The 57,671-nt window shown below is 54.4% G+C and carries 48 protein-coding genes and 1 other annotated feature (2 of these 49 running past the window's edge); of the genes, 27 read left to right on the top strand and 21 right to left on the bottom strand.

The window, feature by feature from the left end:
• The 3 genes in view from ABRZ26_RS02985 to ABRZ26_RS02995 are tightly spaced (at most 21 nt apart) and all read right to left on the bottom strand, a layout consistent with a single transcriptional unit that may run on beyond the window.
• Nucleotides 1-475, bottom strand: partial view of an iron chelate uptake ABC transporter family permease subunit gene (locus ABRZ26_RS02985; RefSeq protein WP_319602749.1) — the 5' portion only. The gene continues 530 nt to the left of window position 1, outside the view; 475 of the gene's 1,005 nt are visible here — the first part of the coding sequence; its start codon is at nt 473-475; its stop codon lies beyond the left edge, outside the window.
• Nucleotides 465-1,424 (bottom strand): ABC transporter permease, encoded by a 960-nt coding sequence (locus ABRZ26_RS02990; protein WP_319602750.1) that lies wholly within the window; start codon nt 1,422-1,424, stop codon nt 465-467. Before ABRZ26_RS02990 ends, ABRZ26_RS02985 begins: the two co-directional genes overlap by 11 nt.
• Nucleotides 1,425-1,445: 21 nt before the next feature.
• Nucleotides 1,446-2,399: a siderophore ABC transporter substrate-binding protein gene (locus ABRZ26_RS02995; protein ID WP_319602936.1), complete on the bottom strand. Its 954-nt coding sequence runs from the start codon at nt 2,397-2,399 to the stop codon at nt 1,446-1,448.
• Nucleotides 2,400-2,652: 253 nt separating this feature from the next.
• On the opposite strand from ABRZ26_RS02995, the gene sbcB reads away from it, so the two are divergent.
• On the top strand, nt 2,653-4,080 hold the full coding sequence (sbcB, locus tag ABRZ26_RS03000; RefSeq protein WP_319602937.1) for an exodeoxyribonuclease I: 1,428 nt from the start codon (nt 2,653-2,655) through the stop codon (nt 4,078-4,080).
• A gap of 58 nt (nt 4,081-4,138) precedes the next feature.
• On the opposite strand, the gene ABRZ26_RS03005 is transcribed toward sbcB, so the two are convergent.
• The 3 genes from ABRZ26_RS03005 to ABRZ26_RS03015 form a co-directional block, all read right to left on the bottom strand.
• Nucleotides 4,139-5,503, bottom strand: coding sequence for an APC family permease (locus ABRZ26_RS03005; protein WP_319602751.1), 1,365 nt, complete (start codon nt 5,501-5,503; stop codon nt 4,139-4,141).
• 524 nt (nt 5,504-6,027) lie between these two features.
• Nucleotides 6,028-6,783 carry a flagellar brake protein gene (locus ABRZ26_RS03010; protein ID WP_319602938.1) on the bottom strand — a complete coding sequence of 252 codons (756 nt, stop codon included), beginning with the start codon at nt 6,781-6,783 and terminating at the stop codon, nt 6,028-6,030.
• 277 nt (nt 6,784-7,060) lie between these two features.
• Entirely contained in the window at nt 7,061-7,888 is an 828-nt protein-coding gene (locus tag ABRZ26_RS03015) for an SDR family oxidoreductase (protein WP_319602939.1), read from the bottom strand.
• 191 nt (nt 7,889-8,079) lie between these two features.
• Nucleotides 8,080-8,201: a sequence feature (His leader region), on the top strand.
• A gap of 123 nt (nt 8,202-8,324) precedes the next feature.
• On the opposite strand from ABRZ26_RS03015, the gene hisG reads away from it, so the two are divergent.
• The 14 genes from hisG to ABRZ26_RS03085 all read left to right on the top strand — a co-directional run bounded on the left by hisG (nt 8,325) and on the right by ABRZ26_RS03085 (nt 21,200).
• Nucleotides 8,325-9,224 carry an ATP phosphoribosyltransferase gene (gene hisG / locus ABRZ26_RS03020; protein ID WP_319602752.1) on the top strand — a complete coding sequence of 300 codons (900 nt, stop codon included), beginning with the start codon at nt 8,325-8,327 and terminating at the stop codon, nt 9,222-9,224.
• Between the two features lie 5 nt (nt 9,225-9,229).
• Complete coding sequence (gene hisD / locus ABRZ26_RS03025) at nt 9,230-10,555, top strand: histidinol dehydrogenase (RefSeq protein ID WP_319602753.1); 1,326 nt, start codon at nt 9,230-9,232, stop codon at nt 10,553-10,555.
• On the top strand, nt 10,552-11,622 hold the full coding sequence (gene hisC, locus ABRZ26_RS03030) for a histidinol-phosphate transaminase (protein ID WP_319602754.1): 1,071 nt from the start codon (nt 10,552-10,554) through the stop codon (nt 11,620-11,622). Before hisD ends, hisC begins: the two co-directional genes overlap by 4 nt.
• Before the next feature lie 15 nt (nt 11,623-11,637).
• Nucleotides 11,638-12,705, top strand: coding sequence for a bifunctional histidinol-phosphatase/imidazoleglycerol-phosphate dehydratase HisB (gene hisB, locus ABRZ26_RS03035; RefSeq protein ID WP_319602755.1), 1,068 nt, complete (start codon nt 11,638-11,640; stop codon nt 12,703-12,705).
• On the top strand, nt 12,705-13,295 hold the full coding sequence (gene hisH, locus ABRZ26_RS03040; protein ID WP_319602756.1) for an imidazole glycerol phosphate synthase subunit HisH: 591 nt from the start codon (nt 12,705-12,707) through the stop codon (nt 13,293-13,295). Before hisB ends, hisH begins: the two co-directional genes overlap by 1 nt.
• A gap of 6 nt (nt 13,296-13,301) precedes the next feature.
• Entirely contained in the window at nt 13,302-14,039 is a 738-nt protein-coding gene (gene hisA, locus ABRZ26_RS03045; protein WP_319602757.1) for a 1-(5-phosphoribosyl)-5-[(5-phosphoribosylamino)methylideneamino]imidazole-4-carboxamide isomerase, read from the top strand.
• Nucleotides 14,021-14,797, top strand: a complete 777-nt coding sequence (hisF, locus tag ABRZ26_RS03050; RefSeq protein WP_319602758.1) for an imidazole glycerol phosphate synthase subunit HisF — start codon at nt 14,021-14,023, stop codon at nt 14,795-14,797. The genes hisA and hisF overlap by 19 nt, the downstream gene beginning before the upstream one ends.
• An 11-nt stretch (nt 14,798-14,808) precedes the next feature.
• Nucleotides 14,809-15,420, top strand: a complete 612-nt coding sequence (hisIE, locus tag ABRZ26_RS03055) for a bifunctional phosphoribosyl-AMP cyclohydrolase/phosphoribosyl-ATP diphosphatase HisIE (protein ID WP_319602940.1) — start codon at nt 14,809-14,811, stop codon at nt 15,418-15,420.
• Nucleotides 15,421-15,714: 294 nt separating this feature from the next.
• Entirely contained in the window at nt 15,715-16,467 is a 753-nt protein-coding gene (locus tag ABRZ26_RS03060; protein ID WP_319602759.1) for an IclR family transcriptional regulator, read from the top strand.
• A gap of 45 nt (nt 16,468-16,512) precedes the next feature.
• Nucleotides 16,513-18,141 (top strand): OPT/YSL family transporter, encoded by a 1,629-nt coding sequence (locus ABRZ26_RS03065; protein WP_319602760.1) that lies wholly within the window; start codon nt 16,513-16,515, stop codon nt 18,139-18,141.
• A gap of 46 nt (nt 18,142-18,187) precedes the next feature.
• Nucleotides 18,188-19,117, top strand: a complete 930-nt coding sequence (locus ABRZ26_RS03070) for a DUF1177 domain-containing protein (protein WP_319602761.1) — start codon at nt 18,188-18,190, stop codon at nt 19,115-19,117.
• Nucleotides 19,118-19,128: 11 nt separating this feature from the next.
• On the top strand, nt 19,129-19,803 hold the full coding sequence (locus ABRZ26_RS03075; protein ID WP_319602762.1) for an AroM family protein: 675 nt from the start codon (nt 19,129-19,131) through the stop codon (nt 19,801-19,803).
• 19 nt (nt 19,804-19,822) lie between these two features.
• On the top strand, nt 19,823-20,518 hold the full coding sequence (pepE, locus tag ABRZ26_RS03080) for a dipeptidase PepE (RefSeq protein WP_319602763.1): 696 nt from the start codon (nt 19,823-19,825) through the stop codon (nt 20,516-20,518).
• Nucleotides 20,519-20,552: 34 nt separating this feature from the next.
• Complete coding sequence (locus tag ABRZ26_RS03085) at nt 20,553-21,200, top strand: aspartate/glutamate racemase family protein (RefSeq protein ID WP_319602764.1); 648 nt, start codon at nt 20,553-20,555, stop codon at nt 21,198-21,200.
• Between the two features lie 116 nt (nt 21,201-21,316).
• On the opposite strand, the gene ihfB is transcribed toward ABRZ26_RS03085, so the two are convergent.
• The 5 genes from ihfB to serC all read right to left on the bottom strand — a co-directional run bounded on the left by ihfB (nt 21,317) and on the right by serC (nt 27,007).
• Complete coding sequence (ihfB, locus tag ABRZ26_RS03090) at nt 21,317-21,601, bottom strand: integration host factor subunit beta (RefSeq protein ID WP_009113215.1); 285 nt, start codon at nt 21,599-21,601, stop codon at nt 21,317-21,319.
• An 85-nt stretch (nt 21,602-21,686) separates the two neighbouring features.
• Nucleotides 21,687-23,360 carry a 30S ribosomal protein S1 gene (rpsA, locus tag ABRZ26_RS03095; protein WP_319602941.1) on the bottom strand — a complete coding sequence of 558 codons (1,674 nt, stop codon included), beginning with the start codon at nt 23,358-23,360 and terminating at the stop codon, nt 21,687-21,689.
• A 120-nt stretch (nt 23,361-23,480) separates the two neighbouring features.
• Nucleotides 23,481-24,158: a (d)CMP kinase gene (cmk, locus tag ABRZ26_RS03100; protein WP_319602765.1), complete on the bottom strand. Its 678-nt coding sequence runs from the start codon at nt 24,156-24,158 to the stop codon at nt 23,481-23,483.
• Between the two features lie 191 nt (nt 24,159-24,349).
• A complete protein-coding gene (gene aroA, locus ABRZ26_RS03105) occupies nt 24,350-25,639 on the bottom strand; it encodes a 3-phosphoshikimate 1-carboxyvinyltransferase (protein ID WP_319602766.1) in 1,290 nt (429 codons plus the stop codon).
• 282 nt (nt 25,640-25,921) lie between these two features.
• Nucleotides 25,922-27,007 (bottom strand): 3-phosphoserine/phosphohydroxythreonine transaminase, encoded by a 1,086-nt coding sequence (serC, locus tag ABRZ26_RS03110; protein WP_319602767.1) that lies wholly within the window; start codon nt 27,005-27,007, stop codon nt 25,922-25,924.
• Nucleotides 27,008-27,257: 250 nt separating this feature from the next.
• Between serC and ycaO the strand changes: the two genes are divergently transcribed.
• The 4 genes from ycaO to pflA all read left to right on the top strand — a co-directional run bounded on the left by ycaO (nt 27,258) and on the right by pflA (nt 33,671).
• Nucleotides 27,258-29,021: a 30S ribosomal protein S12 methylthiotransferase accessory factor YcaO gene (gene ycaO / locus ABRZ26_RS03115; protein ID WP_319602768.1), complete on the top strand. Its 1,764-nt coding sequence runs from the start codon at nt 27,258-27,260 to the stop codon at nt 29,019-29,021.
• Between the two features lie 448 nt (nt 29,022-29,469).
• Entirely contained in the window at nt 29,470-30,327 is an 858-nt protein-coding gene (focA, locus tag ABRZ26_RS03120; protein ID WP_319602769.1) for a formate transporter FocA, read from the top strand.
• A gap of 56 nt (nt 30,328-30,383) precedes the next feature.
• Nucleotides 30,384-32,669 (top strand): formate C-acetyltransferase, encoded by a 2,286-nt coding sequence (pflB, locus tag ABRZ26_RS03125; RefSeq protein ID WP_319602770.1) that lies wholly within the window; start codon nt 30,384-30,386, stop codon nt 32,667-32,669.
• Nucleotides 32,670-32,930: 261 nt separating this feature from the next.
• Entirely contained in the window at nt 32,931-33,671 is a 741-nt protein-coding gene (gene pflA / locus ABRZ26_RS03130) for a pyruvate formate lyase 1-activating protein (protein ID WP_319602771.1), read from the top strand.
• Between the two features lie 72 nt (nt 33,672-33,743).
• Here the strand turns inward: pflA and ABRZ26_RS03135 are convergent, their stop codons facing one another.
• From ABRZ26_RS03135 to lrp, 6 genes are all read right to left on the bottom strand, one after another.
• Nucleotides 33,744-34,895, bottom strand: a complete 1,152-nt coding sequence (locus ABRZ26_RS03135; RefSeq protein ID WP_319602772.1) for an MFS transporter — start codon at nt 34,893-34,895, stop codon at nt 33,744-33,746.
• Nucleotides 34,896-35,219: 324 nt separating this feature from the next.
• Nucleotides 35,220-36,515: a serine--tRNA ligase gene (gene serS, locus ABRZ26_RS03140; protein ID WP_319602773.1), complete on the bottom strand. Its 1,296-nt coding sequence runs from the start codon at nt 36,513-36,515 to the stop codon at nt 35,220-35,222.
• Between the two features lie 105 nt (nt 36,516-36,620).
• A complete protein-coding gene (locus ABRZ26_RS03145) occupies nt 36,621-37,964 on the bottom strand; it encodes a replication-associated recombination protein A (RefSeq protein WP_319602774.1) in 1,344 nt (447 codons plus the stop codon).
• A 7-nt stretch (nt 37,965-37,971) separates the two neighbouring features.
• Complete coding sequence (gene lolA / locus ABRZ26_RS03150) at nt 37,972-38,583, bottom strand: outer membrane lipoprotein periplasmic chaperone LolA (RefSeq protein WP_319602942.1); 612 nt, start codon at nt 38,581-38,583, stop codon at nt 37,972-37,974.
• 174 nt (nt 38,584-38,757) lie between these two features.
• Nucleotides 38,758-42,066 (bottom strand): DNA translocase FtsK 4TM domain-containing protein, encoded by a 3,309-nt coding sequence (locus tag ABRZ26_RS03155; protein WP_319602775.1) that lies wholly within the window; start codon nt 42,064-42,066, stop codon nt 38,758-38,760.
• A 116-nt stretch (nt 42,067-42,182) separates the two neighbouring features.
• Nucleotides 42,183-42,677, bottom strand: a complete 495-nt coding sequence (lrp, locus tag ABRZ26_RS03160) for a leucine-responsive transcriptional regulator Lrp (RefSeq protein WP_172288140.1) — start codon at nt 42,675-42,677, stop codon at nt 42,183-42,185.
• Nucleotides 42,678-43,206: 529 nt separating this feature from the next.
• Between lrp and trxB the strand changes: the two genes are divergently transcribed.
• From trxB to infA, 5 genes are all read left to right on the top strand, one after another.
• On the top strand, nt 43,207-44,169 hold the full coding sequence (gene trxB / locus ABRZ26_RS03165; protein WP_319602776.1) for a thioredoxin-disulfide reductase: 963 nt from the start codon (nt 43,207-43,209) through the stop codon (nt 44,167-44,169).
• Nucleotides 44,170-44,385: 216 nt separating this feature from the next.
• A complete protein-coding gene (gene cydD / locus ABRZ26_RS03170) occupies nt 44,386-46,152 on the top strand; it encodes a heme ABC transporter permease/ATP-binding protein CydD (protein ID WP_319602777.1) in 1,767 nt (588 codons plus the stop codon).
• Nucleotides 46,153-46,174: 22 nt separating this feature from the next.
• A complete protein-coding gene (gene cydC, locus ABRZ26_RS03175; RefSeq protein ID WP_319602943.1) occupies nt 46,175-47,896 on the top strand; it encodes a heme ABC transporter ATP-binding protein/permease CydC in 1,722 nt (573 codons plus the stop codon).
• Between the two features lie 50 nt (nt 47,897-47,946).
• Nucleotides 47,947-48,648, top strand: coding sequence for a leucyl/phenylalanyl-tRNA--protein transferase (gene aat / locus ABRZ26_RS03180; RefSeq protein ID WP_319602944.1), 702 nt, complete (start codon nt 47,947-47,949; stop codon nt 48,646-48,648).
• Nucleotides 48,649-48,767: 119 nt separating this feature from the next.
• Nucleotides 48,768-48,986: a translation initiation factor IF-1 gene (gene infA / locus ABRZ26_RS03185; protein WP_002211347.1), complete on the top strand. Its 219-nt coding sequence runs from the start codon at nt 48,768-48,770 to the stop codon at nt 48,984-48,986.
• A gap of 260 nt (nt 48,987-49,246) precedes the next feature.
• Here the strand turns inward: infA and clpA are convergent, their stop codons facing one another.
• Nucleotides 49,247-51,523 (bottom strand): ATP-dependent Clp protease ATP-binding subunit ClpA, encoded by a 2,277-nt coding sequence (clpA, locus tag ABRZ26_RS03190; RefSeq protein ID WP_319602778.1) that lies wholly within the window; start codon nt 51,521-51,523, stop codon nt 49,247-49,249.
• A gap of 29 nt (nt 51,524-51,552) precedes the next feature.
• Nucleotides 51,553-51,873: an ATP-dependent Clp protease adapter ClpS gene (clpS, locus tag ABRZ26_RS03195; RefSeq protein ID WP_319602779.1), complete on the bottom strand. Its 321-nt coding sequence runs from the start codon at nt 51,871-51,873 to the stop codon at nt 51,553-51,555.
• A gap of 344 nt (nt 51,874-52,217) precedes the next feature.
• On the opposite strand from clpS, the gene cspD reads away from it, so the two are divergent.
• Nucleotides 52,218-52,442: a cold shock-like protein CspD gene (gene cspD / locus ABRZ26_RS03200; protein WP_319602780.1), complete on the top strand. Its 225-nt coding sequence runs from the start codon at nt 52,218-52,220 to the stop codon at nt 52,440-52,442.
• A 196-nt stretch (nt 52,443-52,638) separates the two neighbouring features.
• On the opposite strand, the gene ABRZ26_RS03205 is transcribed toward cspD, so the two are convergent.
• The gene (locus ABRZ26_RS03205; protein ID WP_319602781.1) at nt 52,639-54,303 is read right to left on the bottom strand and encodes an ATP-dependent endonuclease; all 1,665 of its coding nucleotides are present in this window, start codon (nt 54,301-54,303) and stop codon (nt 52,639-52,641) included.
• A gap of 173 nt (nt 54,304-54,476) precedes the next feature.
• On the opposite strand from ABRZ26_RS03205, the gene ABRZ26_RS03210 reads away from it, so the two are divergent.
• A complete protein-coding gene (locus tag ABRZ26_RS03210; RefSeq protein ID WP_319602945.1) occupies nt 54,477-55,376 on the top strand; it encodes a LysO family transporter in 900 nt (299 codons plus the stop codon).
• A 175-nt stretch (nt 55,377-55,551) separates the two neighbouring features.
• Nucleotides 55,552-57,204, top strand: coding sequence for a hydroxylamine reductase (hcp, locus tag ABRZ26_RS03215; RefSeq protein ID WP_319602946.1), 1,653 nt, complete (start codon nt 55,552-55,554; stop codon nt 57,202-57,204).
• Nucleotides 57,205-57,287: 83 nt separating this feature from the next.
• On the opposite strand, the gene ABRZ26_RS03220 is transcribed toward hcp, so the two are convergent.
• A protein-coding gene (locus tag ABRZ26_RS03220; protein ID WP_319602782.1) for an N-acetylmuramoyl-L-alanine amidase crosses the window boundary here: on the bottom strand, nt 57,288-57,671 show its final stretch. The gene runs 456 nt beyond the window's last position; only the last 384 of its 840 coding nucleotides appear in the window; its start codon lies beyond the right edge, outside the window; its stop codon occupies nt 57,288-57,290.

The following is a 57,671-nucleotide window of genomic DNA, read 5'->3' on the forward strand; positions in this document are numbered from 1 at the left end:
CGCAGATAATGCCCACCAACAGCACCAGATGCAGATTGTTGCGGTTACCGGTGAATAACCAGCGATATAGCACCGCGGAAAACAACACCATAAGCAGCGTTTCCAGGAAAAACTTCCCCTGAACGCCCAGATCGGGTACGCCCTGTGAGCCGAAAACGAAAATCATGGCGGTTTGAATCAAAATAAATAGCGCTTCGAATCCCATAATCGAAGGCGTCAGGATGCGGTTATTGGTGACCGTCTGAAACAACACGGTCGATACGCTGGCGGCAAATGCCACCAATAGCATGGTGGCCAGCACCCATCCTCGATGCGTCAGGATGTAGCGCAGATTGCTGCCGAGGTTGATGGTCATAAAGATCGCCATCGCGCCCAGCGCCAACAGGCAAAGCAGCAATAAACGCGCGCGGGAGGAGAGTCCAGGTCGCGTGGCGGTCGTGATCGGCGCGGCCGAATTCGCTTTGTTAACTGACATGGCGTTTTTTACTTAACAGCAGGAGAAGAAAAACAACAGCCCCGATAACACCCAGAATGACGCTGGCCGGTATCTCAAAAGGATACCGAATCACCCGGCCGATGATGTCGCACAGCAGGACCAAGCCTCCACCCAGCAGGCAAACCCACGGAATGGTTTTACGCACGTTATCACCCAATAACATGCTGATAAGATTAGGAACAATAAGACCGAGAAAAGGCAGCGCCCCGACCACAACGACCACCACGCCGCTGATGACCGCGACGATCGACAGCCCCATCAGCATAACTTGCCGATAGTTAAGCCCGACGTTGACCGAGAATTCCCGTCCCATTCCCGCCACGGTAAAGCGGTCGGCGATCCAGCAGGCGGCCAGCGTCAGGCAACCGACCAGCCATAGCAGTTCATAACGCCCCTGCAAGATGCCGGAAAAATCCCCGGACTCCCAACTGCCAAGCGCCTGCAACAGATCGTAATACATGGCGCCGAAGGTGGTGATCGCGCTGATAACCGCGCCCAGCATGATGCCCACCAGCGGCACGACCAGCGCGGATTTCAGCACAATGCGTCTCAGCAGCAGCATGAACAATAGCGTACCGGCCAGCGCAAACAGACTGGCGACCACCATTTTGACAAACACCGGGGCTGACGGCGCCAGCACCATCACGACCAACAGCCCCAATCCCGCCGACTGGGTCGTACCGGCCAGCGACGGCTCAACAAAACGGTTTTGGGTCAGCAGTTGCATGATCAAACCGGCCACGCTCATGGCGCTTCCCGCCAACAGCAAGGCCAGCGTTCGGGGTACGCGGCTGATAAAGAAAATATCGCGCATGGCCTGATCGGTCCAGACCGCCTGTAGGCTTACGCGGCCGGCGCCCAGAAAGAGGCTGGCGACGATCATCGCCGCCAGCAGTATGATGCCAAGCGAAAAATAGAGAGATTTCATTATTCCTGCCACAATCCGCCGCTATTTTTTATCCAATGCGTTATTCACATCCGCAATCAGATTTTTATAACTTTGCAGCCCGGCTGAAATATAAATCGAGGTGGAATCCAGATAGACAATATGGTTTTGTTGCCAGGCGTTGGTTTTATGAATCAGCGGATTATCCAGCACCTGCCGTGCCGACTCGCCGTCGGCGCCCGCCCGCCCGATGGCGTTATCGCGATCCAGCACAAACAGCCACTCGGGGTTCACGCTGAGTAAAAATTCCGAGGTCACGACATTCCCATGTCGCCCGACGCCCGCGTCAGGAAACTCTGCGGCGGGTTTAAATCCCAGTTCGTCAAAGATAAAGCCAAAGCGGGAACCCGGACCGTAGGCCGACATTTTTCCGCCAGAGACCATCAGCACCAGCGCAGGCCCGGCATTGGCGGCTTTTTCCCGGGTCTGGGCGATCTGCTGTTTAAACGCCGCCAACTGCGTCTTTGCCTCTTCCTCTTTACCGAAGATCGATCCCAGTTGCTCCACCCGCTGGCTAAAACTGGTCATAAACTGTTTTGCATCAACGTTCAGCGAGATGGTGGGCGCAATGCCGCTCAACTTGTCGTAAGCGTCGGTAGCGCGCCCGCCGGCGATGATCAGATCGGGCTTGGCGCTACTCAGCGCTTCATAATCAGGTTCAAACAGGGTGCCGGCATTGAGATATTCGCTGCCCCGGTATTTAGCCAGATATTCAGGGAGGTGCGAGCTGGTCTGCGGCACGCCGGCGACATCGATTTTCAGGGCATCCATCGTATCCAAAATGGCCGGGTCGAGAACAATGACTTTTTGCGGATGCAGCGGCACCTGAGTGGTTCCCTGCGCATGCTCAATACTTATCGTTTTCGCGCTTTCCGTTGATGAAACCGACTGATCGCAACCAGACAGCGCAAATATTGACGCCAAAAATGTCGTTCTCACCGCAAAAGCCACGTTCATCTGCATTATTTTTTCTCCCAGTGGTTATCATCCAGAATAAAACGCCAGACAATAAACAACTTAATTATCATTCGCATTCAAAGGAAATAATTGTAACCGAGGATAATGCGCCTGCCTAGCAATTACGCTGGTAAGGAATTTGACCTGCGTCAGGAAAGCGCCACAGAAAACGGATTCAATGATATCCTTGACGTTTACCAACTGGTTGCTGCCGAACCCGGCGCGCAGAACAAACATGCAGCTCAATGTCACTATGGCCGATAAAACACAACCCACGTTTTTTATTCATGATTATGAAACTTTCGGTAAACATCCGGCCCGCGACCGGCCCGCGCAGTTTGCCGGGGTACGAACCGATATGGACTTCAATATCATCGGCGAACCGCTGGTCGTCTATTGCAAACCCACGGATGATTATCTGCCGGAACCGGAAGCGGTCATGATAACAGGGATCACGCCGCAGGCCGCCCTGGCCAAAGGCGTGAATGAAGCTGAATTCGCCCGCCGGATTCATGCGGCGTTCAGCGAGCCCGGCACCTGTATCATGGGCTACAACAATATCCGCTTCGATGATGAAGTCAGTCGTAATATTTTTTATCGTAATTTCTACGATCCCTATGCCTATAGCTGGCAGCATGGCAATTCGCGCTGGGATTTGCTGGATGCGCTGCGCGCCTGTTATGCGCTGCGGCCCGAGGGGATCGAATGGCCGGAAAATGATGAGGGGCTACCCAGTTTCCGTCTTGAGCATTTGACCAAGGCCAACGGCATCGCTCATGAACATGCGCATGACGCCATGTCTGATGTTTACGCCACCATCGCCATGGCGAAATTGCTGAAACAAGCGCAACCCAAACTTTTCGATTATTTGTTCCAGTTGCGCAATAAAAATAAAGTCAGCGCCCTGATCGATATTCCGCAAATGAAACCCCTGATGCACGTTTCCGGCATGTTCGGCGCGGCCAGAGGCAACACCAGTTGGGTGGCGCCGCTGGCATGGCATCCGGATAATCGCAACGCCGTTATCATGTGTGATCTGGCCGGCGACATGACTCCCCTGCTGGAACTGGATGCCGACGCATTGCGCGAACGTCTGTATACCCGCCGGGATCGACTGACGGAAAATCAAAGCGCCGTTCCCATCAAGCTGGTGCATATCAATAAGTGTCCGGTGCTTGCGCCCGCCAGCACGCTGCGGCCCGAAGACGCGCTGCGGCTGGGTATCGATCGTCAGCATTGTCTGGATAATCTGACGCTGCTGCGTCAAAACAGTCAGATCAGAGAAAAAGTCGTGGCGCTGTTTGCCGACGCGCCGGCTTTTGCCGCTCCCGACGATGTCGATTTGCGGATCTATGACGGTTTTTTCGGCGACGCCGACCGTATGGCGATGAAAATCATTCAGGAAACCACGCCGCAGAACCTGCCGGCATTGGATCTGAAGTTCGTGGACGACCGGCTGGAGCCGTTGCTGTTCCGCTATCGCGCCCGCAATTATCCCAACACGCTGGACGACGGCGAACAGCAGCGCTGGTTACAACATCGGCGGGAAGTTTTTACCGGCGAACGTTTACAGGATTACTTCGCAGAGCTGGATGCGCTATATCAGCGCTATGACGGCGATAAGCAAAAGACCGATCTGCTTAAAGCGCTTTTTGCCTATGCGCAAGAACTGGCGAATTGATCTTTCGTCAAAAAGCGGAGAATAATGTCTCCGCTTTCCAACTAGCCTACTGCGATGTTTAGACCGGATCTTCGCTACACTGCGGCACCGGCTGGCGGAAACTGCGCGTCACGAACGCCAGATAAAGCAAGCCAATCGCAGCCCAAATCAGGCCAAGCGTCATTGAGCTTTTTTCCAGATTGACCCACAGCGCGCCGACGGTCAGCGCCCCCAGCACCGGTAAGATAAGGTAGCTGAACGTCTCTTTCAGCGTCCGGTTGCGGCGTTCACGAATATAAAACTGCGATATTACCGACAGATTCACAAAGGTAAACGCCACCAGCGCGCCAAAATTAATCAGCGCGGTTGCCGTGTCCAGTTCGAAAGACACGGCGGACAGCGCGATCGCGCCGACCAGCAATACATTCAGCGACGGCGTATGCCATTTCGGATGGATGTAGCCAAAGAAACGCTCGGGGAAAACCCCGTCGCGCCCCATAACGTACATCAGACGCGACACCCCGGCATGCGCCGCCATACCTGACGCCAGAACCGTCACGCAGGAGAATACCAAAATGATTGACTGGAAAAACTTGCCGGCGACGTACAGCATAATTTCCGGCTGCGAGGCTTCCGGCTCTTTAAACCGGGAGATATCCGGGAAATAAAGCTGTAAGAAGTAGGAGACGACGATAAAAATCACGCCGCCGATTAACGCCGTGAGAAAAATCGCTTTCGGAATGACGCGACCCGCATCTTTCGTCTCCTCTGACAGCGAGCTGATGCCGTCAAACCCCAGAAAAGAGAAACAGAGTATTGTGGCCCCGGTTATCATCGGCACGACGTGCGCATTGTCAGACCAGAAAGGTTTGACGCTCACCAGCGTCCCGCTCCCCTCGCCCTGAGAAACCCCGTGGATCACCAGTCCCAGAAACACCGCCATAATCGCCACCTGAACAACCACGATGATTGAATTCAGGTTGGCGACAACCTTGATGCCGCGCAGATTAAACAGCGTCATCAGCCCAACCAGCGCCGCGACGAAAATCCAGGACGGTACGCCGGGGAAAATCGCGGCGAGATAAATTTTCGCCAGCAGGATGTTTATCATCGGCATAAACAGATAATCCAGCAACGACGACCAGCCCACCATAAAACCAATATGGGGACTGATGGCTTTTTGGGCATAGGTATACGCCGAACCGGCGGACGGGAAACGACGAACCAATTTACCGTAGCTCAATGCGGTAAACAAAATACCGGCTAACGCAAAGGCATAGGCGGTGGCGACATGTCCGTCGGTCAACCCTGAAACGATGCCGAAGGTGTCAAAAATCGTCATCGGTTGCAAATAAGCCAGCCCCATCATGACCACCGGCCATAACGTGAGGTTTTTACTTAATTGAGCGCGAGCCGAGGATGAAACGCGAGTATCAAGCGACATGGCTTACCTCCCCTTTACCCATGACCGATGCGCGAGCCGTCATACATACGGCGCGACATTGTCTGGACGGGGAAGAGATAAACCTCGAATAACTGGAACAGGCTACGCCTGGATAACGATGAGATGAGATTGCTGAAACCATGCCAGACAGACATGACGACCGGTGAATAGCGCCATAATCAATGCTTTTGCCGCACAAGCCGGCGGGCACCGGCACGAAATTTACTGATTGCCCCATTTTTACTTTCCTCACCGTGGCTCACTGGCACACACAAGCAGAATTATCTATCCGGATCGTTATCCGGCCTCTTCGTTGTAGACATAAATGCAAAAAAATAACCGACGCGATTAGGCGTCGGTTATTTTGCAAGGCGCGTATTCTGCACCAGTCCCCCCCGTCTGACAAGATTTGGCGAGGCCTGATGCCGATTTTATTGTCTATCGCATTATTATCGCCGGTTTTATGCCCGCTCGGTCTCGCTCGCGCAGCCGGTTATGCTATCGGCACGACAACGGGAAAATAATCACAGATCCTGAAATTTTTTCTTCTTCTCAATCTGTAATCTTTCAAGCTCGAAAATAACCTGTTGCAAATCACGCTCCTGGGCGGCGGACAGCGACGGAAATTGGAAACTCAAGCGCTGAGTGATCTTCACGTCGCCTTTATTATCAAGGTCTTTAATCGTCGACTGACCGACAAACTGCAAATCCAGGCGGAAATTGCCATAATCATTAAGATCCATCTCCACATCCCGGATGAGGTCTCCCGCGGTTAACAGGCCATTGACGTCCCGATCGGTACACAGGCTTAACCCGCCCAGCGAGAGATCCTTAATCGTGAATTGAAACTCGCTGTCGTCCGGAAGCTCGCCCCGGCACAACAGCGGCGGCCAAAACGGCGTGTTGATGCGGAAATAGCTTCTGCGTTGAATAAGATAAAGCTGTGCGGGAATATAAGCGCTGAAAGCCGGTAGTCCCTGGAAATCAATGGTTTTAATAATCTCTGCTTTAAACTCGACCCTTGCCCCGGCCGGTTCGGCGATAAACGCCAGCATTCCCGCTTCCGATGCCCGACTGCTTTCCTGCTCGATGCCGCCGAGATCAAAAATAAAAACATCGTTGTCGGGTAATACGTCAAGAATTTTACTGATGAACTGTCCACGGGAATGATGGACCATGACGGTTGTGTCATTTTTCTTTAATTCACGTAGCGTGGCACAAATAGCCAGTTTATTACGCTTTACAAACTGCTCTTTCAAATTTTCATCCACAACTGTTATCTCCACCATGCAGCCAATGATTTATTCCGGCCATCTTGCAAATCATCGGCGTCCCTAAATGACTGGCTTTGCCCAATAGGACGCGCAGCAAACCGTTCCGCTATTGGATTTATCTCCCTGCGGCAGCGAAATCAAATAATACAGGTCCTCCAGACGGTATCGGCAGCGCCGCATCCAATTTTAGGCTAACTGCGCAGAAAAAATATTTTAACGAGACGATACAGAGATAAGGCCATACGACGAAGGTCGGATAATCAGGGCCGCGCGCCGCCGGAGGTCACTCCAGCGGCATGGTCATCGGGTCCGGATACTGATATTCAAAACCGAGTTCGCGACAGATGCGTTGCCCATCGACCAAACGTCCTGCCGATTCATCGTGTTCCGCGGCAAACTGCGGCGGCGTTAAATTCAATTTACGCGCCTGACTGGAATAATAATCCTGTTTGGCGGGATGTTCCGGCGCGCACAAATTATACAGGTGTCCGCCGCCCGGCAGTTTTAACAATAACTGGATTGCCGACAGCACATCTTCCTGATGAACCAGATTGACGCCAAGTCCGCCTCCGCTCAGCCCGGTTTTCCCCGCCAGAAAGCGGCCCGGATGGCGATCGATGCCCACAAGTCCCGCCAGCCGCAGGATGTCCACCGAGGTATCGGGTAAATGCTGTAGCCACTGTTCAATCGACATTAAGACCTTGCCGGCGACCGATACGGGTTGCAGCGGCGAATTTTCCCGCACCGTGCCGGTGGTCTCGCCATATACGGATGTCGAGCTGGTGAAGATAATTCTCGGCACATGAAAAACCCGCGCCGAATTCACCAGCGCCTGTATCGCCAGAACGTAATTATCGCCCCCTTGCGCCGTGCGGCTGGCGGGCAACGTGATCACCAACGCATCAACCTGCAATAAGGCGTTTAACGCCTCCGCGTCACATTCCAGTTCCGGCGTCAGTCGGAGCGGATAGCATTCAATCCCGCTCAGACGAGCCGCCTCAACGCCGTCGATCGTCGTTTTACTGCCCACGACCCGATAGCCGTGTCCGTTCAGCGCCAATGCCAGCGGCATCCCCAACCAACCCAGACCGATAATCGCTACTTTTTTCATCATTAGCTCTCCCACATCCGCCGCATAATACATTTTACACCCACAGTCTGCGGCGCTCCACCCGCCCCATCGAGCGATGATATGTAAAAAAGAGTTGCGCTGATACCCGCACATGGTTTAGGTTATTCGCCAGACAGTGAATATATTGATGCAGCCAAGAGATATTTTATGACCAACGTTCTGTTTAACCACCATCATCACCATCACCCTGACTAGTCTTTCAGGCGATTGGTGCTGGAAGACGTTTTAATCTTCCAGTGGCGCAGAACGCAAAGAGAGCCCTCGGAAGATTGACTTCCGAGGGTTTTTTTATGGCGTGCGTTCCCGGCGCGCCACCCTGCGGGCCGTTACCATGCAACGTTAAAAAACGTTCCCGACGTTTTTTTATGGCCCTACTTTTAAGTAGCTTTTAATTTGACAGGTTAATGAGGTTTCCATGCTGGACAAAACACGTTTACGGATAGCAATGCAGAAGTCAGGTCGTCTGAGCGATGATTCACGAGAACTGCTGGCGCGCTGTGGTATTAAAATCAACTTACATCAACAGCGTCTCATCGCATTCGCCGAAAACATGCCTATCGATATTCTGCGCGTTCGTGATGATGATATTCCGGGGCTGGTAATGGACGGCGTGGTTGATTTGGGGATCATCGGCGAAAACGTACTGGAGGAAGAACTGCTCAACCGCCGGGCGCAAGGCGAAGATCCGCGCTACTTTACGCTGCGTCGTCTGGACTTCGGCGGCTGTCGTTTATCCATGGCGGTGCCGCTGGACGAAGCATATAGCGGACCGGAATGCCTGAAAGACAAACGAATCGCCACCTCCTACCCGCATCTGCTTAAACAATACCTCGACAAAAAAGATATCAACTTCAAATCCTGCCTGCTGAATGGTTCCGTCGAAGTCGCGCCGCGCGCCGGTCTGGCCGATGCGATTTGCGATCTGGTTTCCACCGGGGCGACGCTGGAAGCGAACGGCCTGCGCGAAGTTGAGGTCATCTACCGTTCCAAAGCCTGTCTGATCCAGCGCGACGGTGAAATGCCGGCGGAAAAACAGCAGCTAATCGATAAATTACTGACCCGTATGCAGGGCGTGATTCAGGCTCGCGAATCCAAATACATTATGCTGCACGCGCCTAGCGAACGTCTGGATGAAGTGGTTGCCCTGCTGCCGGGCGCGGAACGCCCCACCATCCTGCCGTTGGCCGGTGACCAGAGCCGCGTCGCCATGCACATGGTCAGCAGCGAAACCCTGTTCTGGGAAACCATGGAAAAACTGAAATCGCTCGGCGCCAGCTCTATTCTGGTATTGCCGATTGAAAAAATGATGGAGTGATAGCAATGGCAGACAGCAACACGCTAAACAGCTTTAATACCATTATCGACTGGCAGACTTGCTCCGCGCAGGAACAGCGCCGGTTACTGACTCGCCCGGCAATTTCGGCATCGGATCGCATCACCCGGATCGTCGAAGATATCCTGGCCGGCGTAAAAAGCCGAGGCGATAGCGCCCTGCGTGAATACAGCGCTCAGTTTGATAAAGTGCAGGTTGATAAGATTCGCGTCAGCCCGGAAGAAATCGCCGCCGCGTCCGAACGTCTGGACGACGAGGTAAAACAGGCGATGGCGACGGCGGTGCGTAATATTGAAACGTTTCACAATGCGCAGCGGCTGCCGACGGTCGATGTGGAAACACAGCCGGGCGTGCGCTGCCAGCAGTTGACCCGGCCGATCGCCACCGTCGGATTATATATCCCCGGCGGATCCGCCCCGCTGCCTTCAACGGTATTAATGCTGGGTACGCCGGCGCGTATCGCCGGCTGCAAACGTGTTGTACTGTGTTCGCCTCCCCCCATCGCCGATGAAATTCTCTATGCGGCGCAGCTGTGCGGCATTCAGGAAGTGTTCCAGTTGGGCGGCGCCCAGGCGATCGCCGCGCTGGCCTTCGGCAGCGAAAGCGTACCCAAGGTCGATAAAATTTTCGGCCCCGGCAATGCCTACGTCACCGAAGCCAAACGTCAGGTCAGTCAGGATCTGGCCGGCGCGGCGATTGATATGCCCGCCGGCCCGTCAGAAGTGCTGGTGATCGCCGACAGCGGCGCCACCCCGGCATTCGTTGCCGCCGATCTGCTTTCCCAGGCGGAACACGGCCCCGACTCGCAGGTTATTTTGCTGACGCCGGATGCGACGCTGGCCAAAGCCGTCGCCGACGCGGTAGAACAACAGCTTCAACTGCTTTCCCGCGCCGATATCGCCCGTCAGGCGCTGTCCGGCAGCCGGGTGATTGTGGCGCGCGATCTGGCGCAATGTATTGAAATCAGTAACCGCTACGGGCCGGAACACCTGATTATTCAGACTCGCGACGCGGAAAAATGGGTCGATCAGATTACCAGCGCCGGTTCCGTCTTTCTCGGCGACTGGTCGCCGGAATCCGCCGGCGATTACGCTTCCGGCACCAACCACGTTCTGCCGACTTACGGTTACACGGCGACATACTCCAGTCTGGGGCTGGCCGATTTCCAGAAGCGCATGACGGTGCAACAGTTGACGCCGCAAGGGTTGCTGCAACTGGCGCCCACCATCGAAACGCTGGCGCAGGCCGAGCAACTCACCGCCCACAAAAATGCGGTCACCCTGCGTGTCGCCGCATTGAAGGAGCAAGCATGAGCATTGAAAAGCTGGCTCGCGCCAACGTACGCGCGCTGACGCCCTATCAGTCGGCCCGCCGTCTGGGCGGCAGCGGCGATGTGTGGTTAAACGCCAATGAATATCCACAGGCGCCTGAGTATCAACTGACGCTTTCCACCTTGAACCGTTACCCGGAATGTCAACCGCGGCTGGTGATTGACCGCTATGCCGACTATGCCGGGCTGCCGCGGGAACAGGTTCTGGTCAGTCGCGGCGCGGACGAAGGTATTGAGTTGCTGATCCGCGCGTTTTGCGAGCCGGGCAAAGACGCCATTCTGTTCTGCCCGCCGACCTACGGCATGTACGCGGTCAGCGCCGAAACCTTCGGCGTGGAGCGGCGTACGGCGCAGAGTACCGAAGACTGGCAGTTGGACATGGCGTCCATCGAACAACAGTTGGACGGCGTGAAGCTGGTGTATGTTTGCAGCCCGAACAACCCAACCGGCAATCTGGTGAAACAGGAAGACCTGCGTCGCCTGCTGGATTTGACGCAGGGCAAGGCGCTGGTCGTCGTCGACGAGGCCTATATCGAGTTCAGCCCGCAATCTTCCACCATCGGCTGGCTGTCGGACTATCCTCATCTGGTCATTCTGCGCACCTTGTCAAAAGCCTTTGCGCTGGCCGGCCTGCGCTGCGGCTTTACGCTGGCGAATGCGGATGTCATCGCATTGCTGCTGAAGGTGATTGCGCCCTATCCGCTCTCTTTGCCGGTCGCCGATATCGCCGGTCAGGCGCTGAGCGCCCAGGGCATCGCCAAAATGCGCCGCAACGTGGCCGAGGTGCTGGAAAACCGCAGTTGGCTGGCCGAACGGTTAGCGCCGTTGGCGTGCGTGGAAACCGTGTTTCCCAGCGAAAGCAACTATCTGCTGGTGCGTTTTACGCCATCCAGTCAGGCGTTCAAGACGCTGTGGGATCAAGGCATCATTCTGCGCGATCAAAGCAAACAGCCCGGACTGGCCGATTGCTTACGCATCACCATCGGCACCCGTTATGAATGCGAACGCGTCATCGCCGCCTTGCAGTCATTGCCCGGTACCACCGCTTAATCCCAAGGAGCCAATGTGAGCCAGAAATACCTCTTTATCGACCGTGACGGAACATTGATTGCCGAGCCGCCTGAAGATTTTCAGGTTGATCGCCTGGATAAGCTGGCGTTTGAACCGGAGGTCATTCCGTCCCTGCTGGCGTTGCAAAAAGCGGGGTTCCGACTGGTGATGATCACCAATCAGGATGGACTCGGCACGGCCAGTTTCCCACAGGAAACCTTCGATCCGCCGCATAATCTGATGATGCAGATTTTCACTTCGCAAGGCGTTCGCTTTGAAAAAGTGCTGATCTGTCCGCACTTCCCGACCGACGACTGCGAATGCCGTAAACCGAAAACGGCGCTGGTTACGGAATATCTGCAAGCCGGCATTATCGATGCTGAAAACAGCTATGTGATCGGCGATCGGGAAACGGATCTGCAACTGGCCCAAAACATGGGCATTACCGGGTTGCGCTATCAGCGTGAAGGTTTGAACTGGAATACCATCACCAGCCAGTTGACGAAACGCAACCGCCACGCCCATGTCAGCCGCATCACGCGTGAAACCGCCATTGATGTCGACGTCTGGCTGGATCAGGAAGGCGGCAGCAAAATCAATACCGGCGTCGGCTTTTTCGATCACATGCTGGACCAAATCGCCACCCACGGCGGGTTTCGCATGAACATTGAAGTCAAAGGCGACCTGTATATCGACGATCACCATACGGTGGAAGATACCGCGCTGGCGCTGGGAGAAGCGCTAAGCAAAGCGTTGGGCGATAAACGCGGCATCGGTCGTTTCGGCTTCGTGCTGCCGATGGATGAGTGTCTGGCGCGCTGCGCGCTGGATATCTCCGGTCGGCCGCATCTGGAATATAAGGCTGAGTTCAACTATCAACGCGTGGGCGATCTGAGCACCGAAATGGTTGAACACTTCTTCCGCTCGCTCTCCTATGCCATGGCTTGTACCCTGCACCTGAAAACCAAAGGCCGTAACGACCACCATCGCGTCGAGAGTCTGTTTAAAGTCTTTGGCCGGGCGCTGCGGCAGGCGATCAAAGTTGAGGGCGATACGCTGCCGAGTTCAAAAGGAGTACTGTGATGAAGGTTGTCATTCTGGATACCGGCTGCGCCAACCTCTCCTCCGTCAACTATGCCGTCCAGCGTTTAGGCTATCAGCCGATCGTCAGCCGGGAGGCCGACGTCGTACTGCACGCCGATAAGCTGTTTTTACCCGGCGTCGGCACGGCGCAGGCGGCGATGGATCAGTTGGCCGAACGCGACCTGATCGATTTGATTAAAGCCTGCACCCAACCGGTGCTGGGCATCTGCCTCGGCATGCAACTGCTGGGAACGTCCAGTGACGAAAACGGCGGCGTCCCGACGTTGGGGATTGTCGATACCCCGGTCAAACTAATGAAAGAGCAGGGTTTGCCGCTGCCGCATATGGGCTGGAATCAGGTGCTGCCGCAAGCCGGACACCGCCTGTTTCGCGACATTGAAGACGACGCTTACTTCTATTTCGTCCATAGCTACGCCATGCCGGTCTGTCCGAACACGATTGCGCAGGCAAACTATGGCGAAGCGTTCACCGCCGCCGTGGAAAAAGACAATTTCTTCGGCGTGCAGTTTCACCCCGAACGTTCTGGCGCGGCCGGCGCGCAGTTGCTGAAAAACTTTCTGGAGATGTAAATCGTCATGATTATTCCCGCATTGGATCTGATTGACGGACAGGTTGTCCGTTTGCATCAGGGCGATTATGGACAACAGCGCCAGTACGGCAGCGATCCCCTGCCCCGGTTGCAGGATTACCAGCAGCAGGGCGCTCAGGTATTGCATTTGGTTGATCTGACCGGCGCGAAAGATCCCGCCGCGCGTCAGATTCCGCTGCTGAAAACGCTGCTGTCCGGCGTAAGCCGGCCGGTTCAGGTCGGCGGCGGCATCCGCACCGAGCAAGATGTGGAGGCGCTGCTGGACGCCGGCGCAACGCGCGTGGTCATTGGCTCCACGGCCGTCAAACAGCCGGAACGGGTACAACAATGGTTTACCCGCTATGGCGCCGACGCGCTGGTGTTGGCGCTGGACGTGCGCATCGATGCCGACGGCGTCAAACAGGTCGCCATCAGCGGCTGGCAGGAAAACTCGGAGGCCACGCTGGAACAGACCGTCGAGCAATACCTGCCGTTTGGTCTGAAGCACGTGCTGTGTACCGATATCTCGCGGGACGGCACGTTAAGCGGCTCGAATGTCGAACTCTACCGTGAAGTCTGCCAGCGCTACCCGCAGGTCGCCTTTCAGGCCTCCGGCGGCATCGGCAATCTGACGGATATCGCCAACTTGCGCGGTAGCGGCGTACAGGGCGTGATCGTCGGACGCGCGCTGCTGGAAGGTAAATTTAACGTAGCGGAGGCCATTTCATGCTGGCAAAACGGATAATTCCCTGTCTGGATGTACGTGACGGACAGGTCGTCAAAGGTGTACAGTTCCGCAACCATGAAATTATCGGCGACATCGTTCCGCTGGCGCAGCGCTACGCCCAGGAAGGCGCGGATGAACTGGTCTTTTACGATATCACCGCCTCATCCGACGGCCGCGTGGTCGATAAAAGCTGGGTATCGCGCGTGGCGGAAGTCATCGACATCCCCTTCTGCGTGGCCGGTGGCATAAAAAGCGTGGAAGAGGCCGGACAGATTCTGTCTTTCGGCGCGGATAAAATTTCCATCAACTCGCCGGCGCTGGCCGATCCTGATTTGATTAGCCGTCTGGCCGATCGTTACGGCGTACAGTGCATCGTGGTAGGGATTGATACCTGGCATGACGCGGCGACCGGCCGCTATCAGGTTAATCAATACACCGGCGATGAAACCCGCACCAAAGTCACGACCTGGGAAACCCTGGACTGGGTAAAAGAAGTACAAAAACGCGGCGCCGGAGAGATCGTTCTGAACATGATGAATCAGGACGGCGTACGCAACGGTTATGATTTAGATCAGTTAAAGCTGGTTCGGGAAGTATGCAAGGTTCCACTGATTGCTTCCGGCGGCGCTGGCACCATGGCGCATTTCCTGGCTGCCTTCCAGGATGCTCAGGTTGATGGTGCGCTCGCAGCGTCGGTTTTTCATAAGCAGATCATTAATATTGGTGAACTAAAACACTATCTTAAGCAACAAGGCGTGGAGATTCGGGTGTGTTAAGCGAACAGCGTATTTTAAACGACGAACAAAGAAACCAACTGGACTGGGAAAAAACCGACGGACTGATGCCCGTGGTTGTGCAACATGCTGTTTCCGGCGAAGTCCTGATGTTGGGTTATATGAATCAGGAAGCGCTGAAAGCGACCGAAGACAGCGGCAAAGTGACGTTTTTCTCTCGCACCAAACAGCGTTTATGGACCAAGGGAGAGACCTCCGGCAACTTCCTCAACGTCGTGTCTATCACGCCGGATTGCGATAACGACACCCTGCTTATTTTGGCCAACCCCATCGGCCCGACCTGTCACCTGGGCAAGAACAGCTGCTTCTCCCCGGCGGCCAGCGAATGGCTGTTCCTGTATGAGCTGGAACAACTGCTGGGCGAACGCAAAAGCGCCGATCCGGCCAGTTCTTATACCGCGCGTTTGTATGCCAGCGGCACGAAACGCATTGCCCAGAAGGTCGGTGAAGAAGGACTGGAAACCGCGCTGGCGGCGACCGTCCACGACCGCGAAGAATTGACCAATGAAGCCGCCGATCTGATGTACCACCTGTTGGTGTTATTGCAGGATCAGGATCTCTCGTTGGCGACCATCATTAATCGTTTGCGCGAACGCCACCAATAACCCTCTTGCGGGCGCTCTGTCAGCAGAGTGCCCTATTCCCCAGCCCCGATAGCCCTTGTTCATTTTCCCCTCCCGACTTGCGCCATACCAGTGCAGATAAGCGCCCAAAACAGGGCGTGGCACTCTATTGGTGCGCATATCGAATGAGATTTTTCAGCCGAACAGACAAGCTGACCGCCCCCGGAATACCGTTTTTCATTAGCAATCAAACAATAATCACGCAAACCAAAATCGTGGCATAAAACCTGCTTGGTTCTATAAAAAGGAACTCGGTTCCATTTTATGAGACCCGTTATGAGCATATTAAATACCACCGCCGCCATCCTGAACTTAATGAGTCAACTCAAACGCGGCATTACCGCCAGTGATGTGATTACGCATTTACAACTGCCTAAAAGCACGACCTCCAGAGTGCTGAAGCAGCTGTGTGAAACCGGCTTTTTGAGCAAGGACTCACACAGCTCGACCTATAGCCCTGGATTAATGCTGCTGGAAGTGGCCTATCTGGCCCATCGCACCTCCTCCCTGACGGACGATATCGAACAGGCGCTGCGCGCGTTGTGTCTTTCGACCGGCCATACCGGCTACCTTTCGGTATTGGACGGGGCGGATATTCTGGTCTTGCGGGTTATTCCCGGTCGCCACGCATTGCAGGTTATTACCCATCCCGGCACCCGCTCTCCTTCGTGGGCGACATCCACCGGGCGCTCGCTGCTTTCCCGCTACAGCGACCCGCAGCTACAGGCCTATTTTGCGGAAACGCTGGCGCCGGAAAGTAAAGAGCAGATCCCTTTCGATCGTCTTCAGGAACAGCTCCAGACGGTGAAGCAACAGCGCTGGTCTTCCGCGATTAACGAAGCCGTCTCCGGCACCGCCTCGATCAGTTGCTCGGTAAAAAATCCGCAAAGCGGCGAAGCCATCGCATTTTGCCTGACGTTTCCGGCCAGCATGGCGAATGTGCAGGAAATACAACAGCTAGCCAAACAGTTAACCAATGCGGCCATGTTGATTGGTAAAAAATATGGCGATCCGTACTGGCTACAGTAAGCCCGCGATAAAAGCGGGTTATTTAAACCTTAGGAGCGATATTCCATGTCAGATCATTCATCCCTCCACCAGCAGCAGGGGAAAGAGAAACAACGACATCACAGCTGTTTTAATCCACTGACGTTGGTGTTTCTCGTTATTTTGAGTCTGTTTGGCGCGGTCATCGGCATTCAGCTATTGACCACGCTGGGGGTGACCCCCAATACCTCGATTATCGGCGCGTTGATAGCCATGATCATTGCCCGAATTCCGCTACAGCTGTTGCGCCGCTTCCGTTCGATTCACGTTCAGAATCTGGCTCAGTCTGCGATCTCATCCGCGACCTTTGGCGCGGCCAATAGCCTGTTGCTGCCGATCGGCGTGATCTGGCTGTTCGGCAGACCCGACCTGGTGCTTCCGGTGTTTATCGGCGTCGCGCTGGCCATGCTGCTGGACGCCTACCTGCTTTACCGCATGTTTAATACGTCGATATTTCCGGCTAGCGGCACCTGGCCGCCCGGCGTGGCGGCGGCAGAATCGATCAAGGCCGGCGATCAGGGCGGCAGTCAGGCCGCTATTCTCAGCGCCGGCGTGACCATTGGCGCCATCGGTTCCTGGTTTAAATTACCGATGTCCGCACTGGGTACGGCTTTTATCGGCAATATCTGGGCGCTGACGATGTTTGGCGTCGGCTTGCTGTTGCGTGGCTATAGCCAGCCTATTTTGGGCGTCGATATTAATAAAAATTACATTCCTCACGGCATGATGATCGGCGCCGGTATTGTCGCGCTTTTTCAGGTTATCGCGCTGATTCGCGGCCGGAAAAACACCCAGACCACCTTATCAGCCGACGCGCTCAAAGCCGCCAATGACGACCGCCGGCACATTCTGAGCGCCATCCGTTTGGGCGCGATTGGTTATATTGTCCTGGCGATGCTGATTGCGGCAGGCAGCGGACTGTACAGCGAAATGTCGGTGGGCATGCTGGCGGCGTTCATTGCCTACGCCGCCTTTGCCGCCTTTATTCATGAGCTGATTGTCGGACTGGCGGCGATGCATTCCGGCTGGTTCCCGGCCTTCGCCGTGGCGCTGATTACGCTGATCATCGGCATGATGATCGGCTTCCCGCTGGTGGGACTCGCCGTTCTGTGCGCTTTTTCCGTCGCCACCGGCCCGGCCTTCGCCGATATGGGTTACGACCTGAAAGCCGGCTTCATCCTGCGCAACAACGGCGCGGATGCCGCCTTTGAATTGGAAGGCCGTCGTCAGCAGCTGTTTGCCGCGCTGATTGCCTTCCTTGTCGCCATTCCGGTGGTCTACTTCTCCTATCAAAGCTACTTCCAGAATAATTTGGTTCCGCCTGTCGCCAAGGTGTATGTGGCGACCATTCAGGCCGGCGTGTCCAGGGATATCGCCGCCTCGCTGATGATCTGGGCGGTGCCGGGCGCGCTGATTCAATGGCTGGGAGGCTCCCGGCGCCAGTTGGGCGTGCTGCTGGCTACCGGGCTGCTGATCGCCAACCCGCTGGCCGGCTGGGCCGTACTGCTGGGGATTGCGCTACGCTTACTGATTATCAAGATCGGCGGAGAAAAAATGCGTAACCGGATGGAGGTTTTCGCCGCCGGTTTGATTGCCGGAGACGCGATATTTAATTTCTTCAGTTCCATTTTTTCCAGCAAAATCAGCGGGAAATAACCATAACCCTCTATACGTTGTATAACTAATTAAATGAGAGAGTAAGATGAGTCTTTTACAAACGTTACAGGCATTCGAAGCCCTTGATAGCGCCGCCGCCAGCGGAAAAACCGTCGTTGAACTGCTGTCCGCCTACCCGGCCGTCAACGTCAGCGTTACGGAGTTCAAAGGGGAAAAAGGGAAAACGGATTTCGTTAAAATCGTGATCCCCGGCAGCGACGGCAAGCGCAAAGGCGGTCAAGCCCGCACAATCGGCATTGTGGGCCGATTAGGCGGTATCGGCGCGCGTCCCGAACGCATCGGTCTGGTGTCCGACGGCGATGGCGCCGTCGCGGCGATTGCCGCCGCATTAAAACTGGCCCATATGCAAACGCAAGGCGATACGCTGCCGGGCGATGTGATTATCACCACGCATATCTGTCCCGACGCGCCGACCCGCCCGCACGAACCGGTAGACTTCATGGACTCGCCGGTAGATACCGAAGACATGAACGCGCAGGAAGTGATACCGGAAATGGACGCGGTGCTGTCTATTGATACCACCAAAGGCAACCGTATTATCAATCATAAGGGATATGCCATTTCTCCCACGGTGAAACAGGGTTACATTCTGCGCATCTCCGAAGATTTACTGCGCATTATGGAAATGACCAGCGGCAGAGCGCCGGTCACCTTCCCGATCACCACACAGGATATTACGCCTTACGGCAACGGCGTATTTCATCTGAACAGCATCCTTCAACCGTCCATCGCCACCTGCGCGCCGGTGGTCGGCGTGGCCATCACCACAGAAAGCGCCGTCCCCGGTTGCGGAACCGGCGCCAGCCATGAGGTCGATATCGCGGCGACGGCGAAATTCGTGGTGGAGGTCGCCAAGGAATTTACCCGCAATACCTGCCAGTTCTTCGACCAGGCGGAATATGATCGTCTGATCGAACTCTATGGCTCGCTGGCCCATTTGCAAAAACGCCAATAAAGGAGATGACGATGCCTCTGCTCGGTACCTTAACGATTGGTCAGGCTCCTCGCGCCGATATTACGCCCATACTGACGTCGCTTCTGCCGGCCGGAACCCGCTGTATCCATGCCGGAGTGCTGGACGGTTTAGATCAGGCGGCCATTGAGCGGCAATTCGCGCCGCAACCGGATGAGGCGCTATTGACCAGTCGGCTGCTGGATGGCAGCGCCGTTATTCTGGGTAAAAACGCCGTAGATCAGGCGGTGCGACAGAAGCTGCTCGAACTGGAGCAACAGGGCTGCACGCTGATCCTCTTGCTTTGCACCGGCGAGTTTCACGGCCTCAGTTGCCGGCAGGCCTGGCTGATTGAACCGGACAGGCTGGTGCCGCCCGTCGCCGCGACGCTTATCGGCCAACGCCGGGCCGGCATCCTCGTGCCGTTGGAAAAACAGATAGTCAGCGAAGGGAAAAAATGGCGCGATATGCAACATCCGCCCGTTTACGCGGCGGTATCGCCCTATAACGGTAGTCAGGATGAATTGGTGCGGGCGGCGCTTTCGTTAAAAGAGCGGCAGGCAGACGTCATCATTATGGATTGTATGGGGTATACCGAGCGGCACCGGACGCTGGTGGCCGAGGCCGCCGGCTTGCCGGTATTGCTCGCCAATGCGCTTATCGCCCGCCTGGTCGCCGGGCTAATTTAATCAAGACGGGAAATATCGAATGCAACTATTACTGCTCAGTAATTCAAGCCTGCCGGGGCAAGGCTATCTGCAACATGCGCAGGATGCGATCCGCGCCGCGGTTAAGACGCGCAAGCACGCGCTGTTTATTCCTTTTGCCGGCGTGACGATAAGCTGGGACGACTACACGAAAAAAGTGCGCCAGGCGCTATCCGCCATCGATATCGCCATCACACCGATTCACACCGCGGCAGATCCTCGCCAGGCCGTAATCAATGCCGATATCATCATCGTCGGCGGCGGAAATACCTTTAATCTGCTGAAATGTTGCCGCGAACGCGGGTTGCTGACGGCAATCCGTCAGCGCGTTCAACAGGGAGCGGCCTATATCGGCTGGAGCGCAGGAGCCAACCTCGCCTGCCCGACCATCTGCACCACCAACGACATGCCCATTACCGACCCGCAAGGATTTGATGCGCTGCGCCTGATCGATTTTCAGATCAATCCGCATTACACCAATCAACTCCCTGTCGGACATCAGGGCGAAACGCGCAATCAGCGCTTAGCCGAGCTGCTAATAGCGCAGCCCGATATCACCATCGTGGGCCTGCCCGAAGGAGACTGGCTGACGGTTGACGATAAACGAATCCGTCTGGACGGCCCCCACCCGGCCACCTTGTTCAGGGCGCAGCAAGCGCCGGAAACGCTGGATTGCGGCGAGATCCGGTTATCATAAATTCAGATGCTTACGCTTCTCAGGAGAGACCATCATGACGCTCGGCATTATTCGCGTACTCACTACGCAGGATCGGTCGCTGCTTGAAGAGCACGGACGCCTTTTACAGCAGGAATATGGTTTGCCATCCATAAGCCGCTGCATTCCCGATCAATACCACGGTATTTTCGATCGCGACAGCGAGACCGTCGCGGTTCCCAAGATCATTGCGCTCGGCCAGTCTTATCAGCAGCAAGGATGCCGTGCCATCTTTCTGAGCTGCGCCGCCGATCCGGGGTTGGAACAGCTTCGTCAGTCCGTCGCAATACCGGTGATCGCCGCAGGCAGCGCCTGCGCCCGCATCGCCGCCAATATTGGCTTGCCCGTCGCGGTTATCGGCATCGGCAGTCAGGCGCCCGCGCCCTTTCGCCGGCTGTTGGGAGAAGATGTCGCTTATGCGCGACCGGATGGCGTGACGCAAACGACCGATTTGCTTACCCCGGAAGGCAAAGAAAGCGCATTTGCCTGTGCGCAACAACTCTACCGCGACGGCGCAAAAGTGATCGCCTTTTCCTGCACCGGGCTATCGACTATCGCGCTGGCGCCGCGTATCAGGAAAGAAATAGGCTGCGTAGCCATTGATGCCGTCAGCGCCGCGGGGATGTTCGCCGTCGAGTGGTTAAGCGCGCCGCCAGCGTCTTGATACCGACGCTTTTCGCATAAGCGGGTACTCGCAATAGACATAAAAAATGGCACCTTTTCAGGTGCCATTTTATCAATCATCTTGCAGGCAAAACTACGGTAACCCTAAAGGCTGAATCAACCGTAGATATTGGCGCGGTCACGCAATTCCTTACCCGGCTTGAAGTGAGGGACATACTTGCCTTCCAACTCAACTTTCTCGCCCGTTTTCGGATTACGCCCAACGCGTGGTGCACGGTAGTGAAGTGAAAAACTGCCGAACCCACGGATCTCAATGCGATCACCTTCGGCCAATGTTGTGGCCATCTGCTCAAGCATCTCTTTCACTGCATCCTCAACCGTTTTGGCCGGGATATGAGATTGCTGTCCAGCAAGTCTTTCAATAAGTTCAGACTTGGTCATGGTTCCTCCAAGTGCGTGGGAAATCGCCACGATAACTTACTACCGTTTCAAGAGTGAGCAACCGGGGTTGCCCACTCCACCGTTATTACTCGCCTTTCGCTGCTTTGAAAGCTTCAGCCATAGCGCTGGAGAAGTTACCTTCTTCCTGCTTGTTGTTAACAGAAGCGATAGCGTCTTTCTCGTCGGCTTCGTCCTTGGCACGAACGGACAGGCTGACAACGCGGTTTTTACGATCAACACCGGTGTATTTCGCTTCAACGCTGTCGCCAACGTTCAATACCAGCGTTGCATCTTCAATGCGGTCGCGAGAAGCTTCAGAAGCGCGCAGATAACCTTCGACGCCGTCAGCTAATTCAACTGTAGCACCTTTGGCGTCAACTGCCGTAACTTTACCAGTAACAATAGCACCTTTCTTGTTCAGAGACAGGTAGTTATTGAACGGGTCTTCAGCCAGTTGCTTCACGCCCAGGGAGATACGTTCGCGTTCTGCGTCAACCTGCAATACAACAGCGGCGATTTCATCACCTTTCTTGTATTCGCGCACGGCTTCTTCGCCAGCCACGTTCCAGGAGATGTCGGACAGGTGAACCAGACCGTCGATGCCGCCATCCAGACCGATGAAGATACCGAAATCAGTGATGGATTTGATCTTGCCTTCAACGCGGTCGCCTTTGTTGTGGGTTTCAGCAAATTGCTGCCACGGATTGGCTTTGCATTGTTTCAGACCCAGGGAGATACGACGACGTTCTTCGTCGATATCCAGAACCATAACTTCCACTACGTCGCCAACGTTGACAACTTTGGACGGATGGATGTTTTTGTTGGTCCAATCCATTTCTGAAACGTGTACCAGACCTTCAACGCCTTCTTCGATTTCAACGAAGCAGCCGTAGTCGGTCAGATTGGTTACGCGGCCAGTCAGACGAGTGCTTTCCGGATAACGTTTCGCGATAGCAACCCATGGATCTTCGCCCAGTTGTTTCAGGCCCAGGGAAACACGCGTACGTTCGCGGTCGAATTTCAGCACTTTAACAGTGATTTCGTCGCCCACATTGACGATTTCGCTCGGATGTTTAACACGTTTCCAAGCCATATCAGTGATATGCAGCAGGCCGTCGACGCCGCCCAGATCAACGAATGCACCGTAGTCGGTAAGGTTCTTGACGATACCTTTGACTTCCATGCCTTCTTGCAGGTTTTCCAGCAATTGATCGCGTTCAGCGCTGTTTTCGGATTCGATAACCGCACGGCGGGAAACCACAACGTTGTTGCGTTTCTGATCCAGCTTGATCACTTTGAACTCAAGCTCTTTGCCTTCCAGATGCAGCGTATCGCGGACCGGACGAACGTCTACCAGAGAACCTGGCAGGAACGCGCGAATGCCGTTCAGCTCAACGGTGAAGCCGCCTTTAACCTTACCGTTGATAACGCCGGTAACAGTCGCAGCTTCTTCGTAAGCTTTTTCCAGCATCAGCCATGCTTCATGACGTTTAGCTTTTTCACGAGACAGCAGGGTTTCGCCGAAGCCGTCTTCAACAGCGTCCAGCGCTACGTCTACTTCATCGCCGACCTGGATTTCCAGTTCGCCCTGGGCATTTTTAAATTGCTCTACCGGAATAGCTGATTCAGATTTCAAACCGGCGTCAACCAGCACAACATCTTTATCAATAGCAACAACAACACCACGAACGATGGAACCAGGACGGGTTTCGATTTCTTTCAGGGATTCTTCAAAGAGTTGAGCAAAAGATTCTGTCATGTTGATAATCTTAGGAGTCTTCAATTTAACGTCCATCTGGCATCCTGCTCGATGGGGTTGTTTAACATGCCCCGCTGTTCGTCCTTACAGCGAGGTAAAAATTCATTGGTTTATATATGACTAAGCGAGCGCTTTACGGGCATATGCCAGCGCTCGGGCAATCACTTCATCAATCGTCATTTCCGTTGAATCCAGCACCAGCGCGTCAGCTGCCGGCACCAGCGGTGCAACGGGTCGATTACGATCGCGTTCATCGCGTTCTTTTATCTCAGACAAAAGACGTTCAAAGTTAACACTAAAACCTCGCGCTTGCAACTGTAGCATACGTCGCTGCGCGCGTTCCTCCGCGCTGGCGTCGAGGAAAATCTTTACCGGCGCATCAGGGAACACCACCGTTCCCATATCACGGCCGTCGGCGATCAGTCCCGGCGCTTCACGAAATGCGCGCTGCCGCCGCAATAACGCTTCACGAACGCGGGGGAAAGCCGCTGCCTGCGAGGCGGTATTGCCGACGTCTTCGGTGCGGATCTCGTTACTGACGTCCTCGCCTTCTAAAATCACCTTTAGCTGCCCGTCGTCGGAAATAAAACGCACGTCCAGGTGGGAGGCCAAAGGAACCAGCGCTTCTTCCGATTGAATATCCACCTGATGGTGCAAGGCCGCCAGAGCCAGAACACGGTAGATCGCCCCGGAGTCCAGCAAATTCCATTGTAGTGCTTCCGCCAGCGCCTTACACAACGTCCCTTTTCCCGCGCCACTCGGTCCGTCAACCGTAATTACCGGTGCAGTCACCGTCATTTCTCTCTCCTGTACACAAGGAATTCCGTTGATGTCATTCACGACATTACGATGCCTCATTATACGCATCAACGATAAGAAACGTCATGTTAATGCCGGACTGAAAAGGAAAAATAAGACATCGCCTGATAGGCGAGAACGGATTTTGGCAAGCAGAGACGCGGCGAACGCCGCGCCTTGATGACGCATGACTAGGCCAATTCGCTCAGTCGGGCAAGCTGTTCAAAATAATCAGGGAAGGTTTTGGCGGTACACTTTGGATCCAGGATCGTAACGGGCGTGTCCGATAACGCGACCAGCGAAAAACACATCGCCATACGGTGGTCGTTATAGGTTTCAATGGCAGCGGACGTCAGATGAGCGGGCGGCGTGATACGAATATAGTCTTCCCCCTCCTCGACCTGCGCGCCGACTTTTCGCAGCTCGGCGGCCATCGCGGTAAGACGATCGGTCTCTTTTACCCGCCAGTTATAAATATTGCGCAACGTGGTGGTTCCGCCTTGCGCAAACAGCGCCGTCGTCGCAATCGTCATGGCGGCGTCGGGAATATGGTTCATATCCATATCAATCGCGTGCAGTTCGCCGCGCTGACATTCGATATAATCATCGCCCCAGCGGATCCTGGCGCCCATTTTTTCCAACACGTCGGCAAAGCGGATATCGCCCTGAACGCTGGCGCGCCCTACGCCGGTGACACGGATCGTCCCCCCTCTGATGGCTCCCGCCGCCAGGAAATAAGATGCGGAAGAGGCATCGCCTTCCACCAGATAATCGCCGGGGGAACGGTATTGCTGACGACCGGAGACGTAGAACTGCTGGTAATTGTCGTTGCGCACTTGCACACCAAACGTTTCCATCATGTTCAGCGTGATATCGATATAAGGTTTGGAGACCAAATCGCCCTGAATGCGAATATGGCTATCCTGAGGAGCCAACGGCGCCGCCATCAATAACGCGGTCAAAAACTGGCTGGAAACGCTGCCGTCAACGCTGATTTCACCGCCCTGAAAGCCGCCGTGCAGGCGCAAAGGCGGATAATTTTCCTGCTCCAGGTAATCCACTTTCGCGCCGCCCTGACGCAGGGAATCAACCAGATGGCCGATCGGACGCTCCTTCATCCGGGGTTCTCCCGTCAGAATAATATCGCCCTCGGTCAGGCATAACGCCGCAGCCAGCGGGCGCATGGCCGTGCCGGCATTGCCCAGAAACAGTTCAAGCGGTTTCTGCGCGCGCAACGCGCCTCCTAACCCAATGATTTCACACTGGGTGCGGCTGGCGGAAAGGTGATAAGTCACGCCCAAGGTCTGGAGCGCATTCAGCATATGGCGGACATCATCGCTATCGAGCAGATTCGTCAGCCGCGTTGTCCCTTCAGACAAGGCTGCCAGCAAAAGCGCACGATTCGACACGCTTTTTGAACCGGGGAGATTAATCGTGCCGTTAATTAATTTAACCGGCTGTAGGGTCAGGGATTCCTGCATGTGAAACTTATTCTCCAAACGTGAACACAGAAACCCCGGTTATACCGGGGTTTCTGTGGTTGATGACAAACCTTTCCAAACCCGTCATTCCCGCGAAAGCGGGAATCAGCCAATGGAGGTTTACGGTTTCAGTAGGCGATTCCCGCCTACTACCGCGGGAATGACTGCGTGTAGCGGAGGATGACAATGTCATATTATAGGCTTTGTCAACAGTCTGAGAAACCCCGGTTATACCGGGGTTTCTGTATCAATTGCCAATAACCGCTTTTTTACCGCCAGCCATCAGCCGTGGCGGCGCTCGAAATCCGCCATAAAGTCGGTCAACGCTTTAACGCCTTCCAGCGGCATGGCGTTATAGATAGATGCGCGCATCCCACCGACGGCACGGTGTCCTTTCAACGCGTGCAGACCGGCCGCCTGCGCTTCTTCAAGGAAGACTTTGTCCAGCTCGGCGTTAGCCAGCAGGAAAGGCACATTCATGCGGGAGCGGCTTGTCACGGCCACATCATTGCTATAGAAGCTGCTGTTATCAATCGCACGATAAAGCAGGTCTGCCTTGTCCTGATTGCGTTTTTCCATTTCAACCAGGCCGCCCTGTTCTTTCAGCCATTTAAACACCATGCCGGACAGATACCAGGCAAAGGTCGGCGGCGTGTTAAACATGGAACCATTGTCGGCCAGAATCTGATAATCAAGGATAGAGGGCAACTCACGGCGCGCTTTACCCAGTAAATCGTCACGGACAATCACCAGCGTTAGCCCTGCCGGACCCACGTTCTTCTGCGCGCCTGCATAGATCACGCCATAGCGGCTGACATCAATGGGACGGGATAAAATACTGGAAGAGAAGTCGGCCACCACGACTTTATCGCCGAAATCAGGCTCTTCTTCGATCGCCAGGCCGTCAATGGTTTCGTTAGGGCAATAGTGAACAAAAGCGGAATCATCCGACAGCACCCACTCGCTCATCGGTTTTACGCTGCGTAAACCGTCCACCCGCGTTTTCACATCCACGACATTCGGGGTACAGTATTTTTCCGCTTCTTTAACGGCGCTGTGCGCCCAGTAACCGCCGTCGATATAATCGGCCTGCGTTTTATCGCCCAACAGATTGAGCGGTACCGCTGCGAACTGCGCGCGGGCGCCGCCGTGACAGAAAAGCACTTTATAATTGGAAGGGATTTTCAGTAAATCGCGCAGATCCTGCTCGGACTCGGCGGCAACCTGCATAAATTCTTTACTGCGATGGCTGATTTCCATTACCGATGTACCCAGTCCATGCCAATTGCACAGTTCCTGTTCAGCCCGACGTAATACTTCAACCGGCAGCATGGCTGGACCGGCGCTAAAATTAAAAACCTGAGTCATTTCCCCTCACCACATCTAAAAAAAACAGCGATTATTCTATCACAGTGGTTCAAGACGCACTGTTTTACCCTGCTATCGGTTTTATCACTCGACACCCATGGCTGCAATGCTTATTGCGTTTTGCTCCACAAAACCTCTGATGAGCGATGACATCCCATCCCATGTTATCAAGCTGTTATAGAATGAATAGAGTCTGCGCCGAAAAGCCCGTATCATGCACCTCTTATTCAAACCTGCAAAAGTGAAAACCATGACTCAAACCTTCATCCCAGGCAAAGACGCCGCCCTGGAAGACTCCATCGCCCGTTTTCAACAACAACTGCAAAATCTGGGGTTCAACATCGAAGAAGCCTCATGGTTAAACCCTGTTCCTAACGTCTGGTCCGTCCATATTCGCGATCGTGATTGCCCGCTTTGTTTCACCAATGGCAAAGGCGCCAGTAAAAAAGCCGCGCTGGCCTCGGCGCTGGGCGAGTATTTTGAACGTTTGTCGACCAACTATTTCTTTGCGGATTTCTATCTTGGCAAAGCCGTCGCACAAAGCGATTTCGTGCATTATCCCAATGAAAAATGGTTTCCCATTCCGGCGGACGACACACTGCCCGACGGGATTCTGGATGCGCGCCTGCGTGAATTTTACGATGCGGAAAAAGAACTCGCCGCCAGCGATTTGATCGATCTGCAATCAGGCAATGCCGCTCGTGGTATCTGCGCGCTGCCGTTCATCCGCCAGTCCGATTTGCAGGCGGTCTACATTCCCATGAACATTATCGGCAATCTGTACGTATCCAACGGGATGTCCGCGGGGAATACGCCTAATGAGGCTCGCGTCCAGGGGCTGTCCGAAGTATTTGAACGCAGTATCAAGAATCGGATTATCGCGGAATCAATCAGTCTGCCGGAGATTCCGCAGGCGGTGTTGAATCGCTATCCGGGCGTAGTGGAAGCCATTGCCACGCTGGAAGAAGAAGGTTTTCCCATCTTCGCTTACGATGCCTCTCTCGGCGGTCGATATCCGGTCATCTGTGTTGTGCTGTTTAATCCGGCGAACGGCACCTGTTTCGCTTCATTCGGCGCGCACCCGGATTTCGGCGTAGCGCTGGAGCGTACGGTAACCGAACTCCTGCAAGGCCGCGGGCTGAAAGATCTGGATGTTTTCACCCCGCCGACTTTTGATGTGGACGAAGTTGCGGAACATGCCAATCTGGAAACCCACTTTATCGACTCCAGCGGTCTGATTTCCTGGGATATGTTCAAGCGTCAGGCTGATTATGCGTTTGTAGACTGGAGCTTCAGCGGTACGACGGAAGAGGAATTCGCCACACTGATGGCCATTTTCCGGCAGGAAGATAAAGAAGTGTACATTGCCGACTATCAGCACCTCGCCGTTTACGCCTGCCGTATTCTGGTTCCCGGCATGTCCGATATCTATCCTGCTGAAGATCTGCTGTTAGCCAATAACAGTATGGGCGCGCATCTGCGCGAAACGCTGTTGGCGTTACCGGATAGTCAGTGGGAAAAAGAAGCGTATCTTGCCCTGTTGCAGCAACTGGATGATGAAGGCTTTGATGATTTCACGCGGGTACGCGAACTGCTCGGCATCGCCACCGGTAAAGATAATGGCTGGTTCACGTTGCGCATCGGCGAGTTGAAATCGATGCTGGCGCTGGCAGGCGGCGATTTGGAACAGGCGTTGACCTGGGCGGAATGGACGCAGGATTTCAACGGTTCGGTCTTCAACCCGCAGCGCAGCAATTATTACCGCTGTTTGCAAACGCTCTTGCAACTGGCGCTGGAGCCGGAACGCGATCCCGCCGAGTATTACGACGCCTTCGTCAAAATGTACGGGCGTGAAGCGGTAGACGCCGCCAGCGCGGCAATCGCCGGCGAACAAAGTTTCTACGGACTCTTTGCCATCGACGACGCATTTACCGCCCTACCGGCTCATCAGGCATTGTTGGCGGCCTATGAGAAGCTACAACGCGCGAAAAGCCGCGACTGGCAGGCAAAATAGCATCGACGGACACCAGGTCTATTCGCCTGGCGATTTTTCAAGATCGCAGGACGATAGGCCGTTTTCCTGAATCAGCGCAACAATAACCCTTCATTGAAAGGGTTATTGTGCTTTGAAAATAATGCTGTTCCGATACGCGGACAAAATAAAACTCACTTGTTACTAAATGGTAAAAAAATGATTAAATTACATCAAAAATAGCGCACTTAAATTCTACAAGGCATGATATTAATTAACGATGATTCAGCCTGCGCGCCCCATGAAATTCAAATAATTTTATAATATTTAAAATATTTTTTATTATAAAAATCAATGAGATAACAGGAAAAACCCGAATATTGCACCACCATACCCCCGGGTTAGTTTCGCGCAATATGATCCATGTCAAATTTTGCTTTATACCGCTTTGCTAGTATCTCGACGCTGATAAATTTTAAGGAGAGTTAGTGTGAAAGCTGACAACCCCTTCACTCTGCTATTACCGGCAGCAATGGCGAAAGTCGCTGAAGACGCCGGTGTCTATAAAGCAACAAAAAAACCGTGGGTAACGTTTTATTTGGCAATCACCGCGGGCGTTTTTATCTCGATTGCATTCGTCTTCTATATTACCGCCACCACCGGCACGGCCACGATACCCTTCGGTATCGCCAAACTCATCGGTGGTATTTGCTTCTCGCTGGGGTTAATGCTGGTCGTCGTTTGCGGCGCGGATTTATTCACTTCCACCGTGCTGACCGTCATCGCCAAAGCCAGTGGACGTATAACCTGGAAACAGCTAGCCTGTAATTGGGTCAATGTTTATATCGGCAACCTGGTTGGCGCGCTTTTCTTTGTCGCACTGATTTGGTTCTCCGGCGAGCACATGGTCGCCAATGGCGCATGGGGACTCAATATTCTGCAAACCGCCGAGCACAAGCTTGAACATACATTTATCGAAGCTCTGTGCCTGGGGATTTTAGCAAACCTGATGGTATGCCTGGCCGTGTGGATGAGTTATTCCGGCCATAGTCTGACTGACAAGATGTTTGCGATGATTTTACCGGTCGGCATGTTTGTCGCCAGTGGTTTCGAACACAGTATCGCCAACATGTTTATGATCCCAATGGGCATTGTAATCAAAAACTTCGCGACGCCGGAATTCTGGCAGGCGATTGAAATGGCGCCCTCCCAGTTTGAACATTTAACGATTAGCCACTTTATTAACGATAATCTGATTCCAGTTACCATAGGAAACATTATTGGCGGTGGCTTTTTAGTAGGTTTAACATACTGGGTAATTTATTTGCGCGGCGGAGACAAGCACTAACGTGCAATCAGCCGCAACGTCGGATTTAAAAAATCCATATCAAAGGTAGGTGTAAAATGACCGATCTGAATGAAAAATTGGCCAACGCATGGCAAGGCTTTAGCAAAGGTGAATGGCAGGATGGAGTTAACGTTCGTGACTTCATTCAGAAAAACTACACGCCGTATGAAGGTGACGAATCCTTCCTGTCTGGCGCCACAGCAGCGACTACTGCGCTGTGGGATAAGGTTATGGAAGGCGTTAAGCTGGAAAACCGCACTCATGCGCCGGTAGATTTCGATACCAATCTGGCATCGACCATCACCTCTCACGATGCCGGCTATATCAACAAGAGCCTGGAAAAAATCGTAGGTCTTCAGACCGATGCTCCGTTGAAACGTGCGCTGATCCCATTCGGCGGTATCAAAATGATTGAAGGTTCCTGTAAAGCGTATAACCGCGAACTGGACCCTCAGTTGAAAAAAATCTTTACCGAATACCGTAAAACCCATAACCAGGGCGTATTCGACGTTTATACGCCGGATATCCTGCGCTGCCGTAAATCCGGCGTGCTGACCGGTCTGCCGGATGCCTACGGCCGCGGCCGTATCATCGGTGACTACCGTCGCGTTGCGCTGTACGGTATCGACTACCTGATGAAAGATAAATTCGCCCAGTTCACCTCTCTGCAATCTAAACTGGAAGACGGTGAAGATCTGGAAGGCACTATCCGCCTGCGCGAAGAAATCGCCGAACAACACCGCGCGCTTGGTCAACTGAAAGAAATGGCCGCCAAATACGGCTGCGATATCTCTCGTCCGGCCGCTAATGCGCAAGAAGCGGTACAGTGGACTTACTTCGGCTACCTGGCCGCGGTGAAATCGCAAAACGGCGCCGCCATGTCCTTCGGTCGTGTTTCTACGTTCCTGGACATCTACGTCGAACGCGATCTGGCCGCCGGCAAAATCAATGAAGAACAAGCTCAGGAACTGATTGACCACCTGGTCATGAAGCTGCGTATGGTTCGTTTCCTGCGTACGCCTGAATATGACGAACTGTTCTCCGGCGACCCGATTTGGGCGACCGAATCCCTGGGCGGTATGGGCCTGGACGGCCGTACGCTGGTTACCAAAAACAGCTTCCGTTTCCTGAACACCCTGTACACCATGGGGCCGTCTCCGGAACCGAACATGACCATTCTGTGGTCTGAAAAACTGCCGTTGAACTTCAAAAAATTCGCGGCGAAAGTGTCCATCGACACTTCTTCATTGCAGTATGAAAACGATGACCTGATGCGTCCTGATTTCAACAGCGACGATTACGCCATTGCCTGCTGCGTGAGCCCGATGGTTGTGGGTAAACAAATGCAGTTCTTCGGCGCCCGCGCCAACCTGGCTAAAACCATGCTGTATGCCATCAACGGCGGCGTGGATGAAAAAATGAAGATGCAGGTCGGTCCGAAATCCGCACCGATCAAGAGCGAATACCTGGACTTCGACGAAGTACTGGAACGTATGGACCACTTCATGGATTGGCTGGCCAAACAGTACGTCACCGCGCTGAACGTCATCCACTACATGCATGACAAATACAGCTACGAAGCCGTACTGATGGCGCTGCATGACCGTGACGTCTATCGCACCATGGCTTGTGGTATCGCCGGTCTGTCCGTTGCCGCCGACTCCCTGTCCGCCATCAAATACGCCAAAGTTAAACCTATCCGTGACGAAGACGGCCTGGCTGTCGACTTTGACATCGAAGGCGAATACCCGCAGTTCGGCAACAACGACCCGCGCGTTGATGAACTGGCATGCGACCTGGTTGAACGCTTCATGAAGAAAATTCAGAAGCTGCATACTTACCGTGGCGCGGTACCGACCCAGTCTGTTCTTACCATCACTTCCAACGTGGTATACGGTAAGAAAACCGGTAATACGCCTGACGGTCGTCGTGCCGGCGCGCCGTTCGGACCTGGTGCCAACCCAATGCACGGCCGTGACCAGAAAGGTGCTGTCGCCTCTCTGACTTCCGTTGCCAAACTGCCGTTCGCCTACGCGAAAGATGGTATCTCTTATACCTTCTCTATCGTTCCGAATGCGCTGGGTAAAGATGACGATGTGCGTAAAGCCAACCTTGCCGGTCTGATGGATGGTTACTTCCACCATGAAACCGCCAATATTGAAGGTGGTCAGCATCTGAACGTCAACGTTATGAATCGCGAAATGCTGCTTGATGCGATGGAAAACCCGGAAAAATATCCGCAGTTAACCATCCGCGTATCCGGCTACGCAGTGCGTTTCAACTCGCTGACTAAAGAACAGCAGCAGGATGTGATTACCCGTACTTTCACTCAGTCAATCTAATTTCCCTGACTGTTTGAAAAGGCGTAAAATAGAGGCTCCACGTATGTGGAGCCTTTTTCTCGCCCGCATAACGTTAAAATCGTCGCATTAAAATCTGTTTTGCCAGCCCGCTATAGCACTGTAGATGGCTGGCAAAACAGATTCGCAGCATCAGCCGGACGATGTGTTGTTCACTCACCGTGATAAACATAGCGTCCGTTCTCTTATGACTGCGCTTACAAAGACCGCTATTGTTCGGTCAAACCTGGAGAAAACCCTGCAATGTCAGTAATTGGTCGCATCCACTCTTTCGAATCCTGCGGTACCGTCGATGGCCCCGGAATTCGTTTTATCGTGTTCTTTCAAGGTTGCCTTATGCGCTGCCTGTACTGCCACAATCGGGATACCTGGGATACGCATGCCGGTAAGGAAATTACGGTAGAAGAGCTAATGAAAGAGGTGGTGACTTATCGCCATTTCATGAACGCATCAGGCGGCGGCGTCACCGCTTCCGGCGGGGAAGCCATTTTACAGGCCGAATTCGTACGTGACTGGTTCCGCGCTTGTCACGCGGAAGGCATCAATACCTGTCTGGATACCAACGGATTTGTTCGTCGTTATGAACCGGTGATTGATGAACTTCTGGACGTCAGCGATCTGGTCATGCTTGACCTGAAGCAGATGAACGATGACATTCATCAGAATCTTGTGGGGGTTTCTAACCACCGCACCCTCGACTTTGCCCGTTATCTGGCAAAACGCAACCAGCGTACCTGGATACGTTACGTTGTTGTTCCCGGCTGGTCTGATGACGATAAATCCGCGCACATGCTCGGTGAGTTCACCAAGGATATGTCAAATATCGAGAAAATAGAATTGCTCCCCTACCATGAGTTGGGTAAACACAAATGGATTGCGATGGGAGAGGAATACAAACTGGATGGCGTGAAGCCGCCGAAAGCCGACACGATGGATCGCGTAAAATCCATCCTGGAAGGTTACGGACACAAAGTAATGTATTGATGCGTTAGGCGACAAGCATCCGACCAAAATAAACCGGCCAGCGAAAACGCTGGCCGGTTTATTATTATGTCCTCAGGCGGTAGCCAGAGGTTTCGGATGGTGACCGGCCTTCTTCAACAAAATGACCAGATAACAGAGCGACACTAACGCAATAAGCACGAACAACAGGCGATCGGAATAGGTTTGCATCAGGATCGCCGCCAGGCTGGGGCCGACCAGGCTGCCTAGCGTATAGCTCAGCAGCAGCGCCTGATTCATCGCCACCAGTTCATCCGGCCGAACTTTTTCGCACGCCCAGGACATCGCGACGGGATACAGCGTAAAGCCGGAGCATCCCAAAATAAATAAAGCCGGCGCCATTGCATAATGACTAACGCTCAGCATGGCAAGACAGCCGACAATCACAGCGAAAGTCAGCACCCGCAAAACCAGCAGGCGTCCATAGCGGTCAGCCATGCGTCCGACAGGCCACTGGCCGACAATACCCGCGCTGATCAGCAGCGCCATCCAATACCCTACTCTCGCGTCACTCATTCCCTGATGAGAAAGATAGAGCGGCATTAATCCATATAGCGATCCCAAAATGACGCCGGAAATCACGCAGCCATGTACGCCTAAACGCGCCTGGCGATCGACCAGCATCTTCCAGACATGCACTTTGCGTTCTTGTGTCACCGGCCCCGGAATATGCGCAAACAGTAACGGCAGCATCCCCAGGATGATCAACGCCACGGCCCAGGGCAAAACACTCAGCAATTCGGTCGACACCACGCCAAGCAATAACTGCCCCACGACGCTGCCAATGTAATAGGCCATCATATAGGACGCTAAAAGCCGTCCGCGGTGCGAGGGAGAACCGCTGCAGAGTAATGCGCTTTCAACCACAACCCAAATTAACGCGCAACCGATGCCGGCCAGAAAACGCCAGAATAACCAACTCCATAAATCGACGGAAATGCCCAATCCAATCGTCGCGACGCCGAATAACAATGCGGCGCAATAATAACTGCGATTAAATCCGTAATGCTTGATTAACTTGCCGGCCAATAATGTCCCAACCAGATTCCCGCTGAAATAAGATGACCCAACGAGCCCAACCTGCCAGGTAGGAAGTTGCTGATAACTTAGCCAAATTGGCACCAATGTATTCAACACGGCGATACAAATCGTCAACAGCAAAAGGCCGCAGAGCAATAACAGCACTGGGCGAGAGTAAGCAGACATAATGAAATGGTTAACCATGCAACCAGAAAGAATGAGCGCATCATGCCACTGCGTATTTAAAAGTCAATCCAGGTTTATTCGGATAAAAAATGTTTATTTCCGCATTGATTTAAATAATTAATCAAACAGAATTACAAAGTAATAAGCAGGAATGAGAGACCATATCTACATCAATGATTTTAAATAGATTTCATTAAAGAGATAACGTCGAGGTACCTTTTGGGAGGTAAAAAGATCGCGTTCTTGATTAAAAAATATTGCCGTGTCTTTTTATAAAAAAAAAAGCGCCGTCAGGCGCTTTTTTTAGGGGACAAAACACGGTTATCAGCCGATAAATTCCAGGCCGCCCATATAGGGCCGCAGCACTTCGGGTACTTCAATCCGCCCATCGGCCTGCTGATAGTTTTCCAACACCGCGACCAGCGTACGGCCTACCGCCAGACCGGAGCCATTCAGCGTATGAACCAGACGGGTTTTCTTATCGCTCTTACTGCGGCAACGCGCCTGCATACGTCGAGCCTGGAAATCCCACATGTTGGAACAGGAAGAGATCTCGCGGTACGTATCCTGCGCCGGCAACCAGACTTCCAGATCGTAGGTTTTACAGGATCCGAATCCCATATCTCCGGTACACAGCAGCACTTTACGATACGGCAGTTTCAGCAACTGCAACACGGTTTCAGCTTGCGAGGTTAATTCCTCCAGCGCCTGCATGGAATCTTCCGGCCGTACAATCTGTACCAGCTCGACTTTGTCGAACTGGTGCATACGAATCAGACCGCGCGTGTCACGGCCGTAAGAACCGGCTTCCGAACGGAAACAGGGCGTGTGCGCCGTCATTTTCAGGGGAAGCGACTCTTCTTCCAGAATCTCGTCGCGCACCAGATTCGTCAGCGGGACTTCAGCAGTAGGGATCAAAGCATAGTTGCTGGTATCCGCCTCTTCGCTTAATGGTTTGGTGTGGAATAGATCTTCGCCGAATTTCGGCAGTTGTCCGGTACCGTACAGCGTCTCATGGTTAACCAGGTAAGGCACATAGGTTTCTTGGTAACCGTGCTGCTGGGTATGTAAATCCAGCATAAATTGAGACAGCGCACGATGCAGGCGCGCGACCTGTCCTTTCATGACGACAAAGCGGGCGCCTGCCAGCTTGACGCCGGCGGCAAAATCAACCCCGGCGGCCATCTCGCCGAGTTCCACATGATCGCGTACCTTGAAATCAAACTGGCGAGGCTCGCCCCAGCGGCTAACCTCTTGGTTGTCATTCTCATCTTTACCAAGAGGAACCGCGTCATCCGGCAAATTGGGAATAGCCAGAGCTATATCGCGGATCTCGGCTTGCAATTGATCCAATTCTGATTTGGCGGCATCCAGTTTTTCACCCAACGCGTTAACTTCGCGGCGCAACGGTTCAATATCTTCACCACGGGCTTTGGCTGCGCCAATCTCTTTCGATCGGGAATTACGTTCCGCCTGTAGATTTTCGGTTTCTACCTGTAAAACTTTACGGCGTTCTTCCTGCTTGCGCAGCGTATCAACGTCCAGTGTAAAGCCTCTACGAGCCTGTAGTTTTTCGGCGACTGCGTCTAGCTCGTTACGCAGTAAATTGGGATCGAGCATGCTAATCCTGTGCTTATGATTATCAAATGGAATGTTGTCGTACACGGCGCATGTTACACGGCCGGGAGTCAGAAATACCTCGCTAACCTTACCGCAACGCTTAGTTCAGCGGTAGCGTTTTGTCGGGCTATTTTGATCCTGAGCGGCGAGCCAGGCGAGCTTTTCGCCAATTTTTCCCTCAAGCCCGCGCGGCGACGGCGTATAGTACTGCACGTCCGTCATCTCGGGCGGGAAATAGCTCTCACCGGCCGCGTAAGCATTGGGTTCATCATGGGCGTAACGATACTCCGCTCCCAACCCCATCTCTTTCATCAGGCGAGTGGGCGCGTTACGCAGATGTTCCGGTACGTCATAATCGGGCTTTTCACGCGCGTCATGCAAGGCCGCCTTGAACGCCGTATACACCGCATTGCTTTTCGGCGCGCAGGCCAGATACACAATCGCCTGGGCAATCGCCCGCTCGCCCTCGGCAGGACCGACGCGGGTAAAGCAGTCCCAGGCGGCGATGGCCACCTGCATCCCGCGAGGATCGGCATTGCCGACATCCTCGGAAGCGATGGCCAGCAAACGACGGGCGACATAGAGCGGGTCGCCCCCTGCGGTGATGATGCGCGCGTACCAGTACAGCGCGGCATCGGGCGCTGAGCCTCGCACCGATTTATGCAGCGCGGAGATCAGATCGTAATAGCGATCGCCTTTGTTATCAAAGCGGGCGCTGCGCTCTCCGGACACTTCCTTAAGCAGCTCCGGCGTTAGGGTGCGGATGCCCTTTGCGTCAACCTCAGCCATATCCGCCATCATTTCAAGACTGTTCAAGGCCCTGCGGGCATCGCCATTCACCAGCTCAGCCAGCATCCGCCGGGTCTCATCCGTCAATACGATATTCTGAGCGCCATATCCCCGCTCCTTGTCATTCATCGCCTGTTGCAGCACTAGCTCAATATCCGCCGCGGTCAACGCCTTCAGCAAATAGACGCGGGCGCGGGACAACAGCGCCGAGTTGAGTTCGAAAGAGGGGTTTTCGGTGGTCGCGCCGATAAATGTTATGGTGCCGTCTTCAATATGCGGTAAAAACGCATCCTGCTGACTTTTATTGAAGCGGTGAACTTCATCGACAAACAAGATCGTCCGGCGCCCGGCCTGACGATTTTGTCTCGCCCGTTCGATGGCCTCGCGGATCTCTTTGATTCCCGACGTCACCGCCGAAATACGCTCAACGTCAGCCTGACCGTAATGGCCGATTAATTCTGCCAGCGTCGTTTTCCCTGTTCCTGGCGGTCCCCACAAAATCATGGAGTGGAGTTGGCCGGCGACAATCGCTCGCGGCAAGGGTTTGCCGGCGCCGAGAATATGCTGCTGACCAATATATTGATCCAACGTGGCCGGCCGCATACGCGCGGCCAGCGGCTGGAACTCATTACGGGAAAAATCAAGTGACAGATTACTCACCTGGACCTCACTGACGCTGATCGTCCAACGCGACGCCTTGCGGCGGGGTAAACGTAAATTTTGCCGAATCAACTGCGCTATTTTGCTGATTTTTCAGCACATAGGTACTACGTTGCCCGTCCTGCTCGGTGGCGACGAACTTTTTAATGGTGCCGTTGTTGGTTACGCTGATGGAAAACTGCTTAAGATTGCCGGTGGCCGACTTTGGCGTTAGCTCAAAATCATCACCCTTTTGCTTCACGTCATAGTTGCGCCAGTCACTGGCGTCATTACGCGTAATCAGCATAAATGGCGTATTGCCGGTCGCATCTTTTAACCAGGTGGCGGTGACCTGCTCGACAAACGGATTATAAAACCAGAGCGTTTTACCATCAGAGACCAATACGCTTTCATCCGGCGATGTCGTTTGCCAGTTAAATAGATTAGGCCGCTTTAACCACAGTTCGCCCTCGCCTTCCTGCACGGCGGCGCCGTCAGCGCTCGTTACCGTTTGACTGAAGCTGGCATGAAAACTGTTCACTTTACTGAGTCGGCTTTGCAAATCACCGGCGGCATCGGCATACGCCGCCGTGGATGTTATTCCTGACGCCAGGCAACAGGCGACCAACCATTTCTTCATCATACAAAATCCTTTGAATTTACCGACATCACAGCAATCGCTGTGAAGAAATCAGACTCGCTGCGTAGTCAATACTTTAGCTGAACCCACTCCGGCAGCGATAGGCGAATTGTCTGCTAATGACCGCTTTTACGCTTCTTTGCATAAGGGCTGCAAACGCAGCCCTTATTATCTTTATTCAACTGGCGGCGGCGCCAACACTTCGCGGTTGCCGTTATGTCCGGGCGAACTGACGATGCCTTGCGCCTCCATCTGTTCGACTATACGCGCGGCGCGGTTATAACCGATGCGGAACTGGCGCTGCACGCCGGAAATAGACGCTCTGCGCTTATCCACCACAAACGCCACCGCCTGATCGAACAGTGGATCCAGCTCTTCATCGCCATCCAGGCTGAGTCCGCCGCCTTCTCCGTCATCACCGCCGCTGACGATATTGTCAATATATTGGGGTCGTCCGCGGGCTTTCCAATCCTGCACGACGGCGTGAACTTCCTGATCGCGGACAAAAGCGCCGTGTACGCGCACCGGTATCGACGAGTTGGGCGCCATGTATAGCATATCCCCCATTCCCAGCAAAGATTCGGCCCCGCCCTGATCGAGGATGGTGCGAGAATCAATCTTACTGGATACGGTAAACGCGATACGGGTCGGGATATTGGCTTTAATCAAACCGGTAATCACATCCACCGAAGGCCGCTGGGTCGCCAACACCAGATGAATACCGGCGGCACGAGCTTTCTGCGCCAGACGGGCGATAAGCTCTTCAACCTTCTTGCCTACCGCCATCATCAGATCGGCGAATTCATCGACCATCACCACGATATAAGGCAGTTTCTCCAAAACCGGCGGCGTCATGTCCATACTGTCGCCCGGCTTCCAGAACGGGTCGGGGATCGGACGCCCCATCGCATTCGCTTCCATTACCCGCTCATTGTACCCGGCAAGGTTACGCACCCCTAACGCCGACATCAGTTTATAGCGGCGTTCCATTTCACCGACGCACCAACGCAACGCATTCGCGGCATCTTTCATATCGGTGACGACTTCCGTCAACAGATGCGGAATACCTTCATAAACGGAAAGCTCCAGCATTTTCGGGTCGATCATGATAAAGCGAACTTCTTCCGGCGTCGCCTTGTACAACATGCTGATGATCATGGCGTTAACGCCGACCGACTTACCGGAACCGGTGGTACCGGCCACCAGCAGATGCGGCATTTTCGCCAGATCGGCCACCACCGGCTGCCCGGCGATATCTTTACCCAGCACGATGGCCAGCGGCGAAGAATTATCGCGGAATTTGGCGCAATCCAGCACTTCCCGCAGGTAAACCGTTTGGCGATGCTTGTTCGGCAACTCCAGCCCCACATAAGGTTTGCCCGGAATTACCTCGACAATACGCACCGCCACCACCGACAGCGAACGCGCCAAATCGCGCGACAGATTGGAAATTCGCGCCGCTTTCACCCCAGGGGCCAAATCCAGCTCAAAGCGGGTAATGACCGGTCCGGGATAATGATCGACGACCTCGGCTTTTACCCGGTAATCGCTCAGGCGAGCCTCAATCAGGCGCGCGGTTTGCTCAAGCGCGAAATTATCCACCGGCGCCTCGCTCGCCGGCGGCGGCGTCAGTAAGTCCAGCGTCGGCAACGGCGTCGTCGGTTTTTGCAAAGGCTGATCGTTACGCATCAGGAACGGATGGATAAGGCTATCCATTATCGATTGGCGCGCCGCCGGCGCCTGTTCGTCCTCAGAGTCCGCATCTTCGGCCGCGGACATCGCCTGCGCCGGCTGATGGAAGCCAGCGCTTTCATCGACACGCGACGCCGTCGGCGCATTGTGAGGCGTTTGCACAGGTACTGAAGGCTCAGGCAGCGTGAACAAGGGCTCGCTGGGGCCGTCATCGACCAAATCGGCCAGGGGCGAAAAACCCAGTACCTGGCTGCCCGGTAAATTAGACAAGGCGGAACGATCCAACGTCGGCTCATGCTTCTGGGCGTGATCTTCCTTCGCGTCATAACGCGTCTGCTGTTGGGCGGCAAAATCTTCCGCCAGTCGAGCCTGCAATAGCGCCTGTTCGTCTTCTTCCTGCAAAGGATACTCTTCGCCGTAACGCTGACGCTGTTGCTCAATATATTGTTGCTGTAGCGCCGCTTCCTGCTGGGCGATATCGTCCGGCGTCGCCTCATCATGCGCCGGGTCGCCGGCGGTATCGCTGTTCATCTGCGACGCTCTGGCCTGCTGCTCGGCCAGACGTTGCGACGGCAGCTTGATGCCGTAGGAAGCCAGTTCCCGGCGGGTTGGAATACGCACCGGATTGGGTCTCGGCAACTCAGGGCCGACGCCCTGTTTGACCTGTGGATTCCCCGCTTCATCAGCGCTGAAGGCCGGCATAAACGTATTATTGGCCGTAAATGACATCTTCGCGTTTTCTGAGGCTTCAGCCGACGCCGCGCCGGGCGAGCGATCGATAGGATGTTCAACCTGCGGTTGCGCGATCGGCGGCGTATCCGCGCTGCCGTGGGGATGATAAGCCTCTGCGCCGCCGTCAGGCGTTGCCGGCGCTGACTCAGGCACCTCGAATGAATACAACGGCGGATTAAGCGTTGATGCGGCATCAATCGGTTGCGCGACGGGCTGTACGGACTCGGTCGGTTCATGCCGGGCTTCGCCCTCCGCCGGCCTTGATTCCGTCGCCGGTTCCGGCGCAGAAGCGGCGTTTTCCCGCACCTCGGGATCGGCATCGTTCACCGACGGCGCGGAAAACAACACATCATCTTCGTTATCTATGGATGCGACCGGCGCAGACTGATGCGCCGGAAGCTCGGCCTCGTTCAGAACCTGGTCGTCAGGCTCGCTATCATGACGTGAACGGTTGGACATAAACGTCAGGCAGCCCAATACCGCCGCCCCTATTTTTTCCGCAATCGTCAACCATGACCAACCGGTAAACAACGTCAGCCCCGCGCCCCAGACGCACAATAGAATCAGCGTCGCCCCCACGTTATTAAAACGGGGCGTCATCGCGCTGCCAAGCAGGCTGCCCAGCACGCCGCCGGAGGCGAAATAGTAGAGATCGTCGATATTCAACGCGGCTAAGCCGCAGGACGTCAGAATTAACGCCAGCGTACCAATGAGGCGTAAAGAAAAGGTGAAATAGTCAACCGAGTTTTGGTTATCGCGCTGGCGAAAAGCCGACCAGCACAGGCACAGCATAATCGGCGGAATGGCATAAGCCAGCACGCCAAAAACAAAGAACAGGGTATCCGCCAGCCAGGCGCCCGCCACACCGCCAAGGTTATGGATAGGCTCATGCCACGCGGTCTGGGACCAACTGGGATCGGACGGGCTAAAACTGAGCAACGCGACGCCGATATACACGGCAAACAGCGCCACGACGATCAAAATCGCTTCAAGTAAACGGCGGGTACCGCTGAGTTTCCTCAGGGTAATGACTTTATCTTCTGTATATTCCTGGCTCAAGAGTCTCTCCAGGGGCCTGTAAAAGGTTATGACAAAGCGCCGAGGAAGACCCGGCGCTGAAACTGTATAAATTCACAGGAGTGTAGCTGAATTTATCGGGTTTTGCACCCATGCAATTATCGGGTCTTAATGACCAGACGGTTGCTTTGCTTAACTTCTTCCATCACCACATAGGTGCGGGTGTCGTTGACGCCCGGCAGTCGAAGCAGTGTTTCACCCAGCAACTTACGGTACGCCGACATATCCGGCACGCGGGTTTTCAGCAGATAGTCGAAATCACCGGAAACCAGATGACACTCCTGAATTTCTTCAAGTTTTTGCACCGCTGAATTGAATTGTTCAAACACATCGGGCGCGCCGCGGTTTAGCGTTATTTCAACGAAAACCAGCAGCGAGGCGTCCAGATAGTGCGGATTCAGCAGCGCGGTGTAGCCGTTAATAAAGCCCTGTCGCTCCAGGCGACGCACACGTTCCAGACAAGGCGTCGGTGATAAGCCAACCCGTTTGGAAAGTTCAACATTGGAAATACGCCCGTCTTTTTGTAATTCGTTCAGGATGTTGCGATCAATACGATCGAGATCTTTTCCTGGCCGCTTTTTAGTCTCTACCATTATTATTGTCTCTCTTCATTCTTCCCTGCTCCTGCTACACTCCGACCGACTTCAATGTATCAGAGCCACCCTAAAGAAGACCCGCTGTCTATTTTGTATATCAAACGTCATAGCCCGTTGCGTTACTATCCGTTATCGCCATGCGCTATAGGAAAATATCAAACCAGGCAAAAGCGATTTATCCGTGGCGCAACGACCAGCCAGACAGGCAACGAATAAAAAGCCGAGCTTTCAACTATTCACATACAAAAAATTTCCTCTTACCCAGATGTTTTCGCAAAAGCGCAGCGGATTGTCAAAGTAAAACAACTAAAATCAGAAGAAAGTACCAAATTAAATAAGGCAGAGCTGCGCTCCGGGGCGCTGTCAGTCATTTTACTTATGAATATGGCTGATCTATCAGCCATTTATTGCCATCATCGTCGTCAGCGATTAAACAAATAGCTAACAACTTCGCCACACGCTTTTTTTACTCGGGTAATTTCCTTACAATCACCGCTATTGTCCGTCATCGTGAAATGAGGAACTCATGGGTACCGTTAAACACCACAAGTTATTGATTCTGGGGTCAGGCCCGGCAGGCTACACCGCCGCAGTTTATGCTGCCCGCGCTAATTTAAAGCCGGTGCTCATTACCGGGCTGGAGAAAGGCGGTCAGTTGACGACGACCACCGAAGTAGAAAACTGGCCGGGCGACGCAGAAGATTTAACTGGTCCTCTGCTTATGGAGCGCATGCATGCCCATGCGGAGAAATTCAATACCGAAATCATCTTCGACTACATCCAGCGTGTAGATTTGCAAACGCGCCCGTTCCGCCTGTTTGGCGATAGCGATGAATACACCTGCGACGCCTTGATCATCGCAACCGGCGCATCCGCGCGTTATTTGGGATTGCCTTCCGAGGAAGCGTTCAAAGGTAAAGGCGTGTCCGCCTGCGCCACCTGCGACGGATTCTTTTATCGCAATCAGAAAGTGGCCGTGGTCGGCGGCGGCAATACCGCGGTTGAAGAAGCGCTGTACTTGTCTAATATTGCGGCCGAGGTTCATTTGATCCATCGCCGGGACAGCTTCCGGTCAGAAAAAATCCTGATAGATCGCCTCATGGATAAAGTGCAAAACGGCAATATCATCCTGCATACCGACCGTACGCTTGATGAAGTTCTTGGCGACGATATGGGCGTAACCGGCGTGCGCCTGCGCGACACGCGCACGGACGCCACTGAAGAGCTGGAACTGGCCGGCGTATTCATCGCTATCGGCCATAGCCCCAATACCGGCGTATTCGGCGATCAGCTCGAACTGGAAAATGGTTATATCAAGGTGCAATCCGGTATTCACGGCAACGCAACCCAGACCAGCATTCCCGGCGTCTTTGCCGCCGGCGATGTCATGGATCATATTTATCGTCAGGCGATTACATCCGCCGGCACCGGCTGTATGGCCGCGCTTGACGCAGAACGTTACCTGGATGGATTAGCCTCCGCCAAATAACATGCCTTCGCCATCCGGGCGCGCCCTTTCTCCGGATGGCTATTTCCCCCGCACGCGACACAAAAATTGATCATCTCCCGCCTTTTCGTTTGCAGAGCGCTTTTGTCGAGGTAACATGGCGCCATTCTGAGCATTGAAGTCCGTGGTTGTTAAGCAACGGTTATATAAGCGTTATTTTCAATCAACAATCCCGCACTCAAAACGAACCGGCATCTGATGAAAAAAAACAGACAGCAAGAACTCACTCATTGGTTGAAGCAACAAAGCAAACTGGCGCAACGTTGGTTACGCCTCTCACTGTTACTGGGGTTTTTGAGTGGGATACTTATTGTCGCGCAGGCATGGCTGCTGGCGTCTCTGCTGCATGCCTTGATTATCGAGCACGCGCCGCGTGACTCCCTGCTTTCCTCTTTCCTTTTGCTGGCCGCGACCTTTGTCTTGCGAGCGCTGAACAGCCTGCTACGAGAACAGGTCGGCTTTATGTGCGGTCAGGCCGTCCGGCGACAAATCCGTAAATTGGTGCTGGATCGGCTACAACAATTAGGGCCGGCCTGGGTTCAGGGCAAGCCGGCCGGAAGCTGGGCCAGCATGATTCTGGAACAGATCGAAGATATGCAGGATTACTATTCCCGCTATCTGCCGCAAATGTATCTTGCCGCCCTGATTCCCCTGCTCATCCTGATTACGATCTTCCCGATTAACTGGGCGGCGGGCCTGATTCTGTTGCTGACCTCACCGCTGATCCCTCTCTTTATGGCGCTGGTGGGGATGGGCGCCGCGGATGCCAACCGCCGTAACTTTCTGGCGCTGGCGCGCTTAAGCGGCCATTTCCTGGACAGGTTGCGCGGTCTGGAAACCCTGAGGCTGTTTAACCGGGGACGTGCTGAGACGGCGCAAATCAGCAACGCGTCCGAAGACTTCCGCAGCCGCACCATGGAAGTTCTGCGCATGGCTTTTCTCTCTTCCGGCGTGCTGGAGTTTTTCGCCTCCATATCTATTGCCGTGGTCGCCGTTTACTTTGGTTTCTCCTATCTGGGAGAGCTGAATTTCGGTCATTACGGCGCAGGCGTCACGTTGTTCGCCGGATTTCTGGTTTTAATTCTGGCCCCGGAGTTTTTCCAACCGCTGCGCGACTTAGGCACGTTTTACCACGCGAAGGCCCAGGCCGTCGGCGCGGCGGAGTCACTGGTAACCTTTCTGGCGGCGGAAGGCGAAACGGTCGGTTTCGGCGAACATGAATTCAGTAATGATAGCGCGATAGAAATCCAGGCCAGCGAACTGGTCGTTCTGGCGCCCGATGGCGCCCCGCTCACACAGCCGCTGACCTTCACGCTGGGCGCCGGCCAGCGAATTGCGCTGGTGGGGATCAGCGGCGCAGGAAAAAGTTCCTTGCTGAATGTGCTGCTCGGCTTTCTGCCCTATCGCGGTTCGCTTCGCGTTAACGGCATCGAATTGAATACGCTGTCATCGACATCATGGCGACGACAGCTGAGCTGGGTAGGACAAAATCCGCATCTGCCGGAGCAAAGTCTGCGCGACAATATTTTGCTCGGCAAACCGCAGGCCACCGAGGATGAGTTGCAACAAGCCGTTGAGCGCGCCTATGTGCATGAGTTTCTACCGCAACTGCCGCAGGGTCTGGATACGCTGGTCGGCGATGGCGCGGCGCGTCTTTCCGTCGGCCAGGCGCAGCGTATCGCGGTAGCCCGCGCGCTCATCAAGCCAGGCAATCTGTTACTGCTCGATGAACCGACCGCCAGTCTGGATGCCGACAGCGAACAGCGGATAATGGCGGCGTTAAACGCCGCCGCGCGTCATCAGACGACGTTGTTAGTCACCCATCAACTGAATGACGTTATCGATTACGATGAGATTTGGGTGATGAACGACGGACAGTTAATACAACAGGGGAATTATCAGACGCTCAGCACACGGCCAGGCGCCTTTGCCGAGCTCATCACCCAACGTCAGGGAGTGTTGTGATATGTCTCCTCAAAAAACGGCCATGCAGGTTTTAAAACCTTTTCTGCTGCTTTATCGCCGCCATATCTGGCGCTTAAGTCTGGGCGTTATTCTGGCTATTGTGACGCTGCTGGCCAGTATCGGGCTGCTTACGCTGTCCGGCTGGTTCCTGGCCGGGGCGGCATTGGCCGGCATCGCCGGGCTATATACTTTTAACTATATGCTGCCCGCCGCGGGCGTGAGAGGCGCGGCGATAGCCCGTACGGCCAGCCGTTACGCGGAAAGGCTGGTCAGCCACGATGCGACATTCCGCGTATTGCAGCATCTGCGCGTCTTTACCTTTGCGCGCATTTTACCTTTGTCGCCCGGCGGCATCGCACGATTTCGCCAGGCGGAACTGCTGAACAGACTGGTCGCGGATGTCGATACGCTCGATCATTTATACCTGCGCGTTATTTCACCGATTGTCAGCGCGTTGTTGGTCATTTTGATCGTCACTTACGGCCTGAGCTGGCTGGACGCTTCGCTGGCGCTGACGCTGTGCGCCATCATGCTGGTGCTGTTACTGCTGCTACCGGTGATATTCTACCGGGCAGGCCAGTCCATCGGGCAAGACCTCACGGCGTTACGGGCTCAGTATCGGCTTCAGTTGACGACCTGGCTACAGGGCCAGGCGGAATTGACCGTTTTCGGCGCCCTCGCCGCGTCACGCCGCCAACTGACGCTGTTAGAAACGCGTTGGCAGAAGCGACAGCAGCAGCAGGCCAACCTGACGGGACTTGCTCAGGCGCTGATGCTGCTGTGCAGCGGAATGACGGTGACGTTAATGCTCTGGCTGGCGGCCGCGGGCATTGGCGGAGACGCGCAGCCCGGCGCGTTGATCGCCCTGTTTGTCTTCGCGACGCTGGCGGTTTTCGAAGCGCTGGGGCCGGTAGCGGGCGCATTCCAACATATGGGACAGGTTATCGCTTCCGCCGCCCGCATCGACCAGATTATCCGGCAACCGCCGGAAGTCACTTTCCCCGAACAAGGTCCGGCGCGATCAACGACGGCCGCGATTGCTGTAAATAACCTCAGTTTCACCTATCCGGAGCAGCCATTGCCGGTGCTGAATGATATTTCGCTGAATATTCGCGCGGGTGAACACCTGGCGCTGCTTGGCCGGACCGGCTGCGGTAAATCCACCCTGCTGCAATTAATTACCCGCGCGTGGAATTGCCGGCAAGGCGACATCACGCTGAATGGCCATCCGCTTAGCGCATGGCGCGAAGATGAACTGCGCGGCATGATGAGCGTCGTGCCGCAGCGCGTCCACATTTTCAGCGCCACGCTGCGCGACAATCTGCTGCTGGCCGCGCCCGATGCGCACGACGAGCGACTGGCGACAGTGTTACAACAGGTGGGGTTGGATAAACTACTGGAAAATGAAGGGCTGAATGCCTGGCTGGGCGAAGGCGGACGTCAGCTCTCCGGCGGCGAACAGCGTCGTATCGGTCTGGCGCGCGCGTTACTGCACCCTGCGCCGCTGGTGCTGCTGGATGAGCCGACCGAAGGCCTGGACGCCGAAACCGAACGGCGTATTTTGCGGCTATTGCGGCAGCACTGCGAAGGAAAAACGCTGATTGTGATTACACACCGGCTATATGAGTTAGAATCAATGGATCGAATTTGCGTTATGGACGGCGGGCAGATCGTTGAACAAGGAAATCATCAGGCATTGATGGCATTGCAGGGGCGCTATTGGCAATTTCACCAGCGCATTTAATCATCGGCGGCCTGTTGCACGGGCCGACGTTTACCAATCATCCGGATATTATGAAACTGTATCAGCTTGCCGCCGATTCGCTCCGCTTTCCTGACCCGGCATATGCGCTGGACGAACCAAACGGGCTGCTGGCGATCGGCGGCGATCTTTCCCCCGCCCGGCTGAAAGCCGCCTATCGCCAGGGCATATTTCCCTGGTATTCGCCCGGCGAACCGATTTTATGGTGGTCGCCCAATCCGCGCGCGGTATTGTTTCCCGGAGAATTTCATATCAGCCGCAGCATGAAGAAGTTTCTGCGCAAACACGATTTTGAGGTCACCATCAATCATGCCTTTCATGACGTGATTCGCGCTTGTGCCGATGAACGTGAGGGCGGAACCTGGATTACCCCGGAAATTATTCTGTCTTATGGTGAACTTCATCAGTCAGGACAAGCACATTCCGTCGAAGTGTGGCAGAATGGCACGCTTGTCGGTGGGCTATACGGTATTTCGCAAGGCGGCCTGTTCTGCGGCGAGTCAATGTTCAGCCGCACCGACAACGCATCTAAATATGCGCTGCTGACATTTCAGCAGCATTTTATTCGTCATGGCGGGTATCTGATCGACTGTCAGGTACTGAACGCGCATACCGCTTCATTGGGCGTGTGCGAAATTCCCCGTGATCGCTTTTTGCAATTTCTTTTTCAGCTACGGGATAACCCGGTGGCTGATAGCTGTTGGCAGCCGCAAACGCTGGCTCAGCCACAGTGATAATAGACAGCGGCCGTTTATAAATAATCATCAGTTGATGAACGCGCCTTTACATAATGTGGGTTTTTCGGCATTATCTTGCCGGTTAAAAACAAAGGTAGTTACACCTAGAGGATTCGATGGCCAAAGAAGACAACATTGAAATGCAAGGCACCGTGCTTGATACGCTGCCCAATACCATGTTCCGCGTTGAATTGGAAAACGGGCACGTGGTTACCGCTCATATCTCCGGTAAAATGCGTAAAAACTATATCCGCATCCTGACGGGTGACAAAGTCACTGTAGAGCTGACCCCGTACGACCTGAGCAAAGGCCGCATTGTCTTCCGCAGCCGTTAACCGGCTCGCCCGTCGCTGACAACAGCGATATCCGAGGATGTTCCACCTCTGCTGCCCTTTCCGTTACCGGCAAGGGCTTTTGCGTTTCGGGCGGTAACTCGCCTGTCGGCGTCAACCGTTTTATGCGTAAAAAAGAGCGATGCTTACGCATCACCCTTGATCGAGCCTTGCCGGTTGACCCCAACCCAACCCTCCCCTTGTCAGAGGAGGGAGTTGCACCTCACCCTGACAAGGGGAGGCCGGGAGGAGGAGCCGCGAGCCTAATGAACGGCGCCTTCCGCTTTACGCTTCTGGGCGCTCTGGAAGCCGTAAGTGAGCTTCTGAGTCTCTTTATCCAGTTCAACCTTGACGGAGCCGCCGTCAACCAATAAACCGAACAGCAGTTCATTCGCCAGCGGTTTTTTCAGGTTTTCCTGTATGACTCTCGCCATCGGCCGCGCGCCCATCGCTTTGTCGTATCCTTTCTCGGCCAGCCAGTCGCGAGCCTCGTCGCTGACTTCCAGCGATACGCCTTTCGCATCCAGTTGCGCCTGCAACTCAACGATGAATTTATCCACCACCTGCTGAATAACGTCCGTAGACAGATGGTTGAACCAGATGATGCCGTCAAGGCGGTTACGGAATTCCGGCGTAAACACCTTCTTGATCTCTTCCATCGCATCGGTGCTGTTATCCTGCTGGATAATGCCGATAGAGTTGCGCTGGGTCTCCCGTACGCCGGCGTTGGTGGTCATCACCACGATCACGTTGCGGAAGTCGGCTTTACGGCCGTTATTGTCCGTCAAGGTGCCGTTATCCATCACCTGCAACAGCAGGTTGAACACATCGGGGTGCGCCTTCTCGATTTCATCCAGCAGCAGCACCGAATGCGGATGTTTGATCACCGCGTCGGTCAGCAGACCGCCCTGATCGTAGCCGACATAGCCCGGAGGCGCGCCGATCAGACGACTGACGGTATGGCGCTCCATGTACTCGGACATATCGAAACGCAACAGCTCGATATCCAACGCTTTCGCCAGTTGCAGCGTCACCTCCGTTTTACCCACGCCTGTCGGCCCGGCAAACAGGAAAGACCCGACGGGTTTGCGGTCTTGCCCTAACCCGGCCCGACTCATCTTGATGGATTCGGACAGCGCCTCAATCGCTTTATCCTGACCGAACACCAGCATTTTCAGCCGGTCGCTCAGGTTTTTCAGCACATCGCGATCGCTGGCGGAAACCGTTTTTTCCGGAATACGGGCGATACGCGCCACCACGGACTCGATATCCGCCACGTTAACCGTCTTCTTGCGCTTGCTGATCGGCACCAAACGGCTGCGGGCGCCCGCTTCATCAATGACGTCGATCGCTTTATCCGGCAAATGACGATCGTTGATGTATTTCACGGCTAACTCGACGGCGGCGCGCACCGCTTTCGCCGTGTAGCGTACGTCATGATGCGCTTCATACTTCGGTTTCAGTCCGTTGAGGATCTGCACCGTTTCTTCCACGCTCGGTTCGGTGATATCGATTTTCTGGAAACGACGCGCCAGCGCCCGATCCTTTTCAAAGATATTGCTGAACTCCTGATACGTGGTGGAACCGATCACGCGGATCTTGCCGCTGGATAACAGCGGTTTAATCAGGTTCGCGGCGTCGACCTGACCGCCGGAAGCGGCGCCTGCGCCGATAATGGTATGAATTTCATCAATAAACAGGATGCTGTTCTGATCCTGTTCCAGCTGCTTTAACAGCGCCTTGAAGCGTTTTTCGAAGTCGCCGCGATATTTTGTACCCGCCAGCAAAGAGCCGATATCCAGCGAATACAGCGTGCAATCCGCCATCACGTCCGGCACGTCGCCCTGCACGATACGCCAGGCAAGCCCTTCCGCAATCGCCGTTTTACCAACGCCGGACTCCCCGACCAGCAGCGGGTTATTCTTACGGCGACGGCACAATACCTGAATGGTTCGCTCCAGTTCTTTATCGCGGCCGATCAGCGGGTCAATCCCGCCAACGCGTGCAAGCTGATTCAGATTGGTGGTGAAGTTTTCCATACGGTCTTCCCCTCCGGTCTGCTCTTCATTGACTGGATTTTCCGGGTTTGGCGCCTGCCCGGACTCTTCTTTACGCGTTCCGTGCGAAATAAAATTCACCACGTCCAGACGACTGACATCGTGTTTGCGCAGCAGGTAGGCGGCCTGAGACTCCTGCTCGCTGAAAATGGCGACCAGCACGTTCGCGCCTGAAACCTCGCTGCGACCGGATGACTGGACATGAAAAACCGCGCGCTGCAACACCCGCTGAAAGCTGAGCGTCGGCTGAGTTTCACGCTCATCATCGCCCTGCGGCAGCGTCGGCGTGGTTTGTTCAATAAATGTTTCAAGCTCCTGACGCAACGCGGCTAAATCCACCGTACAGGCTTCCAACGCTTCTCGGGCGGCCGGGTTACTGAGCAGAGCCAATAACAAATGCTCCACAGTCATAAACTCGTGTCGGTGCTCACGCGCTCTGGCGAAAGCCATGTTGAGACTGAGTTCCAGTTCTTGATTGAGCATAGGCACCTCCCCCAATAAATTGCCTGACTTCAGGCTTTTTCCAGCGTGCAGAGCAACGGGTGCTCATTTTCTCTGGCGTAACGATTGACTTGTACGACTTTGGTCTCAGCGACTTCAGCGCTGAACACGCCGCAGATCGCCTTTCCTTGATAATGAACTGTCAACATCAGTTGCGTTGCACGTTCAATATCATAAGAAAAGAACTTTTGCAGAACGTCAATAACAAATTCCATCGGCGTGTAATCATCGTTGTTCAACAACACCTTATACATCGATGGCGGTTGCAGTTTTTCTTTGTATTGATCTGCCGTCAGGTTCTCTGATTGCGACCACGTCTTGTCGTTTCCCATTGTCTATCCAACATCATCTGAATATCATCGTACCGAGTTATATTTACAGTACCACGTCTGCTTTTTGTTTTACCATCCAGTGACTGAAATCATTGTTCGCTGACAGGACTCACCGTCTTTTATCCCTCGAATCGACTGCATGACGCCCGGCAAAAGCCATCAATAGCGTTAGCTGTATCATATTTTGACAAACTGACCCAGGCCTTGAATGGGGATCGCTTGACGACGGGATCGATTTAACTAAAGTGTAGTGTTGAATTGATGAGGTTTTAATCAATTCGTATTCACGTAAACCAAATAACCTCACCTTACTTATAAAAATACTCTTGCGAAGGATGTCATGCATGGAGACAGGTACTGTTAAATGGTTCAATAACGCCAAAGGTTTTGGTTTCATCTGTCCTGAAGGTGGCGGTGAAGATATCTTCGCTCACTACTCAACAATTCAAATGGACGGATACCGAACGCTAAAGGCGGGACAGGTTGTCAGGTTTGATGTTCACCAAGGACCGAAAGGTAATCATGCAAGTCTGATCGTGCCACTGGTCAGCGAAGAAACCGTTGCCTGACACCGACTGTCTGCGCTTTACCCCAAAACCTCTTACCCTCTACACAGGTTAATACCTCTAAATGCTGGTCTCACCGACCGGCATTTTATTCCGGCCCCGACACTACCCTCTTTACAACAATTTTGGGGCGGCGAAAAATAAATCAAGCCCAACCGCCTCATTCATTTTTTCACTCGTCTTGTGAAAGCGGCGGCGCTTAATCCGCGCGCCCGCGCGCCAGCCACAAGACGCGGGAAAACATACCGCGGATTAACGGCGGGATCGCGTCACTCCCCATTGTTGCGGCCTCCATCGCCACTTCAATGGCTAAATCGGGTTTTGATGAACGGTGAATCGCTTTAACGATAATTTTATGCATTGATAACGGCACTTTTTCGGGAAGCTGCGCCACGCGATGATAAACATGCCCGAACCCCGCGCGATACATATAGTGTTCCATATCCAGCGCCGGTAGAACCGTCAGGTGATCCCGTTCTCGCTCACCCTGCGCGGTCAGCAGACTTTGCGCCGTCGCGGCATATTTTTTCCCCGCGTCATCACCGTCGACCAGCACATGCCACTCTATGCCCATCCGACGGGCGAACTTCAGCAACGGCCTCAGTCCCGACTGCGCAAACTCGATCACTTTCACGCCTTCCGCCTCAAAATGGTGTCCGCATTGACGCGCCAGTTCATTCAGCATCCAAACTTCCGTTTCGCCTTCCACCAGCAGCCAGCAGCGGGCAAACAGCGACGAAGGCCGATTAAAGCGGATGTGGAAAGCAATACGCCGACTGTCTTCCGCATTCATCCCCTGTGGACCGATACGATAAGTCGCCACACGCGATGATTCGCGCACCAGACGGCAAACCCGCTCCATCGGAACCAGCGACAACAGTTCGCCGGAGTTGGTCGTGCTGAGTTTCTGCAACGGCAGTTGCATCAACAGTCCCCACGCCACCGACAACATGATGGGATGCAATCGCGTTTCCGGGTCTTCGATCAACAGCAGCGGACGCGCGTGCGGATCCAGCGCCACGTCCCCTTTGGCTTGCAGAAGGGTGGAAAATAATCCCAGCAGGATAATGCGCCGGCTACGGCTGTTCGGCCCGGCAACCAGACGATTGATATTATCCAGCGCGCGCCAGGACTTACCGTTGTGAATCCGGGCATCCTTGTGATGACGCCGCTCGCGCAAGACGGCGTTCTGCTCGGAAAAATAGTGTTCAAGCAATTGGCGCATGGCCGCCAATCCCTGACGGAGATCTTTATCGGTCAGCTTTTGCGGATTCCGCGCCAGTTCCCGCATCAAGGTCTCAAACTGTTGAGCCAGTTTTTCATTGCTGTTCTCCACGGTCGCGTCCAGGGTTCCAGCACGTAAACGCCGCATAAAGCGGGCATCGCGCAGACGCAGCACCGGATGCAGACGAATCACCTCGCGCGCCAGTTCATCAATATTATTCAGCGCCAGCGGGTGTCCGTCGGCGTCGAGAAAACTTCGCCAGGTACACACCGACTGACTCTCATCGACCTCCCCTTCCAGGCGATAAAAAATCCGCCGCAATCCCCCGTTCCCTTCGACCCATACTCCTTCCAGCGTGCGATAGCGCGGCGCAAGATGATGCCCCGGCCCGGTTTCGCAAAAAGTGAAAATCACCTGTAAATGATGTTCCCGGCTGGTTTCATCCCCCGGCGGAAAATGAAAATCCTGTAAGTCGAAATGATAGAGCGGCAGCGTCGGCGATAGCAGCAAAGATAAAGCGTCAAGCAGGCTTGACTTACCCCATGCATTCTCGCCGATCAGCACCGTGCTATCATCCAGCGTCAATGACAGGCGATTGATGCCCCGAAATCCCAGAATCTCGACACTCTCCAGATACATCCGCCTCTCCTTTGTCGTCCCGCTGATACGGACGTCATAATAAAACACCCTGTTGCATAAGTTCCGCCGCCAAGCGATACTTGGCTCAAGATGATAATTTGTTTGATTTTAATAGATTATGTCATTCTCCTCTCCCACCTGCGGCTTTTCTTGCTAAGGACGCCAAATCTGTGATGTATTCGGGCTTATTAATCATTTTATTGCCGCTTCTCCTCGGTTATCTGGTGACGCTTCGAACCCCAAAAACATTGCAGACAATCAATCAGGCGCTGAGCGGGATGGTTTATATCATTCTGTTTTTAATGGGCGTCAGTCTGGCATTTCTGGATAATATCGCCAGTAATCTGTTGCTGATTTTTCGCTACACCCTCATCTGCGCCATCTGCATCATTACGGTCAATCTGGCGGCATTGTGGTTACTGGAAAAACGCCATGCCTGGCATGGCGCTCAGCAACGGGAAGCCCTGCCATCCCGGCTGCGGATGCTTCTGGAGTCGCTCAAGCTGTGCGGCGTGGTATTCGGCGGTTTTTTACTGGGACTAACCCAATGGCCCGGACTGTCTTATGCCAATAAGGGTAGCGAATATGCGCTGATCCTGCTGCTGTTTCTGGTCGGCGTACAGCTACGCAACAGCGGTATGTCGTTACGTCAGATCGTATTGAATCGTCGCGGCATGATCGTCGCGCTGGTCGTCGCCTTCAGCGCGCTGGTCGGCGGTTTGCTGGCCGCCTGGGCGCTCGACTTACCGTGGAAAACCGGGCTGGCGATGGCTTCCGGCTACGGCTGGTATTCGCTGTCCGGCATTCTGTTGACGGACGCTTTCGGCCCCGTTATCGGCAGCGCGGCCTTTTTTAACGATCTGTTGCGTGAACTGCTGGCCATCATACTGATCCCGGCGCTGATTCAGCGCCACCGCGCCTGCGCGTTGGGCTTGTGCGGCGCAACCTCCATGGATTTCACCTTGCCGGTGCTACAGCGCAGCGCAGGGCTGGATATGGTGCCGGCGGCCATTGTGCATGGTTTTCTGCTGAGTCTGGCGGCGCCGATCCTGATGGCGTTTTTTTCCGCATAGCCGCGCGGGTCGCTTTTTGGCGAAGAGCAATTGAGACTCATTTTCATTGCAACGCATTGAAATTGCGCTAAATCAAATTTATCTCATGTCGCATTAAAAAAGCCTTCTTCGATATGTCGTCACCCTCTATGCTTTTAAACATGTATTTTTAATACACCTTAAAAAGGATGTGATGATGTTTTGTGTGCAATGTGAACAAACCATTCGTACCCCGTCCGGAAATGGCTGCGCTTACGCGCGGGGAATGTGCGGCAAAAGCGCGGAAACCTCCGACCTGCAAGACCTTCTGGTCGCCGTATTACAAGGGCTATCCGCCTGGGCGCTGCAAGCCCGCCAGTTGGGTATCGTCGATCATGATATCGACAGCTTCGCCCCGCGCGCCTTTTTCTCCACGTTAACCAACGTCAACTTCGACTCGCAGCGGATTATCGGCTACGCGCGGGAAGCCATTACGTTGCGTCAGTCGCTGGCTACGCGCTGTCGTTTGCTGGATTCGGGCGTGGCCGTCACGCATCCTATGGCGGCGATCCAACTGGCCGGCGACGATATGCCGGCGCTGTTGCGGCAGGCGGCCGGCTTTGCGCTGGACCATGATAAAACCAGCGTCGGCGACGACATTCACGGCCTGCGTATGCTGTGTCTGTATGGTCTGAAAGGCGCCGCCGCCTACATGGAACATGCTCATGTTCTGGGCCAATATGATGAGGCTATCTATACGCAATACCACACTTTTATGGCCTGGTTAGGCACCTGGCCGGCCGACGTGGACACGCTGCTGAACAACGCGATGGCTATCGGCACGATGAATTTTAACGTGATGGCGATCCTCGATCGCGGTGAAACCGAGGCGTATGGGCATCCGCAACCCACGACGGTTAACGTCCGCCCCGTCGCCGGCAAAGCGATTTTGATCTCCGGCCATGATCTGAAGGATTTACGCATGCTGCTGGAACAGACCGCAGGCAGCGGCGTTAATGTCTATACGCACGGCGAAATGCTGCCGGCGCACGGTTACCCTGAATTGAAGAAATTCAAACATCTGGTCGGCAACTACGGCAGCGGCTGGCAGAATCAGCAAACGGAATTCGCCGGCTTCCCCGGCGCCATCGTCATGACGTCCAATTGCATTATCGATCCCAATGTCGGCAACTACGGCGATCGCATCTGGACGCGCAGCATTGTCGGCTGGCCGGGCGTCAACCACCTGGCGGGAGATGATTTCAGCCCGGTTATCGATCAGGCGCGACAGTTGGCCGGGTTTCCTTACAGCGAGATAGAACATCCGATTACCGTCGGTTTCGGACGGGAAACCTTGCTGAGCGCCGCGGACACGCTTATCGATCTGGTCGCGCAAAAGAAACTTCGCCATATCTTTTTAGTGGGCGGTTGCGACGGCAGCCGTCAGACGCGCAGCTATTTTACCGACTTCGCCGTCAGGGTTCCGGACGACTGTCTGATTATGACGCTGGCCTGCGGCAAATACCGTTTCAACAAACTGGACTTCGGCACGCTGGAAGGCCTGCCGCGCTTGCTGGACGTCGGTCAGTGCAACGACGCCTACTCCGCCATTATGCTGGCGGTCAAACTGGCGGAAAAGCTGGACTGCGGCGTTAACGATCTGCCCCTCAGTCTGGTGCTGTCATGGTTTGAACAGAAGGCGATCGTCATCCTGCTGACCCTGCTGTCCCTCGGCGTGAAGAATATCTATACCGGCCCGACGGCGCCGGGATTCCTGAGCGAAAATCTGCTGGCGATACTGAATGAGAAGTTCGGCATGCGCGCCATCACCACGGTAGAACAAGACATGAATAACATTCTGGCCGCCTGAGCCGCCGCCTGCCGCACGGACGGATGCGCAAGCTGCAAGGCCGGCACATCGCCCAGTGCGATGCGCCGGCCTGTAGCCATCCGTTACCGGGTTACCGCAGCGGAGCCGTATTTCTCAAGCAGCGCGTCCGCAATCGCTTCCGTCTGCGCATCCGCGCTCCCCTGATAATTCCCGGGCCTGAAGTGCATCTGGAAAGCGGCGATAACCTGCTGTTTCTGGCGTTCGGTCATGTCATTCGCCATCGGATAGCCGTAGCGCGCCAATTTATTCAACAGACTCGCCGCGTTAACCGGTTCGTCCGGTTTCCGTCCCCGGAGGTAAAACGTCACCCGATTCGCGTCCGGCCATGCGCCTATCCCCGCCCGCGCCAGTTGCTCCCAGGGAAACAACGGCCCCGGATCCAACTTGCGCAGCGGCGCGATATCGCTATGGGCGACCACGTTTTGCGGCGCAATCTGATAACGCGC

Origin of the sequence: Brenneria sp. L4-2C (genome assembly GCF_040240335.1) — a bacterium.
GTDB lineage: Bacteria > Pseudomonadota > Gammaproteobacteria > Enterobacterales > Enterobacteriaceae > Brenneria.

Excerpts from the sequence above, each read along its gene's own strand:
- ABRZ26_RS02990 (WP_319602750.1), bottom strand. The coding sequence starts at position 1,424 with ATGAAATCTCTCTATTTTTCGCTTGGCATCATACTGCTGGCGGCGATG.
- ABRZ26_RS02995 (WP_319602936.1), bottom strand. The coding sequence starts at position 2,399 with ATGAACGTGGCTTTTGCGGTGAGAACGACATTTTTGGCGTCAATATTT.
- sbcB (WP_319602937.1), top strand. The coding sequence starts at position 2,653 with ATGGCCGATAAAACACAACCCACGTTTTTTATTCATGATTATGAAACT.
- ABRZ26_RS03005 (WP_319602751.1), bottom strand. The coding sequence starts at position 5,503 with ATGTCGCTTGATACTCGCGTTTCATCCTCGGCTCGCGCTCAATTAAGT.
- ABRZ26_RS03015 (WP_319602939.1), bottom strand. The coding sequence starts at position 7,888 with ATGAAAAAAGTAGCGATTATCGGTCTGGGTTGGTTGGGGATGCCGCTG.
- hisG (WP_319602752.1), top strand. The coding sequence starts at position 8,325 with ATGCTGGACAAAACACGTTTACGGATAGCAATGCAGAAGTCAGGTCGT.
- hisD (WP_319602753.1), top strand. The coding sequence starts at position 9,230 with ATGGCAGACAGCAACACGCTAAACAGCTTTAATACCATTATCGACTGG.
- hisC (WP_319602754.1), top strand. The coding sequence starts at position 10,552 with ATGAGCATTGAAAAGCTGGCTCGCGCCAACGTACGCGCGCTGACGCCC.
- hisH (WP_319602756.1), top strand. The coding sequence starts at position 12,705 with ATGAAGGTTGTCATTCTGGATACCGGCTGCGCCAACCTCTCCTCCGTC.
- hisA (WP_319602757.1), top strand. The coding sequence starts at position 13,302 with ATGATTATTCCCGCATTGGATCTGATTGACGGACAGGTTGTCCGTTTG.
- hisF (WP_319602758.1), top strand. The coding sequence starts at position 14,021 with ATGCTGGCAAAACGGATAATTCCCTGTCTGGATGTACGTGACGGACAG.
- ABRZ26_RS03060 (WP_319602759.1), top strand. The coding sequence starts at position 15,715 with ATGAGCATATTAAATACCACCGCCGCCATCCTGAACTTAATGAGTCAA.
- ABRZ26_RS03065 (WP_319602760.1), top strand. The coding sequence starts at position 16,513 with ATGTCAGATCATTCATCCCTCCACCAGCAGCAGGGGAAAGAGAAACAA.
- ABRZ26_RS03070 (WP_319602761.1), top strand. The coding sequence starts at position 18,188 with ATGAGTCTTTTACAAACGTTACAGGCATTCGAAGCCCTTGATAGCGCC.
- ABRZ26_RS03075 (WP_319602762.1), top strand. The coding sequence starts at position 19,129 with ATGCCTCTGCTCGGTACCTTAACGATTGGTCAGGCTCCTCGCGCCGAT.
- pepE (WP_319602763.1), top strand. The coding sequence starts at position 19,823 with ATGCAACTATTACTGCTCAGTAATTCAAGCCTGCCGGGGCAAGGCTAT.
- ABRZ26_RS03085 (WP_319602764.1), top strand. The coding sequence starts at position 20,553 with ATGACGCTCGGCATTATTCGCGTACTCACTACGCAGGATCGGTCGCTG.
- ihfB (WP_009113215.1), bottom strand. The coding sequence starts at position 21,601 with ATGACCAAGTCTGAACTTATTGAAAGACTTGCTGGACAGCAATCTCAT.
- rpsA (WP_319602941.1), bottom strand. The coding sequence starts at position 23,360 with ATGACAGAATCTTTTGCTCAACTCTTTGAAGAATCCCTGAAAGAAATC.
- cmk (WP_319602765.1), bottom strand. The coding sequence starts at position 24,158 with ATGACGGTGACTGCACCGGTAATTACGGTTGACGGACCGAGTGGCGCG.
- aroA (WP_319602766.1), bottom strand. The coding sequence starts at position 25,639 with ATGCAGGAATCCCTGACCCTACAGCCGGTTAAATTAATTAACGGCACG.
- serC (WP_319602767.1), bottom strand. The coding sequence starts at position 27,007 with ATGACTCAGGTTTTTAATTTTAGCGCCGGTCCAGCCATGCTGCCGGTT.
- ycaO (WP_319602768.1), top strand. The coding sequence starts at position 27,258 with ATGACTCAAACCTTCATCCCAGGCAAAGACGCCGCCCTGGAAGACTCC.
- pflB (WP_319602770.1), top strand. The coding sequence starts at position 30,384 with ATGACCGATCTGAATGAAAAATTGGCCAACGCATGGCAAGGCTTTAGC.
- pflA (WP_319602771.1), top strand. The coding sequence starts at position 32,931 with ATGTCAGTAATTGGTCGCATCCACTCTTTCGAATCCTGCGGTACCGTC.
- ABRZ26_RS03135 (WP_319602772.1), bottom strand. The coding sequence starts at position 34,895 with ATGTCTGCTTACTCTCGCCCAGTGCTGTTATTGCTCTGCGGCCTTTTG.
- serS (WP_319602773.1), bottom strand. The coding sequence starts at position 36,515 with ATGCTCGATCCCAATTTACTGCGTAACGAGCTAGACGCAGTCGCCGAA.
- lolA (WP_319602942.1), bottom strand. The coding sequence starts at position 38,583 with ATGAAGAAATGGTTGGTCGCCTGTTGCCTGGCGTCAGGAATAACATCC.
- lrp (WP_172288140.1), bottom strand. The coding sequence starts at position 42,677 with ATGGTAGAGACTAAAAAGCGGCCAGGAAAAGATCTCGATCGTATTGAT.
- trxB (WP_319602776.1), top strand. The coding sequence starts at position 43,207 with ATGGGTACCGTTAAACACCACAAGTTATTGATTCTGGGGTCAGGCCCG.
- cydD (WP_319602777.1), top strand. The coding sequence starts at position 44,386 with ATGAAAAAAAACAGACAGCAAGAACTCACTCATTGGTTGAAGCAACAA.
- cydC (WP_319602943.1), top strand. The coding sequence starts at position 46,175 with ATGCAGGTTTTAAAACCTTTTCTGCTGCTTTATCGCCGCCATATCTGG.
- aat (WP_319602944.1), top strand. The coding sequence starts at position 47,947 with ATGAAACTGTATCAGCTTGCCGCCGATTCGCTCCGCTTTCCTGACCCG.
- infA (WP_002211347.1), top strand. The coding sequence starts at position 48,768 with ATGGCCAAAGAAGACAACATTGAAATGCAAGGCACCGTGCTTGATACG.
- clpA (WP_319602778.1), bottom strand. The coding sequence starts at position 51,523 with ATGCTCAATCAAGAACTGGAACTCAGTCTCAACATGGCTTTCGCCAGA.
- clpS (WP_319602779.1), bottom strand. The coding sequence starts at position 51,873 with ATGGGAAACGACAAGACGTGGTCGCAATCAGAGAACCTGACGGCAGAT.
- cspD (WP_319602780.1), top strand. The coding sequence starts at position 52,218 with ATGGAGACAGGTACTGTTAAATGGTTCAATAACGCCAAAGGTTTTGGT.
- ABRZ26_RS03205 (WP_319602781.1), bottom strand. The coding sequence starts at position 54,303 with ATGTATCTGGAGAGTGTCGAGATTCTGGGATTTCGGGGCATCAATCGC.
- ABRZ26_RS03210 (WP_319602945.1), top strand. The coding sequence starts at position 54,477 with ATGTATTCGGGCTTATTAATCATTTTATTGCCGCTTCTCCTCGGTTAT.
- hcp (WP_319602946.1), top strand. The coding sequence starts at position 55,552 with ATGTTTTGTGTGCAATGTGAACAAACCATTCGTACCCCGTCCGGAAAT.